This is a genomic window from Streptomyces sp. NPDC002701 (assembly GCF_042889045.1).
Classification (GTDB): domain Bacteria; phylum Actinomycetota; class Actinomycetes; order Streptomycetales; family Streptomycetaceae; genus Streptomyces.
In genome coordinates, this window is the sequence record NZ_JBIAQL010000003.1 from 859,418 (window position 1) to 917,088 (window position 57,671).

The 57,671-nt window shown below is 72.9% G+C and carries 46 protein-coding genes and 1 pseudogene (2 of these 47 running past the window's edge); 18 read left to right on the forward strand and 29 right to left on the reverse strand.

Features of this window, described 5'->3' with window-relative positions; genetic code table 11:
* Positions 1–190, reverse strand: partial view of an ABC transporter permease gene (locus ACFYXC_RS12200; protein ID WP_389549855.1) — the 5' portion only. 530 nt of this gene lie to the left of the window's left edge; the window shows 190 of its 720 coding nt (coding positions 1–190); it begins with the start codon at positions 188–190; the stop codon falls past the left edge of the window.
* 47 nt (positions 191–237) lie between these two features.
* On the reverse strand, positions 238–1,122 hold the full coding sequence (locus ACFYXC_RS12205; RefSeq protein WP_389549858.1) for an ABC transporter ATP-binding protein: 885 nt from the start codon (positions 1,120–1,122) through the stop codon (positions 238–240).
* Between the two features lie 219 nt (positions 1,123–1,341).
* On the opposite strand from ACFYXC_RS12205, the gene ACFYXC_RS12210 reads away from it, so the two are divergent.
* Positions 1,342–2,550, forward strand: coding sequence for a sensor histidine kinase (locus tag ACFYXC_RS12210; RefSeq protein WP_389549861.1), 1,209 nt, complete (start codon positions 1,342–1,344; stop codon positions 2,548–2,550).
* Positions 2,547–3,149 carry a response regulator gene (locus tag ACFYXC_RS12215; RefSeq protein WP_388913449.1) on the forward strand — a complete coding sequence of 201 codons (603 nt, stop codon included), beginning with the start codon at positions 2,547–2,549 and terminating at the stop codon, positions 3,147–3,149. The genes ACFYXC_RS12210 and ACFYXC_RS12215 overlap by 4 nt, the downstream gene beginning before the upstream one ends.
* Positions 3,150–3,256: 107 nt before the next feature.
* On the opposite strand, the gene ACFYXC_RS12220 is transcribed toward ACFYXC_RS12215, so the two are convergent.
* Together ACFYXC_RS12220 and ACFYXC_RS12225 are read right to left on the reverse strand one after the other, a co-directional pair.
* Positions 3,257–4,822, reverse strand: a complete 1,566-nt coding sequence (locus tag ACFYXC_RS12220; RefSeq protein ID WP_389549865.1) for a sodium:solute symporter family protein — start codon at positions 4,820–4,822, stop codon at positions 3,257–3,259.
* Between the two features lie 173 nt (positions 4,823–4,995).
* Positions 4,996–5,781 (reverse strand): SDR family oxidoreductase, encoded by a 786-nt coding sequence (locus ACFYXC_RS12225; protein WP_389549868.1) that lies wholly within the window; start codon positions 5,779–5,781, stop codon positions 4,996–4,998.
* An 86-nt stretch (positions 5,782–5,867) separates the two neighbouring features.
* Here ACFYXC_RS12225 and ACFYXC_RS12230 point away from each other — a divergent pair, with 86 nt between their 5' ends.
* Entirely contained in the window at positions 5,868–6,719 is an 852-nt protein-coding gene (locus ACFYXC_RS12230; protein ID WP_389549871.1) for a hypothetical protein, read from the forward strand.
* A 119-nt stretch (positions 6,720–6,838) separates the two neighbouring features.
* Positions 6,839–7,348: a DUF2165 domain-containing protein gene (locus ACFYXC_RS12235; RefSeq protein WP_388913437.1), complete on the forward strand. Its 510-nt coding sequence runs from the start codon at positions 6,839–6,841 to the stop codon at positions 7,346–7,348.
* A gap of 122 nt (positions 7,349–7,470) precedes the next feature.
* Here ACFYXC_RS12235 and ACFYXC_RS12240 read toward each other — a convergent pair whose 3' ends face one another.
* The 4 genes from ACFYXC_RS12240 to ACFYXC_RS12255 all read right to left on the reverse strand — a co-directional run bounded on the left by ACFYXC_RS12240 (position 7,471) and on the right by ACFYXC_RS12255 (position 14,581).
* The gene (locus ACFYXC_RS12240) at positions 7,471–9,909 is read right to left on the reverse strand and encodes a tetratricopeptide repeat protein (protein ID WP_389549874.1); all 2,439 of its coding nucleotides are present in this window, start codon (positions 9,907–9,909) and stop codon (positions 7,471–7,473) included.
* Positions 9,910–10,383: 474 nt separating this feature from the next.
* The gene (locus ACFYXC_RS12245) at positions 10,384–10,956 is read right to left on the reverse strand and encodes a hypothetical protein (protein WP_388913431.1); all 573 of its coding nucleotides are present in this window, start codon (positions 10,954–10,956) and stop codon (positions 10,384–10,386) included.
* Between the two features lie 114 nt (positions 10,957–11,070).
* Positions 11,071–13,656, reverse strand: coding sequence for a bifunctional FO biosynthesis protein CofGH (locus tag ACFYXC_RS12250; protein ID WP_389549878.1), 2,586 nt, complete (start codon positions 13,654–13,656; stop codon positions 11,071–11,073).
* A 79-nt stretch (positions 13,657–13,735) separates the two neighbouring features.
* Complete coding sequence (locus tag ACFYXC_RS12255) at positions 13,736–14,581, reverse strand: LLM class F420-dependent oxidoreductase (RefSeq protein WP_388913425.1); 846 nt, start codon at positions 14,579–14,581, stop codon at positions 13,736–13,738.
* A 206-nt stretch (positions 14,582–14,787) separates the two neighbouring features.
* Between ACFYXC_RS12255 and ACFYXC_RS12260 the strand changes: the two genes are divergently transcribed.
* The gene (locus tag ACFYXC_RS12260) at positions 14,788–16,341 is read left to right on the forward strand and encodes a CehA/McbA family metallohydrolase (RefSeq protein ID WP_389549881.1); all 1,554 of its coding nucleotides are present in this window, start codon (positions 14,788–14,790) and stop codon (positions 16,339–16,341) included.
* 67 nt (positions 16,342–16,408) lie between these two features.
* On the opposite strand, the gene ACFYXC_RS12265 is transcribed toward ACFYXC_RS12260, so the two are convergent.
* Positions 16,409–18,241 (reverse strand): DUF4328 domain-containing protein, encoded by a 1,833-nt coding sequence (locus tag ACFYXC_RS12265; RefSeq protein WP_389549884.1) that lies wholly within the window; start codon positions 18,239–18,241, stop codon positions 16,409–16,411.
* Between the two features lie 98 nt (positions 18,242–18,339).
* Entirely contained in the window at positions 18,340–19,881 is a 1,542-nt protein-coding gene (locus tag ACFYXC_RS12270; protein ID WP_389549887.1) for an alpha/beta hydrolase, read from the reverse strand.
* 236 nt (positions 19,882–20,117) lie between these two features.
* Between ACFYXC_RS12270 and ACFYXC_RS12275 the strand changes: the two genes are divergently transcribed.
* Complete coding sequence (locus ACFYXC_RS12275) at positions 20,118–20,513, forward strand: nitroreductase/quinone reductase family protein (protein ID WP_388913412.1); 396 nt, start codon at positions 20,118–20,120, stop codon at positions 20,511–20,513.
* A gap of 144 nt (positions 20,514–20,657) precedes the next feature.
* Positions 20,658–20,975, forward strand: a pseudogene (locus ACFYXC_RS12280) (aldo/keto reductase); the annotation flags it as partial.
* 63 nt (positions 20,976–21,038) lie between these two features.
* Here the strand turns inward: ACFYXC_RS12280 and ACFYXC_RS12285 are convergent.
* The 10 genes from ACFYXC_RS12285 to ACFYXC_RS12330 all read right to left on the reverse strand — a co-directional run bounded on the left by ACFYXC_RS12285 (position 21,039) and on the right by ACFYXC_RS12330 (position 31,764).
* The gene (locus ACFYXC_RS12285; RefSeq protein ID WP_388913409.1) at positions 21,039–21,677 is read right to left on the reverse strand and encodes a LysE family translocator; all 639 of its coding nucleotides are present in this window, start codon (positions 21,675–21,677) and stop codon (positions 21,039–21,041) included.
* 56 nt (positions 21,678–21,733) lie between these two features.
* Positions 21,734–22,543 carry a TetR/AcrR family transcriptional regulator gene (locus ACFYXC_RS12290; protein WP_389549891.1) on the reverse strand — a complete coding sequence of 270 codons (810 nt, stop codon included), beginning with the start codon at positions 22,541–22,543 and terminating at the stop codon, positions 21,734–21,736.
* A complete protein-coding gene (locus tag ACFYXC_RS12295; protein ID WP_389549894.1) occupies positions 22,540–23,454 on the reverse strand; it encodes an SDR family NAD(P)-dependent oxidoreductase in 915 nt (304 codons plus the stop codon). Before ACFYXC_RS12295 ends, ACFYXC_RS12290 begins: the two co-directional genes overlap by 4 nt.
* A 78-nt stretch (positions 23,455–23,532) precedes the next feature.
* Complete coding sequence (locus tag ACFYXC_RS12300; RefSeq protein ID WP_389549897.1) at positions 23,533–24,288, reverse strand: SDR family oxidoreductase; 756 nt, start codon at positions 24,286–24,288, stop codon at positions 23,533–23,535.
* A 378-nt stretch (positions 24,289–24,666) separates the two neighbouring features.
* On the reverse strand, positions 24,667–26,118 hold the full coding sequence (locus ACFYXC_RS12305) for an aldehyde dehydrogenase family protein (RefSeq protein WP_389549899.1): 1,452 nt from the start codon (positions 26,116–26,118) through the stop codon (positions 24,667–24,669).
* A gap of 25 nt (positions 26,119–26,143) precedes the next feature.
* Positions 26,144–27,874 (reverse strand): amidohydrolase family protein, encoded by a 1,731-nt coding sequence (locus ACFYXC_RS12310; protein ID WP_389549902.1) that lies wholly within the window; start codon positions 27,872–27,874, stop codon positions 26,144–26,146.
* Positions 27,875–27,981: 107 nt separating this feature from the next.
* A complete protein-coding gene (locus ACFYXC_RS12315) occupies positions 27,982–29,100 on the reverse strand; it encodes an LLM class flavin-dependent oxidoreductase (protein ID WP_389549905.1) in 1,119 nt (372 codons plus the stop codon).
* 123 nt (positions 29,101–29,223) lie between these two features.
* On the reverse strand, positions 29,224–30,006 hold the full coding sequence (locus tag ACFYXC_RS12320) for an SDR family NAD(P)-dependent oxidoreductase (RefSeq protein WP_389549908.1): 783 nt from the start codon (positions 30,004–30,006) through the stop codon (positions 29,224–29,226).
* 84 nt (positions 30,007–30,090) lie between these two features.
* On the reverse strand, positions 30,091–31,041 hold the full coding sequence (locus tag ACFYXC_RS12325) for a TIGR03619 family F420-dependent LLM class oxidoreductase (protein WP_389549911.1): 951 nt from the start codon (positions 31,039–31,041) through the stop codon (positions 30,091–30,093).
* 102 nt (positions 31,042–31,143) lie between these two features.
* On the reverse strand, positions 31,144–31,764 hold the full coding sequence (locus ACFYXC_RS12330; RefSeq protein WP_389549914.1) for a TetR/AcrR family transcriptional regulator: 621 nt from the start codon (positions 31,762–31,764) through the stop codon (positions 31,144–31,146).
* Positions 31,765–31,875: 111 nt separating this feature from the next.
* Here ACFYXC_RS12330 and ACFYXC_RS12335 point away from each other — a divergent pair, with 111 nt between their 5' ends.
* Together ACFYXC_RS12335 and ACFYXC_RS12340 are read left to right on the forward strand one after the other, a co-directional pair.
* On the forward strand, positions 31,876–32,682 hold the full coding sequence (locus tag ACFYXC_RS12335) for a siderophore-interacting protein (protein ID WP_389549916.1): 807 nt from the start codon (positions 31,876–31,878) through the stop codon (positions 32,680–32,682).
* A gap of 107 nt (positions 32,683–32,789) precedes the next feature.
* The gene (locus tag ACFYXC_RS12340) at positions 32,790–35,060 is read left to right on the forward strand and encodes a 2Fe-2S iron-sulfur cluster-binding protein (protein ID WP_389550055.1); all 2,271 of its coding nucleotides are present in this window, start codon (positions 32,790–32,792) and stop codon (positions 35,058–35,060) included.
* Positions 35,061–35,132: 72 nt separating this feature from the next.
* On the opposite strand, the gene ACFYXC_RS12345 is transcribed toward ACFYXC_RS12340, so the two are convergent.
* On the reverse strand, positions 35,133–36,356 hold the full coding sequence (locus ACFYXC_RS12345; RefSeq protein ID WP_388913374.1) for an amidohydrolase family protein: 1,224 nt from the start codon (positions 36,354–36,356) through the stop codon (positions 35,133–35,135).
* 223 nt (positions 36,357–36,579) lie between these two features.
* Between ACFYXC_RS12345 and ACFYXC_RS12350 the strand changes: the two genes are divergently transcribed.
* Complete coding sequence (locus tag ACFYXC_RS12350; protein ID WP_389549920.1) at positions 36,580–39,543, forward strand: BTAD domain-containing putative transcriptional regulator; 2,964 nt, start codon at positions 36,580–36,582, stop codon at positions 39,541–39,543.
* A gap of 215 nt (positions 39,544–39,758) precedes the next feature.
* Positions 39,759–40,073, forward strand: a complete 315-nt coding sequence (locus tag ACFYXC_RS12355) for a hypothetical protein (RefSeq protein ID WP_389549923.1) — start codon at positions 39,759–39,761, stop codon at positions 40,071–40,073.
* A 138-nt stretch (positions 40,074–40,211) separates the two neighbouring features.
* Here ACFYXC_RS12355 and ACFYXC_RS12360 read toward each other — a convergent pair whose 3' ends face one another.
* The 3 genes from ACFYXC_RS12360 to ACFYXC_RS12370 form a co-directional block, all read right to left on the reverse strand.
* On the reverse strand, positions 40,212–41,393 hold the full coding sequence (locus tag ACFYXC_RS12360) for a serine hydrolase domain-containing protein (RefSeq protein WP_388913365.1): 1,182 nt from the start codon (positions 41,391–41,393) through the stop codon (positions 40,212–40,214).
* A 234-nt stretch (positions 41,394–41,627) separates the two neighbouring features.
* A complete protein-coding gene (locus ACFYXC_RS12365) occupies positions 41,628–42,287 on the reverse strand; it encodes a response regulator (protein ID WP_388913362.1) in 660 nt (219 codons plus the stop codon).
* Positions 42,275–43,492, reverse strand: coding sequence for a sensor histidine kinase (locus ACFYXC_RS12370; protein WP_389549927.1), 1,218 nt, complete (start codon positions 43,490–43,492; stop codon positions 42,275–42,277). Before ACFYXC_RS12370 ends, ACFYXC_RS12365 begins: the two co-directional genes overlap by 13 nt.
* Before the next feature lie 329 nt (positions 43,493–43,821).
* On the opposite strand from ACFYXC_RS12370, the gene ACFYXC_RS12375 reads away from it, so the two are divergent.
* From ACFYXC_RS12375 to ACFYXC_RS12385, 3 genes are read left to right on the forward strand one after another with little or no spacing between them, the layout of a single operon-like run.
* Positions 43,822–44,064, forward strand: coding sequence for a hypothetical protein (locus ACFYXC_RS12375; RefSeq protein WP_388913356.1), 243 nt, complete (start codon positions 43,822–43,824; stop codon positions 44,062–44,064).
* Positions 44,061–44,825, forward strand: coding sequence for an ABC transporter ATP-binding protein (locus ACFYXC_RS12380; protein WP_389549930.1), 765 nt, complete (start codon positions 44,061–44,063; stop codon positions 44,823–44,825). The genes ACFYXC_RS12375 and ACFYXC_RS12380 overlap by 4 nt, the downstream gene beginning before the upstream one ends.
* A gap of 4 nt (positions 44,826–44,829) precedes the next feature.
* The gene (locus ACFYXC_RS12385) at positions 44,830–47,541 is read left to right on the forward strand and encodes an FtsX-like permease family protein (RefSeq protein ID WP_389549933.1); all 2,712 of its coding nucleotides are present in this window, start codon (positions 44,830–44,832) and stop codon (positions 47,539–47,541) included.
* A 36-nt stretch (positions 47,542–47,577) separates the two neighbouring features.
* Here the strand turns inward: ACFYXC_RS12385 and ACFYXC_RS12390 are convergent, their stop codons facing one another.
* Positions 47,578–49,200, reverse strand: a complete 1,623-nt coding sequence (locus ACFYXC_RS12390) for a FadD3 family acyl-CoA ligase (RefSeq protein ID WP_389549936.1) — start codon at positions 49,198–49,200, stop codon at positions 47,578–47,580.
* 122 nt (positions 49,201–49,322) lie between these two features.
* On the opposite strand from ACFYXC_RS12390, the gene ACFYXC_RS12395 reads away from it, so the two are divergent.
* The 3 genes from ACFYXC_RS12395 (at position 49,323) to ACFYXC_RS12405 (ending at position 51,747) form a co-directional block, all read left to right on the forward strand.
* Positions 49,323–50,492, forward strand: a complete 1,170-nt coding sequence (locus ACFYXC_RS12395) for a lipid-transfer protein (RefSeq protein ID WP_389549939.1) — start codon at positions 49,323–49,325, stop codon at positions 50,490–50,492.
* A 62-nt stretch (positions 50,493–50,554) separates the two neighbouring features.
* Positions 50,555–50,980: a Zn-ribbon domain-containing OB-fold protein gene (locus tag ACFYXC_RS12400; RefSeq protein WP_389549941.1), complete on the forward strand. Its 426-nt coding sequence runs from the start codon at positions 50,555–50,557 to the stop codon at positions 50,978–50,980.
* Entirely contained in the window at positions 50,977–51,747 is a 771-nt protein-coding gene (locus ACFYXC_RS12405) for an enoyl-CoA hydratase/isomerase family protein (protein ID WP_389549944.1), read from the forward strand. Before ACFYXC_RS12400 ends, ACFYXC_RS12405 begins: the two co-directional genes overlap by 4 nt.
* Before the next feature lie 58 nt (positions 51,748–51,805).
* Here ACFYXC_RS12405 and ACFYXC_RS12410 read toward each other — a convergent pair whose 3' ends face one another.
* Both ACFYXC_RS12410 and ACFYXC_RS12415 read right to left on the reverse strand, forming a co-directional pair.
* The gene (locus ACFYXC_RS12410) at positions 51,806–54,181 is read right to left on the reverse strand and encodes a PQQ-binding-like beta-propeller repeat protein (RefSeq protein WP_389549947.1); all 2,376 of its coding nucleotides are present in this window, start codon (positions 54,179–54,181) and stop codon (positions 51,806–51,808) included.
* Positions 54,182–54,489: 308 nt separating this feature from the next.
* A complete protein-coding gene (locus ACFYXC_RS12415) occupies positions 54,490–55,254 on the reverse strand; it encodes a VOC family protein (protein ID WP_388913332.1) in 765 nt (254 codons plus the stop codon).
* 136 nt (positions 55,255–55,390) lie between these two features.
* Here ACFYXC_RS12415 and ACFYXC_RS12420 point away from each other — a divergent pair, with 136 nt between their 5' ends.
* Entirely contained in the window at positions 55,391–56,026 is a 636-nt protein-coding gene (locus ACFYXC_RS12420) for a TetR family transcriptional regulator (RefSeq protein WP_388913581.1), read from the forward strand.
* A gap of 88 nt (positions 56,027–56,114) precedes the next feature.
* Here ACFYXC_RS12420 and ACFYXC_RS12425 read toward each other — a convergent pair whose 3' ends face one another.
* A complete protein-coding gene (locus ACFYXC_RS12425) occupies positions 56,115–56,618 on the reverse strand; it encodes a nitroreductase family deazaflavin-dependent oxidoreductase (RefSeq protein ID WP_389549950.1) in 504 nt (167 codons plus the stop codon).
* On the reverse strand, positions 56,615–57,671 hold the 3' portion of the coding sequence (locus ACFYXC_RS12430; RefSeq protein WP_389549953.1) for an acyl-CoA dehydrogenase family protein. It continues 128 nt past the right edge of the window; 1,057 of the gene's 1,185 nt are visible here — the last part of the coding sequence; its start codon lies beyond the right edge, outside the window — the gene reads right to left on this strand; its stop codon occupies positions 56,615–56,617. The genes ACFYXC_RS12425 and ACFYXC_RS12430 overlap by 4 nt, the downstream gene beginning before the upstream one ends.

Genomic DNA, 57,671 nt, shown 5'->3' on the forward strand with positions numbered 1-57,671 from the left:
TGTAGAGCCCGAAGGCCGCCACGGTGCACACCACCACCGCCGCGATGTATCCGAGGCCGGCCAGCTCCGCGAAGGCTTCGTGCCGGTAGATGAAGAACGCGCAGGGCGCGACGGGAATGATGAAGCTGGTGATCAGCACCAGCCGGTTCCGGAAGATCTGGATCAGCTCGCTGAGCGCGATGGACAGCATCGTGAAGGACCCCTTTCTGGACGGTGGACGGTGGACGGTTTCGGGGACTAGTGGTTGCCGATGGCGCGGAAGACGTCGTCGAGGCGGGTCGGCCCGGCCTCCAGTTCCCGTAGCTCCGTGGCGTTGGCGTGCGCCCAGCCGAGCAGGGCGTACAGGTCCTCCTGCAGGTCGAAGGTCTCGACGAGCAGCCTGCCGTCGCTCTGGCGGGCGGCCGGCAGGGGCAGCGCCGGTGCGGTCGGGGGAAGGGTGAAGCGGATGGCGGCGGGCAGGGTCCGGGTCAGTTCGGAGACCGTCCCCTCCTGGTGGAAGACGCCCTGGTGCATGAGTCCGACGCGGTCGGCGCGCTGCTGGGCCTCCTCCAGGTAGTGCGTGGTCAGCACGACGGTGGAGCCGTCCTCGCGCAGCCTGTCCACGGCCTTCCACAGGGCGTCCCGGGACTGGATGTCGAGGCCGGTGGTCGGCTCGTCCAGGAAGACCAGCTCCGGTGTCCCGTAGACGGCGGTGGCGAAGTCGAGACGCCGCTTCTCGCCGCCGGAGAGCTGGGAGACCCGCGTGCGGGCCTTGTGCGTGAGACCGACGACGTCGAGCACGCGGGCGACGTCGTCCGTCCGCCCGCTGAGCCGCCCGATCAGCCGGACGGACTCGTCCACCGTGAGGTCCGGGGAGAAGCCGCTCTCCTGCAGCATGATGCCGGTCCTGGGCCGCACGGCGCGCCGGTCGCGCGGGCTGCGGCCGAAGACCCGCACGGTTCCCGACGTAGCCCTGCGGTGGCCCTCGACGACCTCCAGGGTCGAGGTCTTGCCCGCCCCGTTCGTGCCCAGCAGCGCGTAGAGCTCCCCGCGTGCCACCTGGAAGGACAGGTTCTTCACTGCGTGGAAGTCGCCGTAGCTGACGTTCAGGTCTTCGACTTCGATGACTGGTGTGGAGGACATGCCGTCGATCACAGCAGCCGCCGCGGGCCGTCCGGCAGGGCCGCCGCGTCATCCGTACGCCGTGACATCCGGCGGGGCCGGGCATGACGTGGTGTCACTGGTGGCACTCCTGCGGCGGACGAATACTGGGAGGCGACGCCGCGTCCGCAGGGCGACGCGGCACCCGCAAGTCCCGTCGTACGAACTCGGAGAGCGCCCATGGAAGGTCCCGGTGCCCCCGTGCCACGCCGGAGTGGCGCGTACAAGGTGCCGCGACACTCCGACGTGACCCGGGGACGGCTGCGCAGGCTCAACCTCGTCATGCTGCTTCCGCCGCTCGCCGCCGCCGGGTCGCTCTGCGTGGCGGTCGACGCCGGGACGTGGTGGCAGGTCGCCGTCCTCGGCGCGGGCGTGGCGGCGGCCCTGGTGGCGTTCGAACGGTGGACGGCGGGCGAGATCCTCACCGTCGCGCTCCCGTGTCTGGCCGTCACCGGGGCCGTATGGGCGTTCGGGGTGGTCGCGGACTGCGGCACGGCCTTCTACGGCATCGCGATCGTGGGTTCGCACGTGGTCTCCCGCCTGCCGCGGCACCGCGGCGCGGCGGCCTTCGGGCTGCTGGCGTACGTCACCGGGGTGGGCCTGGCGAGGCTGCTCGTGACGACGGACGGCCTGCCCGGCGAGCTGGTCACGTTCGTCCTCGTCCCCGCCGGGGTCACCGGGGTGCTGACCGGCCTCATGTTCCCCAACCAGCGGTTCTACGGACTCGTGGCGGAGCTGGAGGCGTCCCGGGAGCGCGAGGCGGAGCTGGCCGTCGCCAGGGAGCGCGTCCGCTTCGCCGGCGATCTGCACGACATCCAGGGCCACACCCTGCACGTGGTGAAACTGAAGGTCGCGCTGGCCCAGAAACTGGTCCACAGCGACGCCGGACGCGTGGAGCAGGAGCTGCGCGAGATCCACGCCCTGGTCAGCGACACCATCACGCAGACCAAGGAACTCGCCCACGCGCAGCGCCGCCTCAACCTCTCGGCGGAGCTGGAGAACGCGAAGAACCTCTTCGAGGCCGCCGGCATCCGCGTACACGTCGGCCGTGGGCCCGAGGTCGACGCCCGTACGAGCGAGCTGCTGGGCCAGGTGCTCCGCGAGACGACGACCAACATCCTGCGGCACGCGCAGGCCACGACCGTGCGGATCTCGCTCTCCGGAACGGGCATCACCATCGTCAACGACGGCGCGCGGGAGGGGCCGCCCGGGCTGCGCGGGCTGTCCGCGCTCAGGCGACGGGTGGCCGAGGACGGGGGCGAGCTGGTCGTGGAGCAGCGGGGCGGGTGGTTCCTGACGGCCGCGGGCTTTCCGCACCCGCACGCCGACGCGGCCTGGGCGGCCACCGAGCAGGACGCGGCACGGGAGAACGCCACCTGCCAGGACGCCCCACGGGAGGACAGCCGATGACCACGGTGGTGCTGGCCGACGACGAGGTGCTGCTGCGCAAGGCGCTGGCCGCGCTCCTCCCGCTGGAGGGTGAGATCACCGTGCTCGCCGAGGCGGCGGACGGCGCGGCCGCCGTCGACGCGACCCTGCGGCACCGGCCCGACGTCCTGGTCATCGACCTGGAGATGCCCGGCGTGGACGGACTCGGCGCCGTCGAGGAGATCCGCCGTACCCGGCCCGAGCAGGTGATCCTCATGCTGACCCGGCACGCCAGACCGGGGGTGCTGCGCAGGGCCCTGCGGCTCGGGGTCCAGGGATTCGTCAGCAAGTCCGCGGAACCGGCGCACATCACGTCGGTCATCGCCGCGCTGCACGACGGGAAGCGGTGGATCGACCCGGACGTCTCCGCGCGTGCCGTGATCGACGACTGCCCGCTCACCGACCGGGAGACCGACGTGCTGCGGGTGACCGGTGAGGGCTACTCGGTCGCTGACATCGCCGCCCGGCTCCACCTCGCGGAGGGGACGGTGCGCAACTACCTCTCCAACGCCATGCAGAAGACCCAGACCAGGACCCGGCACGAGGCGGCGCGCTACGCCCGCGAACACGACTGGCTCTAACAGGGACGGGCGACCGCCCGGTACGAGCGGTCGCCCAGCCGGCCACCTGTCCAGCTGCCCAGTTGCCCAGCTGCCCTGCTTGTGCGCACGGGCGGGCTCCGTACGGGTCAGTCCTTGGCCGGCGTGCCCACCACGCCGTCCGCCGGGCCGGCCGGGGCCGGTACCGCCGCGGCCGCGGATCCGCCGTCGTCCGAGTTGATCTTCGCGATGAGCGCGTCGCGTTCCGGGGTGTCCTCGGGCTTCACGTAGCCGATGAGGATGTAGAGGACGAGCGACACCGCGAGCGGGATGGACACCTGGTACTGGAGCGGGACCCCGCCGTCGACGTTCCAGCTGATCGGGTAGTTGACCAGCCAGAAGGTGACCAGCCCGACGCCCCAGCTGATCAGCGCGGCCGTCGGACCGCTCTTGCGGAACCACGGGAGCAGGCCCAGCATCAGCGGGATCGCGATCGGGCCCATCAGACCGGCCACCCACTTGATGACGACGGTGATGATGTCGCCGAAGAAGTCGGAGTTGACCTGGGTGGCGATGGCCATGGACAGGCCGAGGAAGAGCAGCGTGGCCCAGCGGGCGGCCAGCAGCCCCATCCGGGTGTCCCACTCGCGCGCCTTGCGCGAGACCGCGGGCATGATGTCGCGGGTGACGACGGCCGCGATGGCGTTGGCGTCCGAGGAGCACATCGCCATGGTGTGGGAGAAGAACCCGACGATGACCAGGCCCAGCAGCCCGTGCGGCAGCAGGTGTTCGGCCATCAGCGCGTACGAGTCGGCCGGTACGTCGGTCTTGATGATCAGCGGCGCGACCCACATGGGGAAGAACAGCACCAGCGGCCAGATCAGCCAGAGCGCGGCGGACAGGGCGCCCGAGCGGGTGGCGGACTTCGCGGAGTCCGTGGCCATGTAGCGCTGGGCCTGGTTCCACATGCCGCCGTTGTACTCGAAGGTCTTGATGAAGAGGTAGGCGATCAGGAAGACCATCATGTACGGGCCGGCCAGCGGTTTGGTGTGTCCGTCGAGCGCGGGCTCGTCCCAGACGCTCCACAGGGTGCTGAAGCCGTTCAGTTCGGCCATGACGGCGACGAGCATCGCGATGCCTGCGACGAACTGGATGATGAACTGGCCCAGTTCGGTCAGCGCGTCGGCCCAGAGCCCGCCGACCGTGCAGTAGACGGCCGTCACGGCGCCGGTGATGAGGATGCCCATGTTGAGCGAGACACCGGTGAAGACGGACAGCAGGGTCGCGATGGCGGCCCACTTGGCGCCCACGTCCACGATCTTCAGCAGCACGCCGGACCAGGCGAGGGCCTGCTGGGTGGGCAGGTCGTAGCGGTTCTTCAGGTACTCCAGCGGTGAGGCCACGTGCAGGCGTGAGCGCACCCGGTTGAGCCGGGGCGCGAACACCTTCGCGCCGATCGCGATACCGATGGCGATGGGGAAGGACCAGGTGACGTAGGACGTGACGCCGTACGTGTACGCGATGGCCGCGTAGCCCGTGAACATGACCGCGCTGTAGCCGGACATGTGGTGCGAGATGCCCGACAGCCACCACGGCATCTTGCCGCCGGCGGTGAAGAAGTCGCTGACGTTGTCGACCCGTTTGTGGGACCAGACACCGATCGCGACCATCACGCCGAAGTAGCCGATGAGCACGGCCCAGTCGAGACCGTTCATATGCCCTCTCCCAGGATCGTCAGGGTCGTGAAGCGCCCGCTCATCGTGGGTTCGGTGACATGACTGCGACAACAGCCCGTACAGTCAAGGGGAGGTAAAATAGTTCAGCTTACAGACCTCGGTTCATGACTATGAACAAGTTCGCACGACCGCCCGACCGGGCCGGGTGACCGCTATCGCATCAGCTCCCCCGCGTTGACCAGCAACGACTGCCCAGTGATCGACCGCGCCCGGTCCGACGCCAGGAACACCACACTGTCCGCCACGTCTGAGTCCGTGGCCAGTTCGGGCAGCGCCATGCGCGCGGTCAGCCGCTCCAGCACCTCCGCCTCCGGTACGCCCTCGGTGTACGCGGTGAACTGCACGTACGCCTCCACCGGCGGGCCCCACATCCAGCCGGGCAGCACGGTGTTCACCCGGATCCGGTGCGGGCCGAGTTCGCGGGCCAGCGAGTACATCGCGCTGGTCAGCGCGCCCTTGGAGGCCGCGTACGCCGCCTGCCGCACCTGGGAGGGGGCGGCGACGGACGACTGCGTGCCGATGACGACCACGGACCCGCCGCGCTCCTTCAGCGCGGGCAGGCAGGCGCGGGTCATCCGCAGCGTGCCGAGCAGGTTCACGTCGAGCACCGCCTGCCAGGTGGTGAAGTCCGCGTCCTCCAGACCGCCGAAGCAGCTGTCCCAGGCGGCCACGTGGACGACCGCGTCGAGCCGGCCGAAGCGGTCCCGCGCGAGCCCGGCGAGCGCCTCGCACTGCCGCTCGTCGGTGATGTCCGTCGCCCGGTACGCGGTGTGCGCGCCGCCCGGGTCGAGTTCGGCGGCGGTCTTGGCGAGGTTCGCCTCCGTGCGCGCGCCCAGCACGGCGTTCCCGCCGTCCCGCACCACGGCCGCCGCGACCTGGCGCCCGAGCCCGGCCCCGACGCCCGAGACGACGACGGTCTTGCCCCGGAGCAGTGACATTGCGGGCCTCCCGGCTCTGGCGGTGGATCTGACGGTCCGTCAGAGTAAGGGCGTCCGGAGCAGGAGGGAAGAGGAGGAGGAGCGCCATGCCCGAGGACACGCCGGTCGGCACGCGCAGCGAGATGTACGGGGAACTGGCCGCCGTCGGCCCGTACGGGGTGCGTCCCGGCCATGCCCTGATCACGATGGTGGAGCCGCACCCGGGGCACGAGTACGCGTACAACCGCTGGTACGAGGACGACCACTACTACGCGGGCGCGATGGCGATGCCGTGGATGTACGCGGGCCGGCGCTGGGTCGCCACCCGCGATCTGCAGCTCCTGCGCTACCCGGAGAAGTCCGCGGTCGCCCAGCCGGTCACGGCCGGCTGCTACCTGTCGACGTACTGGATCACCGACGGCCGCCACGACGACCACATGAAGTGGACCGTGGGCATCAACAAGCGGCTGAACAGGGACGGCCGGGTCTACCAGGACCGTACGCACGTCTTCACGGCGTTCCAGGACCACGAGGCGACGGTGTACCGGGACGGGGCGGCGGGGCCGCGCGACTTCCACGCCCTTGACCATCCGTATGCGGGGCTGGTGGTGCAGGTCGTCGACGCGGAGTCCCCTGCCGGGCGGGGTGAGTTGCTGGAGTGGCTGCGCTCCCGGCACCTGCCCGGCCGGCTCGCCGGGTCGCCCGCCGCCATGGTCACCGTCTTCCGGCCGACGCCGCTGCCCGGGGACCGGATGTCGTACGTGAAGCAGGTCGAGGGGGTCGATACGCGGCTGACGCTGTTGTGGTTCCTGGAGGCGGATCCGCGGGAGTGCTGGGAGGCGTACTTCAGCGGGCTGGAGGCGCCGGTGGCGGAGGCCGGGGTGGGGCGGGTGGAGCTGGTGGCGCCGTTCGTGCCGACGGTGCCGGGGACCGACCGGTTCGTCGATCAGTTGCGGTGAGCGGGTGGTCGGCCGCGGTGGTTCGGTGTTCGGCGGTTCGGCGGTTCGGTCGGCGTGTGTGGCATACATGGTGACAGGTGTGCGTTGTTCGACACACCTGTCTACGAGGGGACTTGAGGATGGCCGCAGTACGCGCGTTTCCGTTCACCGCGACGCTGCTCACCGGCACGGTCGCGCTCTACATCACGCTCGTGGCGTTCGGGAACATCACTGATTTTGACACCAACCACCAGTTCGTCCAGCACGTTCTGGCGATGGACACCACCTTCAAGGACGAGGACCTGATGTGGCGGGCCGTGGAGTCCGAAGGGCTTCAGACGGCCGCGTACGTCGCGATCATCGTGTGGGAGACCGTGGCCGCGCTCGTCCTGATCCTCGGTACGGTCCAGTGGTGCCGGCGGGACCTGGGGCGGGCCCGGCGGACCTCCACCGTCGGGTTGCTGATGCTGATGCTGCTCTTCGGGGCCGGGTTCCTCGCGATCGGTGGGGAGTGGTTCGCGATGTGGCAGTCGGAGGACTGGAACGGGTTGGATGCGGCGATGCGGGTGTTTTTGTTGAGTGGGGTGGTGCTGGTGGTGATTCATCTTCCGGTGGGGGTCGCCTCCGGCGGTCGGGAGGAGGGGCGCTAGGCGTTTTGGCTCGCGACCTGGGTTTTCGTGTGTTCTGTGGGTGCGGGTCGGTGGGGGCTGGTCGCGCAGTTCCCCGCGCCCCTGAGAAGCCCTGCGGGCTTCTGCGCCGTTCCCCGCGCCCCTTAGGGGGTTGTGGTGTGGGGGGTGATTCGGGAGCGGGTTTGTCGGGCCCAGGGGTAGTCGGGGCGGAGGGTGAGGGCTTGGTCCAGGTCGGCCAGGGCCTCCTCGTGGCGGTTCAGTTCGTGCAGGGCCGCCCCGCGGCTCGCCAGGGCCGAGGGGTAGTCGGGGAGGAGGCTGAGCGCTCTGCTCAGCTCCGCGACCGCGTCCTCGTAGCGGTGGACCAGGCGGTAGGCGTCACCGCGTTCCGACGCGATCCAGGCCCGGTCGGGGCCGAGCTCCACCGCCCGGTCGAAGTCGGCGAACGCCCCGTCCAGGTCCCCCATGACGCGGCGCAGACGGGCCCTGCGCACCAGCGTCCACAGGTGGTCGTCCTGGACGGCCAGGGCGCGGTCGTACGCGGTGAGGGCCTCGTCGTACCGGCCCAGTTCGTGCAGGCAGACGGCTCGTCCGGCCAGGGCGCGGACATCGGTGGGGGCGAGGGCGACGACCCGGCCGAAGTCGGCGACGGCCTCCTCGTAACGACCCGCGAGCTGGTAGGTCTCCGCGCGTCCGGCGATGATCAGGGCGTTGTCGGGGGACAGTTCGTCCGCCCGGTCGAGCGCCGCGAGTCCCGCCGGGAAGTCGCCCATCAGCTGGAGGGTGACACCTTGGCCGTAGTGGGCGAGGCTCAGCCCCGGCGCCAGCTCCAGCGCCCGGTCGAACTCCGCGAGGGCCCGCTCGTACTCCCGGCCGTTGCGCAGTTCCCTGCCGCGCAGCGCGTGCGCCCTCGCCCGGCCCGCCGGGTCGAGGCCGGGGCGGGCCAGCAGCAGGTCCGTGGCCCTGCGCACCCCGGCGTCGTCGTCCGCCAGTGCCTCGTCGAGCTCCCGGCCCCACGTCCTGAGCACCCGGTGGTCCGTCGTGTCGCCGGCGTCCCGCAGCATCCGGGCCCACTGGCGGCCGACGACCCCGTCCCTGCGACCCGCCTCGACCAGGAGTCCCAGCGCCTCGGCGAGGGTGGCGGACGCGGAGGGCCGGGCGCAGAGCCGGTGGTACGTCTCCTCCAGGAGCAGCGCGCGCCACTCCTCGTCCTCCCACAGCTCCTCGGTCTCCCGGCCGGCCCCGACGTCGTCGCGCCACTCGGCGAACGCCTCGGCCAGCCGTCTGTGCCGCGTGGTCCACTCGCGCGGGGACCTGCGGCGTTCCAGGCGCAGCAGCGGCGCCCGTACGACGTCGTGGTAACGCACCCGCTCGCCGCGCTCCCCGACGAAGGGGAGGCCGGTCAGCCACGTGTACAGCGCGTCGAGTTCGTCGTCCGGGCGGCCGGTGACCAGCACCCGGAACACGTCGGCGTCCAGCCACCGGGGCAGCGAGCAGATCCCGGCGACCTTGCGGCGGACGTCCGGTTCGGACTTCAGGAAGCGTTCGACCGCGGTGGCGCTCGGGTCGCCCACGGCGTCGGGGGCGCCGGGGCGGTCCCTGGCCAGTGTCGACACCAGGACGGGCAGACCTCCCGTGAGCCGCAGGATCTCCTCGACGACCGGCTCGGCGACGACCCCCTTCGCGGCGAGCAGCCGGCGCGCCTCGGCCTCGGTGAACGGCTCGAGCGGAACGTCCGTCACGGAGTCCAGGCCGCTCCAGCGGGCGGGGTCCAGGGGGCGCTGACCCGCGGTGACCACGACGACGGTGGCGGGCAGTCCGCCTCCGGCCGAGGCGCGCGAGACCGTCTCGTGCAGCCACGGGTCGAGGTACGCGCCGGTCCGTTCGTACGTGTCGAAGAACAGGACGATCCACCCGGCGGCCGAAGCGGAAGCCGAAGCGGCGGCCGTGCGCAGTTCGCGGAGCAGGACCGGCGTGAGGACCCTTTCCGGCGCGGTCACCAGCTCGATGTCGTCCGCGTTGCGGAAGCGGGCGCCGAGGCCGGCCCGCAGCCGGTCGGCGCTCTGGGCGAGCTGCTCGGCGGGCAGCGCCCTGCCGATCAGGCCGCCGCCCGGCACGGTGGCCTCCGCCACGGCGATGCCCAGCTCCACCGCGGTCCTGCTGCCCGCGGAGGGGCCCGGCGGCGCCCCCGGCTCCGGTGCGAGCGCGGCGAGTGCGGCGGCCTCCGCCTCGTGCCGCCGGTCCCGGTAGGCGGCCAGCCGCCGCTCCAGGTCCTTCAGCCGCCGTCCCTGGTCCGCGAACTGGGCGCAGATCTCGGCCAGTGCCTCGGGCACACTGCCGGCGCTCTCGTCGACGTACGCCGTCAACGCCCCGCGTTCGCGGGCGAGGTGCCGCAGTTCCTGGACGAGGAAGGTCTTGCCGACGCCCGCGGTGCCGTGCACGTGGAAGCGGAAGCGCTGGCGGGCGTCCCCGGGCGGGATGTCGAAGTTCGCCAGGAACGCCGCGCGTTCGCAGTCGCGGCCCACGAAGCCGGCGCGGTTGCCCTGCTGGATCAGCTCCTGCCGCGACGGTCCCGTCTGCGCCACCCGTCCGCCTCCTTGCCGCGTCCGCCGCCACTCCGTGTGGAGTACGGCTCCCCGTCCGGATCATCTCGCGCCCGAGGCGCCCGACGGGCCCCGACGGCCCGGGAGATGAACGTCCCGTCGCCGTCCAGGGGTTCCCGAGCGTTCCCCGACCGTTCCCCGACCGGTTCGCGAGCGGGCCTGGACCGTCCCGTGGTCCAGTCGCTGGTACCCCCCGGCGGGGCGTGTCCCGCACACACCGCACCGGCACGCCTCGCCACCACCCTCACGAGGGAGGCCCCACGACATGACCGCACGGGCTACCCCGGCGACACCCGCCCCCGGGCTCCTGCGCATCGCAGAGGACGAACTGCAGAGGCTGCGCGGCCAGTTGGCGACGGTCGCCGCGTTCATCCATGATCCGGCGCACGATCTGTCCGCCCGCCGCGCGCTCGCGCACCTCGTCAAGCTCCCCCAGCCGGTTACCCGGCCGGTGGGCTACTTCACGACCGCGACCGTCGTCCCCGCCGTGCCGAACTTCCAGACCGCGTCCCCGTCGGCCGCGCGCATCCGGACGCCGCCCGTCTGCGCGCCCGACTCGGGCGGCGGCGGGGAGGAGCCGTCGACGGCGTTGGAGAAGGCGACGCTGACGCCGGACGCGACGGCGAAGTAGACGATGTTCTCGATCTCCACGCCGTCGCTGCCGGTGGCCGCCTCGCGCCGGGTGCCGACCGTGTACGTGCCCGGCTCGGGGGCCACCGTCCCCGGCCACACCTTGAACGTGCGCCGGGACGCGTCGCTCGCGTCGATCAGCCACACCCGGCGCTGCGCGAGGGAGTAGACGATGCGGCGACCCGTGCCGGAGCCGTCCGGTACGGCGACCGGCGCGTTCTCGTCGGGTGAGGCGGAGGGCCCGGCGCTCGCGGAGGCGGACGGCTTCGGGTTCGCCGACGCGGTCGGCTGGGGGCCCCTGTCGGCCTTCACGGCCAGCACGGCCACCAGCACCACAGCGGCCGCGGTCAGACCGGTGACCCAGGCCCACGAGGGAAGCCGTCGGGCAGGCACGGGCACGCATCTCCTCAGCTCTGACTCACCCCGTCGGAAGCGCACCCCGTCGGAGGGTCCGATCATCCTACTCCGACGGGGAAGCCGCCCCGGAACCGGCGGCCGCCCGCCGGAACCGGGTCACTCCAGGACCGGCAGCAGCTCCGGCAGGTGCCCGTCCGAGAGAGCCGCCGCACGCTGCCGCTCCTGCGGCACCTCCCCGTACAGCGTGGTCCGCGGTTTCGCCGGGCGGCCCGCCGCCTCCGCCACCGCGACCAGGTCCTTCACGGACTTGTACGAGCCGTAGCTCGATCCCGCCATCCGGGAGATGGTCTCCTCCATCAGCGTCCCGCCGAGGTCGTTGGCGCCGGACCGCAGCATCTCGGCCGCGCCCTCCGTGCCGAGCTTCACCCAGCTGGTCTGGATGTTGGGGATGTACGGATGCAGCAGGAGGCGGGCCATCGCCATCACCGCGCGGTTGTCGCGGGTCGTCGGTCCCGGCCGGGCGATCCCCGCCAGGTACACCGGGGCGTTGGTGTGGATGAAGGGAAGGGTCACGAACTCCGTGAAGCCGCCGGTCCGCTGCTGGATGCGGGAGAGGGTGCGGAAGTGCCCGAGCCAGTGGCGGGGCTGGTCCACGTGCCCGTACATCATCGTCGAGGAGGAGCGGATGCCGAGTTCGTGTGCCGTCGTGACGACCTCGATCCAGGTCGCCGTGGGCAGTTTGCCCTTGGTCAGGACCCAGCGGACCTCGTCGTCGAGGATCTCCGCGGCCGTGCCGGGGATCGAGTCGAGGCCGGCCTCCTTCGCGGCGGTCAGCCACTCACGGATGGACAGGCCGGTACGGGTGGCCCCGTTCATTACCTCCATGGGCGAGAAGGCGTGCACGTGCATGCCGGGCACCCGCTCCTTCACCGCGCGCGCGATGTCGAAGTAGGCCGTGCCCGGCAGGTCCGGGTGGATGCCGCCCTGCATGCAGACCTCGACGGCCCCGACCTCCCATGCCTGCTGGGCCCGGTCGGCGACCTGGTCGAGGGAGAGCGTGTACGCGTCCGCGTCGGTGCGGCGCTGCGCGAAGGCGCAGAAGCGGCAGCCGGTGTAGCAGACGTTGGTGAAGTTGATGTTCCGCGTGACGATGTACGTGACGTCGTCGCCGACCGCCGACTTCCGGACGTCGTCGGCGATTTGACAGAGCGCGTCCAGGGCCGGTCCGTCCGCGTGGAGCAGGGCGAGGGCCTCGTCGTCGGTCAGGCGGGTCGGGTCGTCGGCGGCCGTCGCGAGGGCCCCGCGTACGTCGGTGTCGATGCGGGACGGGACCATGCCGGGCGCCGCGGCCTCCCGCAGCGCGTCCCAGTCGCCGTACACGTGGTCGTAGTCCTCGCGCCGGTCGCCGGTGCGTCCCTCGGTGTCGATCGTGGTGTGCAGGTCGGTGCGGCCCGACGACGTGAACGCCTCCTCGGGCTCCTGCCACGGGTGGCCCTCGACGACCGCGTCCGGCACGGCGAGCCCGGTCTCCGGGTCGGCGAGTGCCCGTACGTGCGGGAGCAGCCGCGGGTCCAGCCACGGCTCGCCGCGCCGCACGAACTCCGGGTAGACGCAGAGACGTTCCCGCAGCTCGAAGCCCGCCTGCGCCGACTGCTCGCGCAGCAGCTCGATCTTCGGCCAGGGGCGTTCGGGGTTGACGTGGTCGATGGTCAGCGGCGAGACCCCGCCCCAGTCGTCGATGCCGGCGCCGATCAGGCGCGCGTACTCGGAGTCGACCAGGTTGGGCGGTGCCTGGAGGCAGGCGGCGGGGCCCATGATGTGGCGCGCGACGGCGACGGTGGCGACCAGTTCGTCCAGTTCGGCGTCGGGCATCCCGCGCATCGCCGTGTCCGGCTTGGCGCGGAAGTTCTGGATGATCAGCTCCTGGACGCCGTGGTAGGAACGGGAGACGCGGCGCAGCGCGAACAGGCCGTCCGCGCGCTCCTCGTAGGTCTCGCCGATGCCGATCAGGAGCCCGCTGGTGAAGGGGACGGAGGAGCGGCCCGCGTCCTCCAGGACCCGCAGCCGGACCGCCGGCTCCTTGTCGGGGGAGCCGTGGTGGGGGCCGCCGGGCTCGGACCACAGCCGGGTCGCGGTCGTCTCCAGCATCATGCCCATGCTCGGCGCGACGGGCTTGAGTCGCTGGAAGTCGGTCCACGACAGGACGCCCGGGTTGAGGTGGGGCAGCAGGCCCGTCTCCTCCAGGATGCGGATGGAGATGGCCCGTACGTACGCGATCGTGTCGTCGTAGCCGTGCGCGTCGAGCCATTCGCGGGCCTCGGGCCAGCGGTCCTCGGGCTTGTCGCCGAGGGTGATCAGGGCTTCCTTGCAGCCGAGCGCGGCGCCCTTGCGGGCGATGTCGAGCACCTCGTCCGGGGACATGAACATGCCGTGCCCGTCCCGGCGCAGCTTGCCCGGGACGGTCACGAACGTGCAGTAGTGGCACTTGTCCCGGCACAGCCGGGTGAGCGGGATGAAGACGCTCTTCGAGTACGTGATGACGCCGGGGCGGCCCGCCGTCTCCAGGCCCGCGTCCCGCACCCGGGCGGCGGACTCGGCCAGGTCGTCCAGGTCGGCGCCGCGGGCCTGGAGGAGCACGGCGGCCTCGGTGACGTCGAGGGCGACGCCGTCGCGGGCGCGTTTGAGGGCGCGACGCATGGAGTTCTCGGTGGGCCCGGTTCCGGAGGTCGCGGAAGTCGTCATCCTTCGAGCATACGATCGCGGTGACCAGGCACGACCGGTGTGCCGCGTCACAGCGGGCGCGCCCCGGTCCGCCCGCGTCCTACAGGTACGCCGCGTACTCGTCCAGGACGCGCAGGACCTCCTCCTCGCCGGCGGGCGGCAGTTGCAGGACGACCTCCTCGACGCCGAGGTCCGCGTAGTGGGCGAGCTTGCCGGCGCCGGGCAGCACGGCGTAGGGCACGATCTGGAGTTCGCGGGGGTCTCGGCCCGCCTCCGCCCAGGCGGTCCGCAGGACGGGCAGCGACTCGGTCAGGCCCCGGCCGCCGATCGGCAGCCAGCCGTCCGCGTACTCGGCGATGTGCGCGAAGAGCTTGGGCCCCGCCGCTCCCCCGATGAGCGTGCGCGGCCCGACGAGCGAGCCGCGCGGCTTCTGTACGGGCTTGGGGTACGCGTGGCTGGCCCGGACGGATTCGAACCGGCCCTCGTAGGCGGTCGGTTCGGGAGCCCACAGTGCCCGCATCAACGCCAGCCGGTCCCGGCCCAGTTCCCGTCGCGTACGCCACTCGACGCCGTGGTCGGCGGCCTCCTCGACGTTCCAGCCGAAGCCGACGCCGAGGGTGAAGCGGCCCCCGGAGAGGTGGTCGAGGGTCGCGACCTGCTTGGCGAGGTCGATCGGGTCGTGCTGGGCGACGAGCGTGATGCCGGTGCCGAGGGCGAGCGTCCCGGTGACGGCCGCCGCCTGGCCGAGGGCGACGAAGGGGTCGAGGGTGCGGCCGTACTCGGGCGGCAGGTCGCCGCCCGCCGGGTACGGAGTGGTCCGCTCCACGGGTATGTGGGTGTGTTCGGGCAGATAGAGCCCGGCGAAGCCGCGTCGCTCCAGTTCACGGGCGAGCCGGGTCGGAGTGATCGTCTCATCGGTGAGGAAGATCGTCACGGAGATGCGCATGCCCCATCTCTACCGGCCCGCGCCACAGGTGTCCATACCGACCGGTCGGCACCTTCACGGTGGCGGACGCGTGCTCCTCCCCGAAAGCTGCCGACCCCCTTCCCTTGCCCCGCAGTTCACGGCTGAATACCAGGGTTGCCGGTACCACCCCTGCACCGCCCATGCCCCTCACGAGGCACCCCTCACGAGACCCGGGAGCAGCAGACATGTGCGAGGACGAGCAGCACGTTCAGCACGGCAGTGACCACGGCGTCGGCAGACGCGCCCTGTTCGTGACGGGAGCCGCCGCCGCCCTCACGTTGGGGAGCGTGAGCTTTCCGGGCCGGGCCGCCGGCGCGGCCGGGGCATCCGAGACCAGGACCGTCCGCGGCACCCTGCCCACCGGCGCGCCCGACTTCGTCTACCTGCCGGTCGACGTCCCGTCCGGCGTACGGGAGATCAAGGTCGCGTACACCTACGAGCGGCCCTCCGTCCCGGCGGGCACCGCGGGCAACGCGCTCGACATCGGCATCTTCGACCAGCGCGGCACCGAGCTGGGCGGCAAGGGTTTCCGGGGCTGGTCGGGCGGGGCGCGCACGGAGTTCTTCATCCGCGCGGACGATGCGACGCCCGGCTACCTCCCGGGCCCGGTCCGTGAGGGCACCTGGTACATCGCCCTGGGCCCGTACACGGTGGCCCCGCAGGGGCTCCCGTACGAGGTCACCGTCACGCTGACGTACGGCGAGCCGGGCGAGGCGGTGCGGCCGGTGTACCCGCCGTCGCGGGCCAGGGGCCGCGGCCGGGCCTGGTACCGCGGCGACTGCCATCTGCACTCGTGGTACTCGGACGGCCGCCGCACCCCGGCCGAGATCGCGGCGCTGGCGCGGGCCGCGGGTCTCGACTTCATCAACACGTCCGAGCACAACACGCACGCCGCGCACGCGCACTGGGCCGACCAGGCCGGCCCCCACCCGGACGGCGAACTGCTCATCCTGCTCGGCGAGGAGGTGACGACGAGGAACGGTCACGTCCTTGCGCTCGGCACCGATCCGGGGACGTTCGTCGACTGGCGCTACCGGGCCCGCGACAACCGCTTCGGCAAGTACGCGCGCCGGATCCGCCAGGCCGGCGGGCTGGTCGTCCCCGCCCACCCGCACGCCACCTGCATCGGCTGCAACTGGAAGTTCGGCTTCGGCGAGGCGGACGCGGTCGAGGTGTGGAACGGCGCGTACGGGCCCGACGACGAGGTGTCGCTGGCCGACTGGGACAGCATGCTGGTCGCCTCCGTGCGGGACCGGGGCGGAAGGGACTGGATCCCGGCGATGGGCAACAGCGACGCGCACCGCGACCCCGACCCCGTCGGCACCCCGCAGACGGTCGTCCTCGCCGACGAGCTGAGCCGCGAGGCGATCCAGGAGGGCATCCGCGCCGGCCGTTCGTACGTGGCCGAGTCGAAGGCGGTGTCGCTGTCGTTCTCGGCGACCGGCCCGAAGGGCGAGCACGCGGGCATCGGCGGCCGGCTGCGGGTGGACCGCGACGACCCGGTCACGGTCCGCCTGGAGGTCTCGGGCGCGCCCCGCTGCACGGTCCGCCTCGTCACGGACCAGGGTGTCCTGCACACGAGCCCGGTCCTGCCGGTGTCGGGTTCCGGCACGGTGGAGTGGCGTACGACGGCCCAGTACGCGGCGTACGTACGCGCGGAGGTACGGCACGAGGCGGCGGCCGGGCCGCTGCCGGGCGCGCTGGCGGCGTTCACGAACCCGGTCTTCCTCGGGCGGTAGGGGCGGGGCGGTGGGGCAGGCGGGGCGGGAGGGCGGGAGCACCGGGCGCCCCGCCCGCCCGTTCGCGTCAGGAGGACCCGGGAGTGCGGCCCTCCTCGATGCGGGCCTGCTGCATGGAGGTGAGCCGCCTGACGAAGAAGAGGGCCACCACGGCGCTCACCACACCGGCGAAGGCGGCGATCTGCCCGTCGATGATGTCGGACATGGCGTCGGTGACCGTGTCGGTGCCGTACCAGTCGCTGAACGTGTCGTTCGCGTACGCCGCGATGTAGACGATCCAGCACCACCACCAGATGTGCAGCAGCGGTCGTCCGGCGCCCCGGGCGCGGCCGGCCGTCGCCGTCCAGATGTCGTTGCTCATCTGCTTGGGCATGAAGAGGTTGACGACGGGGATGAACCAGGCCCCGGCGGCCATCCCGGGCGCGAAGCGCAGGCGCACCGGCGCGAAGGCGTCGGCGTTGTTGCGCATGCGCTGGAACCAGATCGGCCACACGATCATCAGGGCCAGGCCCACCACCGACTCCATGAGCTGGGAGGCGTCCGTCGCGAACGTCAGGACGTCGAAGTCCTGGATCACGTCGGGGGCGGCCTCGCCGTCCTGCGCGTCGAGCCGGAGGTACGCCTCGCCCAGGACGGCGCCCCGGAGCAGCAGGGGCAGCGTGTAGAGGCCGAGCAGGACGGCGAGCCCCGTGCCGAGTCCGCGGGCCGCGCGGGCCGGTGGCCGCGGGGAGAAGTAGTGCGGCGAGGGCGGCAGGCTGCCCGGCGGGGGGCTGCCCAGCTGCACGCTGCCCGGCGGCGGGCTCTGCCACGGGGGCGGGGACGGGCTGTACGAGACGGGCGGGCCGAAACCCTGCACCGGGGCGTGCGCCTCTCCGCCCGGCGGGGCGTACGCCTGGCCGTCCGACCGGACGTGTGCCTGTCCGCCCGACGGGGCATGCGTCTGTCCGGCCGCCGGGGCCTGTCCGGCGAGGGCGTGGCTCTGCGGGTCCTCGCTGTTCAGGAGTTGCACGGCGTGCCTGCCGAGCTCCGCCAGCACCTCGCCGGGCAGCCACGCACGGCCGCTGTCGCCGTCGTCCTCCATGCTCTCGATGTGCGCCAACAGGGCGTCCAGCGTGGGCCGTTGCGCCGGGTCCTTCGTCAGGCACCACCCGATCAGCCGGTCCCACGGCTCGGGGACGCCCGTGAGGTCCGGCTCCTCGCTGGCGATCCGGTACAGCAGCGAGTGGATGCCGCCCTCACCGGTGCCGAACGGGAGCCTGCCCGACGCGGTGTACGCGAGCACCGCACCGAGGCAGAAGACGTCACTCGCGTACGTCACCCGCTCCCCGCGCACCTGCTCGGGCGACATGAAGCCGGGCGAGCCCACGACGACACCCGTCATGGTGATCCCGTCGGCGGACTGCATGGCCGGATCGAGGGCGCGTGCGATGCCGAAGTCGATGACGCGGGGCCCGTCGATCGTCACCAGGACGTTGGACGGCTTCAGATCACGGTGCACGAGCCCCGCGGCGTGGATCGCCTGGAGCGCGCGTACGAGCCCGACGGCCAGTGCGCGCACGGATTTCGGCGGCAGGGGGCCGTACTGCTTCTCCACCACCTCGGCGAGGGAGGGCCCGGCGACGTAGCCGGTGGCGACCCACGGTGTCGCCGCCTCCGTGTCGGCGTCCAGGACGGGCGCCGTCCACTCGCCGCCGACCCGCTGGGCCGCCTTCACCTCCTGCGCGAAGCGCCGTCTGAAGTCGGGTTTGCGGGCCAGCTGTTCCTGGACGACCTTGACCGCGACCGTACGGCCGCGGTCGGAGCGGGCCAGGTACACCCGCCCCATACCGCCTTCACCGAGTCTGCCCAGCAGTCGGTAACTGCCTATCCATCCCGGATCGTCCGGGGCCAACCCGTCCATGCATGTTCCTTTTTCCCCGGCGACGCGTTCGCAGCGAGGATAGGAGATGCGGAGGGGGTGGCGGGTCACAACCCCGCGTCAGTCGGCGCCGGTTGCCGCTACCTGCAGTACCTGTCCCGGGCGGGTCGCTCTCCCGTGGTGAGGTAGCGGGTGACGGTCCGGTCTCCGCAGGCGTTGCCGTTGCCGAGGTAGGCGTCGTGACCGGTGCCGTCCACGGTCACCATGACGGCCCGTCGGCCGAGGGCGTCCCGCACCGCGCGGGCGCCGGCGAGCGGGGTGGCCGGGTCGCGCTCGTTCTGGACGAGCAGGACGGTGGACGGGCCCCGGCCGGTGATCCGTACGGGGTCCTGCCGCGGATACTCGGGCCAGGCGGCGCAGGCGGTGGCGTTGCGCGGCATCCCGGCGGTCAGCGGATACGCGGCACGGCTGCGGTCGACGTCCGCCTGGTAGGAGGCGGCCGACCGCGGCCAGTCCCCGTCGTTGCAGAAGGTGGCGAGGGCGACGGCGAGCTGGTTCTGCATCAGGGCCTCGGGGGGCGGCTCGGGGGCGGGCGGCACCTCGCCCTTCCGCGCGGCCGAGACGAGCCGGGCCAGAGAGGGGAAGGCGTCGGGGTCGTACAGGGCGTACACCATGGTCTGGCGCAGGACGTCGCCGTTCAGCTCCGCCGGATCGGCGCCGGGCCAGGGGACCGGCTCGCGGTCGAGGCGCTCGGCGAGCCGCAGGAAGAGGGTCCGTACCTCGGCCGCGGTCCCGGCCAGGCGGTACGGGTTCTCCTTCCTCGACGCCCACTGGGCGAACTCGGGGAAGACGTCCTCGACGCCGCGCTCGAACGCCGCCCACGCGCCGCGGGCGAACTGGCCCTCGTTGAGGTCGCCGTTCGCGTCCGGGTTGCTGTCGAGCACGAACCGGTCGGTGCGGTGCGGGAACAACTCGTTGTAGACGGCACCGGCGTACGCCCCGTACGAGACGCCCCACGCGGACAGTTTCCGCTCGCCGAGCGCCGCGCGGACGCGGTCGATGTCGCGGGCGTTGTCGGCGGTGCTGATGTGCCGCATGAGTTCGCCGCCGTTGCGGTCGCAGGCGGCGGCCGTGCGGCGGGCGGTGTCCATGGCCCCGTTCACGGACCCGTCCGCGGCGGGCCAGGGCCAGAACCTGGTCAGCGCCAGGTCCTCCCGGTCGAGCCCGCAGCTGACCGGCGCGGACCGGCCGACGCCCCGGGGGTCGAACCCGATCAGGTCGTAGGAGTCCCGCACCTCCTGCGGCAGCGTCTGCCCCTTCCCGGAGATCTCGTCGAGACTGCCGCCGCCGGGACCGCCGGCGATCATCAGCAGGGACCCGCGGCGGGATCCCGGGTCCTCCGCGGGAATCCGGGACACGGCGATACGGATGCGCTCACCGCCGGGGTCGGAGTGGTCCAAGGGCACGGAGACGGTGGCGCACCGCTGCCGGGGGTCGAGGCCGGGCCCTTCGCAGGCGCCCCAGGTGAGGGGCGTGCTCCGCTCGACGGCCGCGGGGGCGGAGGGGGCCGAGGGGGCCGCGCCGGCGGCGACGGCCGCGCCGGTCGGGGCGAGCGGCCATGTGAGCCCGAGGACCACCCCGGAGGCGGCGATGAGTGTCGTTCTGCGCGAGGTCTTCACCATACGACCGAGCTTCACGGACGCGGCCCGACGGCCCCATCCGGCCACCTGGCCTGTACGACGGCCGGTTTCCCGTACCGGGCGGACGAGCCCCGCTCGGGAGCCGCACTCCGGCCACAGGGGTTCACCGAGTCCCTCTCGCCCGCATGGAGTCCGTGGCACTCTCTCCCGAGAAGTCCCGCGACTTCATCCACACCATCGATCCGCACCATCGCTCAGGATCTGTGAAAGGGGCTGACGTGGCACGTGGCCGCGAGATCAAGTTCCGGGCCGTCACGGCGTTTCAGCGGTGGGTCGCCAACCCGCTGTCGAGGCGGCTGCCGTTCCAGACGCTGCTGGAGACGACCGGGCGCACGTCCGGCCTGCCCCGGCGGACGCCGGTCGGCGGGCGGCACGTCGGGCAGACGTTCTGGTTCGTCTCCGAGTACGGCGCGAAGTCGCAGTACGTGCGGAACATCCAGGCGGACCCGAAGGTCCGGGTCCGTGTCGGCGGCCGGTGGTACCACGGCACCGCCCACCTGCTGCCGGAGGACGACCCCCGCGCCCGGCTGAAGTCGCTGCCACGGCTGAACAGCGGCGCGGTCCGGGCGTTCGGCACCGACCTGCTGACGGTCAGGGTCGATCTGACCAACTGACTCACCGCGCGGACAACCGCTCCGGTGCCGACCGGCTCTCGTCGTCCGCGACGCGGCAGATCATCAACCGCTGGTCGGTGTCCTGCAACGGCATGAGCACTTCGAAGTGCACGGCGATCACACCGACGTCTTCAACTCCGCCCGGGCACGGTCACCGAACGCAACCTCGCCGTCGCCGACGTCGTGCGGGAGGTCGCCACGGAGCTGGGCCGCACACCCGCCCAGGTCGGGCTGGCCTGGACCCTGCGGAACCCGGGCGTGACGGCACCGATCATCGGCGCCCGCACCCCCGCGCAACTGGAGGACAACCTGGGCGCCCTGGAGGTCGACCTCAGCGCCTCCCAACCGGCCCGACTCGACGAGGCCAGTGCGATCGAACTCGGCTTCCCGCACGCGATGCTCACCGGCGACCACATCCGAAGGGTGACCGCGGGCGACCTGAAGATCGAACCCCGCCGCTGACCGCACGGACGGCTGTGACCGGCACTCGCGCGACGGGCCCACAGGTCCGCGGGCCTACGGACCTCAGTCCTTGCGGCCCGTCGCGGCGACGGTGACACCGAGGCCGATCATCGTGACTCCGCCGATCCCGCCGACCAGCTCCAGCCGTCGCGGGGAACGCGCGAACCAGTTCCGTGCGGCGGCCGCGCCCAGTCCCCACACGCTGTCCGAGGCCACCGCGATGATGTTGAACACCAGGCCGAGCAGCAGCATCTGCAGGACGACGTGACCCTGGCCGCGGTCGACGAACTGCGGCAGTACGGCGGCGAAGAACACGATCGTCTTCGGGTTCGCCACACCGACCGCGAACCCTTCCCACAGCGTGCGCAGACTGCTCCGCCCGGGCCCTTCACCGGTGAACGCGGCATGCATCCTGCCGCGCTGCCGCACCGCCCTCACCCCCAGGTACACGAGGTACGCCGCGCCCACCAGCTTCAGCGTCGTGAAGACGAGCACCGAGCGCTCCACGACGGTCCCGACGCCGAGCGCCACGGCCACGACGAGGACGTACGCCCCCAGCGTGTTCCCCACGACCGTGGTCAGCGCCGCCCGGCGCCCCTGCGCCAACGCCCGCCCGACCACGAACAGCACGCTGGGTCCGGGAACCACGATCAGCAGGAACGACATGGCCGCGAAGGCCAGCAGCCGGTCTGAGGACACCATGCGGCCCATACTGCCCCCGGGGCCCGCCCGCCCGGTACGGGTTTTTCAGCGGCGACCTACCCGGGCGGCTCGTCCGTGAGGCGCGTCAGCCACTCTTCGAGCAGGGCGCTCTCGACCGGGGTGAGGGCCGAGGGCGGGGACCGGCGCAGGAGCGTGTTCAGCCGGGCCGCCGCCGAGGTGATGGAGGGCTCCTCCGGTCCGGCCGCCGTCACAGCCGCCCCGGCCGGGCCCGGCGAGTCCGTCCCGAGGGGGTCCGTCCCGGGGGGAGCCGTCCGCCCGGGTACCGTCACGTCCGGGGTGAAGACCATCGCGTGCACCCCGTCCCGTACGCGACGGGAGACGCTCTTGTCCGTGAACGTCGCCGGGCGGGAGACCAGCATCAGGGCCACGCCGACGTTGGCGGACATGATGGCCTGGGCCGCCGCCTCGGGGGTGATCGACAACTTGCCCAGCGCCGCGGCCCGTTGCAGGTCCGCGGTGAGGATGCTGTGGGCCTCCAGGGCCGCCGCCGGGGGCGTACGCATGGCCGGTGAGTGCATGAGGCGGAACAGGTTCGGGTTCGCCAGGGCGAACTCGACGTGGGTGTCCCAGCCGTCCCGCAGGTCCTCGACGGGGTCCGTGCCGGGAGGACGGTTGCGCTTGGTCGCGAGGTACTTGTCCCAGCCGTGGTCGACGACCGCCGACAGGAGGCCCTCCTTGTCCCCGAAGTGGCGGTAGAGCGCGGGGGCGCCGACCCCGGCCGCCTCGCACACGGCCCTGGTCGACACGTCCCCGTCGGGAGACTGGGCGACCAGGGTGGCGGCCACTTCGAGAATGCGCGCTTTCGTACTCACGGTGCTCACGGCCGTGACGGTATCCGAGCTCATATGGCGGGGTGGGAGGCGGCCGGGGAGTGCGGGGCGAGCAGGTCGTCCAGGCCGATGCGCGTCAGGAACTCCGCGCGGACCCGGTCGGCGACCTGGCTGACCTCCTCCGACCCGTCGTTCGCGGGGTCGACGTGGACCCGGAAGGGCCGCTTGCCGTGCGGGGTGCCGACGACCTCGACGATCGCGTCGGCGACCAGGGACGCGGGGGCGTCGGCCGGGGCGAGCGCGGCGAGGCGCCGGCCGACCTGGTCCATCAGGCCCGCGTACCGCTCCTCGTACGCGGGCAGGACCGTCCCCTCCGAGGGACGACCGCCGGTCGCGAAGTGGTTCGTGCCCGAGGTGAAGGCGCCCGGCACCACGATGGTCGTCTCGATGCCGAAGCGGGCCAGCTCGGCCGCGTACGACACGGCGAGCGCGTCCATCGCCGCCTTCGCGGCGAAGTACGGCGCGAGGTAGGGCGGGGTGCCGCCCCTGGTCGAGGTCGAGCCGACCCACAGGACCAGGCCGTGCTCCTGGGCGCGCAGATGCGGTAGTGCGGCGCGGTTGACGCGCTGGGTGCCGAGCACGTTGGTGTCGTACACCGCGGCCAGTTCCTCGGGGGTGAACGCCTCGGTGGGGCCGGTCACCATGTGGCCCGCGTTGTGGACGACCACGTCCAGCGTGCCGGTCTCGGCCAGGATCCTGGCGACGGCGGCGTCCGCGGACTCCTGCGAGAGGACGTCCAGCTCGACCGTGCGCAGGTCGGTTCCGTGCTCGGCGGCGTAGGCATCGGCCTCGGCGACCCGGTGCGCGTTGCGGCCGGCGGTGTCGCGCATCGCCGCGTAGACCGTGTGCCCGGCGTCGGCCAGCGCCCTCGCGGCGAGCGCGCCGAAGCCGGAGCCGGCGCCCGTGATGACGATCGTCCTGCCCATGACGGACTCCAGAAGGGAGGGAGGGAGGGGGAAGGGTGAGGGTGAGGGTGAGGGAGAGGAAGGAGGGGCGTGCTGGGCTTACGCGATGCCGCCGTTGGCGCGGACCACCTGGCCGTTGACCCAGCGGCCGGCCGGGCCGGCCAGGAAGGACACCACCCCGGCTATGTCGCTGGGCGTGCCGAGGCGCTCCAGCGGCGGCTGGGCGGCCATCCGCGCGATGGTCTCCTCGTCCTTGCCGTCCAGGAACAGGGCGGTGGCGGTCGGGCCGGGCGCCACGGCGTTCACGGTGATGTCCCGGCCGCGCAGCTCGCGGGCGAGGATCAGGGTCATGGCCTCGACGGCGCCCTTGGTGGCGGCGTAGCCCGTGTAGCCGGGGAGGGCGAGGGCGAGGACGGAGCTGGAGAAGTTGATGATCGCGCCGCCCGGGCGCAGTCGGCGTGCGGCCTGCTGGTCCACCACGAAGGTGCCGCGGATGTTGGTGCGGTGCATGCGGTCCAAGGCGTCGAGGTCGGTGTCCACGAGGGGGGCCAGCGTCATGACGCCGGCCGCGTGGACGACGACGTCGACGCCGCCGAACGTCTGCTCGGCGGTGTCGAAGAGCGTCGCGATCTCGGTCTCTTCGGCGACATCGGCGCGGTGCGCGACCGCTCGGCCGCCCGCCTCGGTGATCGCGACGACGGTTTTGTCCGCTTCGGCCTCGTTGCCCGCGTAGTTCACGACCACGGCGAATCCGTCGGCCGCGAGGCGCTCCGCGGTGTCTCGTCCGATGCCGCGGGAGGCGCCGGTGACGATCGCTACGCGGGTGCGGGGCTGGGGGGTTGTGGGGTCGGTCATGGCGGTGCGCTCCTTGGTCTCGGGGCTCGGGGTAGCGGTGTTCGCTTCCCGACGAGAACAACGCTAACACCGGAAACGTATCGACGCTACCCCTGATCGTAGCGCCGCTACGGGTTGGTGGGCGTCAGCGTGCTGAGGGTGCGCCCTGCCCGGAGCGGAGCAGTGGGTTGCGTCGGCCGTCGGGTGCGGGGCGGTGGGGGCTGGTCGCGCAGTTCCCCGCGTCCCTGAACAGCGGGCCGGAACCCGAAAGCGCGCCCCGCCCGCGTCCCTGAAAGGCGGGCCCGGACCCGAGAGCGCAGCCCCGCCCGCGCCCCCGAACAGCGGGCCCGAACCCCAAAGCGCGCCCCCGAAGAGCGGGCCGGAACCCGTGAGCGCGGGTCAGGTCTGCCATACCAAGGACTGGAGTTCGGTGTATGCGTGCAGGGCGTATGTCCCTACGTCCCGGCCCACTCCGCTCTGTTTGAAGCCGCCGAACGGGGCCTCCATGTTGCGGCCCACCGTGTTGATGCCGACCCCGCCCGTTCGCAGGCGGCCCGCCACGCGGAACGCGCGTGCCACGTCGCCCGACCAGACGTAGTCGATCAGGCCGTAGTCGCTGTCGTCGGCCAGGGCGAGGGCCTCCTCCTCGTCGCCGAAGGGGAGGACCACGACGACCGGTCCGAAGATCTCCTCGCGCACCACCCGCATGGAGCTGGTGCAGTCCGCCAGCAGCGTGGGGGCCACGTAGAAGCCGCGGTCGAGAGCGGGCCGCTCGCCGCCCGCGACCAACCGCGCCCCCTCCTTGCGGCCCAGTTCGACGTAGGACTCGATCCGGTCCCGGTGGGCGGCGGAGATCACCGGCCCGACGACCGTGTCCGGGGCCCGCGGGTCCCCCACCGTCAGACGGGCCGCGTAGGCCGCCAGCCGGGCCACCAGTTCGTCGTACACCGGCCGTTGCGCGAGCACCCGCGTCGGGGCCGTGCAGATCTGGCCGCTGTAGAAGGAGAAGGTGGTCCCGATGCCGCGGACCGCCGAGTCCAGGTCCGCGTCCTTAAAGACGATCGCCGCGCCCTTCCCGCCCAGCTCCATGAGCTGCCGTTTCATACCGCGCCCGCACACCTCGGCGATACGCCGGCCCACGGCGGTCGAACCGGTGAAGCTCACCATGTCCACGTCGTCCGAGTCGACGGCCGCCTCCCCGACCTCCGGCCGCGTACCGCCGACGACGTTCACGACGCCCGGCGGTACGCCCGCCGCCTGCAGCGCCCGGGCCATCCCGTACACGGAGAGCGGGTCCTGCGGCGCGGGTTTCACGACGACCGTGTTGCCCATCGCCAGCGCCGGCGCGATCTTCCCGGCGGGGTTCGCCCAGGGGTTGTTGTACGAGGTGATGCAGGTGACCACGCCCACCGGCCGGCGTACGGCGAGCGCGCCGAGGACGGCGGCCCCGCCGAACGGGCCCGCCGCGTTGATCTGCGGGGGCAGCGGCTCCTCGACGGGCTCCACGCGCGCGTACCGCTCGAAACGGGCCGCCCCGACCCCCACCTGCATGCCGCGCGCGGTCCCGGTGGTCGCCCCGGTCTCCGCCCGGGCCAGTTCCGCGTACGGGACGAGGTTGCGGCGGATCTCCCCGGCCGCCCGGCGCAGGACGGCGGCCCGCTCCTCCGGTGCCGTGCGCGACCAGGCGCCGAAGGCGTCGCGGGCCGCGCCCGCCGCCGCGTGCACCTGGTCCCGGGAGGCTTCCGGCGCCGCCCCGACGACCTCCTCGGTCGCCGGGTCGACCACCTCGTAGTGGCCGCCGTCCGGCTCCACCCACGACCCGCCGATGAACAGCCGCTGCCCGTCGCTCACGTGATCCCCCGGGTCCGGTACCGCGTCACCGTGTACTGACCGTGCGGGTGTCCCGGCCCGACCGCAGCACCTTGCCCGGTACGGCTCCGGTCACCACGTCGTCGCGTATCGACTCGACGCCGTTGACCCAGACCGCCCTGATGCCGATCGCCTTCGAGTCGAGGCGCGGGCTGTCTCCCGGCAGGTCGTGCACCAGCGTGGCCTTGCCGGCGTCGATGCGGTCCGGGTCGAAGAGCACGAGGTCCGCATGGAATCCCTCCGCGATCCGGCCCCGTTCACGGAGCCCGAAGAGCCGGGCCGGGTCGTCCGTGAGCATCTTCACCGCCCGCTCCAGGGACACCAGCCGCCGGCCCCGCAGGCAGTCCCCGATGAACCGGGTCGTGTACGGGGCGCCGCACATCCGGTCCAGGTGGGCTCCCGCGTCCGAACCGCCGAGCAGCACGTCCTCGTGCCGCCAGGTCTCCTGGCGCAGGGCCCACGAGCCGGGGTCGTTGTCGGTCGGCATGGGCCACAGGACCGTACGCAGTGCGTCGTTGGCGCAGATCTCCACCAGGCACTGGAAGGGTTCCTGCTTCCGCTCGGCCGCGATGTCCCGGACGACCCGCCCGGTGAGGCCCTCGTTCTCCGGGCTGTACGTGTCCCCGATGACGTACCGCCCGAAGTCGGCGAGGCGCCGGAAGACGCCGGCCTCCTTCGAGTCGGCCCGCCGCAGCATCCCGGCCCGGACCGCGGGGTCGCGGAGCTTCGCGATGCGCTCGGGCACGGGGAGGCCGAGGATCTCGCCCCAGCCGGGGATGAGGTTGAGGGCGCAGAAGGTGCCCAGCGACATGTTCATCGGGGTGAGGATCGGCATGGTGAGGGCGACGACCCGGCCGCCCGCCTTCCGTGCCTGCTCGCTCGCGGACAGCTGCCGGGGCACCCGCTCGGGGACGGCGGCGTCGATGGTCAGGACGTTCCAGTTCAGGGGCCGGCCGGCCGCCGCGCTCATCTCCACGAACAGGTCGATCTCCGCGTCGCTGAACTGGTCGAGGCACCCGGCCACGATCGCCTCGATCTGCGTGCCCTCGTGCTCCCCGACCGCCCGGGACAGCGCCAGCAGTTCGGCGGGCCCCGCGTGCCGGGAGGCGACCGGTTTCCCGTCGCCGTCGGAGTGGGTCGAGGACTGGGTGGTGGAGAACCCCCAGGCACCGGCGTCCATGGCCTCGTGCGCCAGCCGGACGATCCCGGCCAGTTGCTCCTCGCTCGGCTGCCCGCCCACCGCGTCCGGCCCCATGACGTGCCGCCGGAGCGCACAGTGCCCGACCATGAAACCGGCGTTGACGGCGATACGTCCCTCAAGGGCGTCCAGGTACTCCCCGAAGCCGCTCCAGTTCCACGGCGCCCCCCGCTCCAGCGCGACCAGCGACATCCCCTCGACCTTGGACATCATCCGGCGCGTGTAGTCGGCGTCCTCGGGTCGTGCGGGGTTGAGGGGGGCGAGGGTGAACCCGCAGTTCCCACCCGCGACCGTCGTCACCCCGTGGTTGAGGGAGGGCGTGGCGTACGGGTCCCAGAAGAGCTGGGCGTCGTAGTGCGTGTGGGGGTCCACGAATCCGGGCGCGAGGACGAGCCCGCGTGCGTCCTCGCTCGTCCGGGCATCCTCGTCCACGTCCCCGATGACGGCGATCCGTCCGTCCCGGATTCCCACGTCGGCGACATGGGCGGCCTCGCCCGACCCGTCGACAACGGTCACACCCTCGATCAGATGGTCAAGCACCAGAGCCCTCTCTCCCCTGCAGTTTCCGGCTTGCAGTGCGCGTACTCACCGAGGGGCGCGGGGAACTGCGCGACCAGCCACAACGCTCCCGCAGCCGCCGTCGGAGCTCAGACGGCCCCCCGGAACCGCGTGGTCCGGTGCACCGGATCCGTGTCGATCTTCGGGACGACGTGCTCCCCGATCAGCCGGATCGTCCGCAGCGTCTCCTCCTTGGGCACCCCGACCGGCAGTCCGAAGGACAGCTGGTCGGCCCCGGCCTGCTCCCACCGCTTGCACTGCGTGAGCACCTCGTCCGGGTCGCCGCAGATCAGCAGTTCCTCGGCGATGAGGAGTTCGATCAGCTCCTCGGTGTACTCGGGCAGCGTCTCGGGCCACACGGGGAACCCCTCGGGCCGCGGGAACGTGTCGTGGTAGCGGAAGACGAGCGAGGGCAGGTAGTGCAGTCCGCCCGCCACGGCCACCCGTACCGCCTCGGCGTGCGTCGGCGCGCAGATCGCCGTCGTCGTCACCATCACGTTGTCGTTGACGAAGTCCCCGACCGGCTCCGCCTCGACGACGGCCCTCTTGTACTGCTCCAGGACCCACTCCATGTCGGAGACCTTCTGCACACTGAAACCGAGCACCCCGAGCCCTTTGCGGGCGGCCATCGCGTACGAGGGCGGCGACCCGGCGGCGTACCACATGGCGGGGTGGGACTTCCCGTACGGCTTGGGGAGGATCTTGCGGGGCGGGAGCTGCCAGTGCTTGCCCTGGAACCCGGGGTACTCCTCCTGGAGCCACATCTTCGGGAACTCGGCGATGGTCTCCTCCCAGATCTCCTTGGTGTGGTTCATGTCGGTGATGCCGGGGAGGAAGCCGAGGATCTCGTGCGAGCCGGCTCCGCGTCCGCTGCCGAACTCGAAGCGGCCTTCCGAGAGGTGGTCGAGCATGGCGACCTTCTCGGCGACCTTCACGGGGTGGTTGACCTGGGCGAGCGGGTTGAAGATGCCGGACCCCAGGTGGATCCGCTCGGTCGCGTGGGCGAGGTAGCCGAGGAAGACGTCGTTCGCGGAGAGGTGCGAGTACTCCTCCAGGAAGTGGTGTTCGGACGCCCAGGCGTACTTGAAGCCGGACCTGTCCGCCTGGATGACGTACTCCGTCTCCTCCATCAGCGCCTTGTGCTCGGCGAGCGGATCGGTCTCGGCCCGCTTGCCCACGTACCCCTGTACGAAGAGCCCGAATTCCACGGAGGTTCACCGTCCCCTGTTCGCCTGGCCGCTGTTCGCCCGTCCACAACCTGACATACCGTCAGATGAGCTTGCCGCCGACTGTGGCACCGCACCCTCCGAGCGTCAATAGCTGACGGCCCGTCACATGGCGCTGACGCCCGCCAGCCATCCCCCGTCGATCACGAACGGCTGGCCGGTGATGTAGGAGGAGTCCTCACAGGAGAGGAAGAGCGCGAGCCGGGCCACCTCCTCGGCCCTGCCGATCCGGCCGAGCGGGACGAGTCTGCGGTAGAAGCGGGCGACGCCCTCCGCCGCCGCCTCGGCGTCCGTCGCCGGGCCGAGCGGGGCCGGATTGCTCATGGCCGTGTCGATCGCGCCGGGACAGACCGCGTTGACCCGGATCCCCTTCGGGGCCAGTTCCAGCGCGGCCACGCGCGTGAGCCCGACGATCGCGTGCTTGGTCGCGCTGTACGCGCCGACGTACGCCATGCCGGTGAGCCCGGTGTACGAGGCGGTGTTGACGACGGTCCCGCCGCCGGCCGCCTCGATCTCGGGCGCCAGGGCCTTGATGCCGAGGAAGACACCGACCTGGTTGACGCGCACGATCTGCATGAACTCGTCGAGGGGGGTGTCGACGAGGGCGTTGAAGCGCAGGACGCCGGCGTTGTTGACGAGCCCGTCGACCTTCCCGTACGTCTCCTTCGCCACCGCGACGGCGGACGCCCAGTCCTCCTCCCGGCTCACGTCCAGGTGGACGTACCGGGCCCGGGCGCCCAGCTCCTCGGCGAGCGCCTTCCCCTGCTCGTCGAGCACGTCGGCGACAACGACCTCGGCCCCCTCCGCGACGAAGAGCCGCGCCTCCTGTTCGCCCTGCCCCCGGGCCGCCCCGGTGACCACCACGACCCGCCCGTCCAACCGACCCATGACATCTCCCTGAGCAGAGGGCGCCCCAGAGGGCGCGGGGAACTGCGCGAGCGGCCGGGGACGACCCGCGGCCGAGGAGCGGGCCTACCCGAGGAGCGGGCCCACCCCGGCCCCGAAGGCCGCCATCTGGTCGGTCACCTCGCTGCGGCTACGCGACCGGAACCGCACCTGGATCTGGTGCACGCCCATCGCCCGGTAGGCCCGCAGCGACTCGGCGATCTCCTCCGCGGCGCCGGTGAGCGTGCGGCGCCCCACCTCCCAGGAGGCCCGCCCCACGTACAGCGGTTCGGTGATCGCGCCGACCGTGAACGGACCGGCCGCACCCGCCTCCTCCCGCAGCCTCCGCAGGCGGGCGATCTGCGCGGGCAGCCGCTCCCGCGGGTCCCCCTGCGGCAACCACCCGTCCCCCTTGACCGCGGCCCGCCGGACGGCCGCGGCGGAGGACCCGCCGACCCACACCGGCACCCGTTCCTGCGTCGGCCTGGGCCGCTGGCCGAGCCCTTCGAAGTCGTACAGCTTCCCGTGGTGGGCGGGGAACTCGTCCGGGCCCAGCGCGGCCCGCAGCGCGTCGATGCACTCGTCCAGTACGGCCCCGCGCCGCTCGAAGTCCGCTCCCAGCGCCTCGAACTCCTCCGGTACGTGCCCGGCGCCGACCCCGAGGACCAGCCGGCCGCCGCTCAGGTGGTCGAGGGTGGCGTACTGCTTGGCGGTGGCGAGGGGGTGCCGCAGGCCGACGACCGCGACATGGCTGAGCAGCCGCACCCGCTCGGTGACCCCGGCCAGGAAGGCGAGGGTCGCGACGGGGTCGTACCAGACGGTGCTCATCGCGGCGGCGAGCCGTCGCGGGACCCCGACGTGGTCGCAGCTCGCGAGGTACGCGAAGCCGGCGGCGTCGGCGGCCCTGGCGATCTCCACGAGATCCGCCGGACCGGCGTCGGCCTCCCACGCCTCGGCGTAGAGGGTGCTCTGCGACTGGACCGGGAGCTGCATCCCGTACGCCAGCCGCCGTTCGGGCGGAGCGGGTGGAACCTGCATGAGCGGCACCCTTCAGCTGACGAACCGTCATCTCACCCGGCGGCCTCCATCGTCATAGCTGACGGCCCGTCAGGCAAGGTGCGGGGAGCTACTTGCGGGGAGCTACTGGTCGCCGCGCAGATAGCGGGTGACCATGTCCACCAGCTCGCCCCCGAAGGTCTCCTCCGGGATCGTCCTCGGATCGGCCATCAGCTTGTGCGTGTTCACCTCGACCGTGAAGACGATCAGTTCGGCCGCGGTGCCGAGGTCCCGCACCCGGACGTCCGGATGCCGGGCGAGGAGATCGCGTACCTGACCGACGCGGTCCCGTCCGTGCCGGTCGATCGTGTCGAGCAGTTCCTGCGAGAGCGGCGCCTCCTCGAACATGATTCGCAGCAGCTGGGGATCGTCGCGGTGGTTGTCGATCGCGTCGCGGACCAGGGCCCGCACCATCGCCTCCAAGGTCCCTGGCGACAGGTCGAGTTGGTCCGCCTGCGTCCAGGTGCCGCGGTCGATGTGCCGCACCAGCAGCTCGGCGAGGATGGCGTCCTTGTTCGGGAAGTACTGGTACAGCGAGCCGATGGAGATGCGGGCGCGTTCGGCGATGCGGTTGGTGGTGCCGGCGGCGTATCCGAACTCGACGAAAACGTGAGCAGCGGCGGCGAGGATGCGCTCACGGGTGAGCTCGGCGCGCACCTGCCGGGGCTTGCGACGTGGCTGAAGACGACGATCGGCCGACGACATCCGAAGACCTCCTGAGGGCGGGAAAAGCGAGTAGCCAAAGAGCTGAGCTATTGCTCACAATAGTGCCATGAGCTGCGAAAACAAGGCCGTCCCCGAAGCGGGTGGGCCGTCGTGATCCCCAAGGTGCACCTTCCCGAGTCGCGCACGATGATCACGCTGGAGGTGCGTCGTCGCGTGTTCCTCACGCCGGGCTTCGCGAGCGTGACCCTCGGCGGGCCGGCCGTGCGGGACCTCACCGTCGCCGGCGGGGACCAGGCGGTTCGCCTGTTCTTCCCCCGCGAGGGACAGACCGCGCTGCGGATGCCGACCGTCTCGAACGACGCCTGGATCGCCCAGCTCCTGCTGCTGCCGAAGTCGGTCCGCCCGTGGGTCCGCAATCTGACGATCCGGCGTGCGCGGCCCGCTGACGACGAGATCGACATCGAATTCGCCCTGCACGGTGGCTCCGACTCGCCCATGTCGTCCTGGGCGCGCCGGGCCGAACCGGGCGATCCGGCCGGGATCTTCGACATCGGCACCACCTACCGGCTGCCGGAACACGCGGAAGGGCAACTGCTGGTCGGCGACGAGACCGCGCTGCCCGCCATCCTGTCGATCCTCGACGGAACACCGCCCTCCCTGGCCACCGACGTCTACCTGGAGGTGGCGACCGCGGCCGACATCCGTTCCGTCGAGCCGCCGGCCGGGGCCCGCATCCACTGGTTCGCCCGCGACGACGAGGAGCTGCGGCCGGGCACCCTGGCGCTGGACGCGGTGCGCCGCGCGTCGCTCCCGCCCGGCCGCTTCTACACGTGGGTCGCGGGCGAGTCCCGGCTGGCCACGTCGGTGCGGCGGCATCTGGTCAACGACCGTGGCGTGCGCAGGCAGGACATCTCGTTCGTCGGCTACTGGCGCCTGGGCCGTTCCACCCCTGGCTGAGAGGAATTCCTGTGCAGCAGGAACAGCGTGAACAGCAGGCACAGCATGAGCGGCAGGCCGAGCGGTCGGGCGCAGACCCGTCGGGCGGCCCGCGCCGCCTGACGACGGTGGACGAGGTCGAGGCGACCGTCGGCCGCCCCGCGTCGGTGGTCATGCTCAAGCAGATCAGCGCCCTCGACGAGGGCTGCCGAACCGTCCTCGCCCGGTGTCCCGTCGCGGCCTTCGGCTACCGGGACGCCGACGGCACCAGCAGGACGACCTTCATCGGCGGCAGGCCGGGGTTCGTACGTGTCCACTCGCCCACGCGGATCTCGTTCACCCTGCCCGGGTCCGGCGACCCGCACGGGAGCGACCCGCACAAGGACGTCCCGCACGGACCGGTCTCGTTCTTCTTCCTCCTGCCGGGTGTCGGGGAGATCCTGCGCGTCAACGGTTCGGTGGCCGACCGGAACGGCCGGAAGGCCCGCAGGGGCGCGGAGACGACCGTCGACATCGAGGAGGCGTACGTGCACTGCGCGCAGGCCGTCCTCCGGTCCAGGCTGTGGCAGCCACCCGTCCCCCGCACCGGGCCGGCCGCCGGGATCACCGGGGACGGGCCCCTGCTCCGCCCCGGTGTGGCCGACTTCCTGGCCGCGGCACCCTTCCTCGCCCTGTCCACGTGGGACTCCTCCGGTGGGAGCGACACGAGTCCGCGCGGCGACCGGCAGACGGTGGCGCGGATCCTGGACGGTCGCACGCTGGTCATCCCGGACCGCAAGGGCAACAAGCGGGCCGACACGCTCCACAACCTGCTGCGGGACGACCGGCTCTCCTTCGCCGCACTCGTTCCGGGGCGCACCGGTGTCCTCCACGTCCGCGGCCGCGGCGCGATCACCGACGATCCCGCGCTGCTGGAGACGATGGCGCTGCGCGGGATGCCCCCGCAGCTGGCGCTGCTCATCGACGTGGAGCACGCCGAGGTGACCGGCAACGACGCCGTGGCGCGCTCGCGGTTGTGGACGCCGGGCGTGCACCTCGCGGGCGGCAGGATGCCGGACCTGATGGCCATGGCCGGCGCCCACCTCGCCGCCGGTTCGGCCGAGTCCGCGGGCGGACCGCCCGCGTTCCTGCTCAGGGCCGTCGGCGCGATCCCGGGGGTGACCCGGCTGCTGCGGCTGGTGGCGGACCGCGCCTACCGTTCCGGCCTGCGCAAGGAGGGGTACGAGGACCACCGGGACCCCACGGACACCGGGCCCGGCGCGGGCGGCCGGCGCCGTGGATTCCTGCGCCGACGCGCTGCCGATCCTGCCGATCCCGCTGCTCTCACCGATCCCGCCGGCGGTGGCGGGAGGGTGGACCCTCTGCGGGAGGTGCGTGTCGCAGCGGTGCGCCGGGAGACACCGAGTGCCGTCACCCTGGTGCTGGAGGACGTCGACGGGAGTCCGGGGCCGGGGGTGTTCGACTTCCGGCCGGGCCAGTTCTTCACGCTCGTCGCCGACATCGACGGCCGTCCGGTCCGGCGGGCCTACTCCGCTTCCTCCGCGCCCGGGTCGGCCCGGCTGGAGGTCACCGTCAAGCACGTGGAGGGCGGCCGGTTCTCGACGTACGTGCACCGCGGTCTGCGCGCCGGGGACGTCCTCGCGGTGCGCGGCCCGTCGGGGTCCTTCCACGACGAGCCGCAGGCCCCGGACGCCCCGGACGAGATCGTGCTCGTCGCGGCGGGCAGCGGCGTGACGCCCATGATGAGCATGATCCGCACCCGCCTCGCGACGACCGGCCCGGTCCGCGGCCGGATCTCCCTGCTCTACAGCAGCCGCAGCGCTGACGAGATCATCTTCGCGGAGGAACTGACCCGACTGGCGAAGGACCATCCCGGCCGGCTGTCGGTCACCCACGTCCTGACCGGCCAGGACGGGCGACTCGACGCGGACGGCGTACGCCGTTGGGTCACCGCTCTGTCCCCGGCCCGGGGCGCGCACCACTACGTGTGCGGACCCGGGCCGCTGATGGACACCGTCCGGGGCGTCCTGTCCGGGCTCGGGGTCCCGGACGAGCTGGTGCACCACGAGCGCTACACCGGCGGGGCCGACGGCGGTACCGGTACCGCGACGACGACGGTGCCGCGGGTGATGACCGTCGAGGACGGCGGACGTCCCGTCGGCACGGCGGTGGTCGAGCCCGGCCAGACGCTGCTCGACGCGGGACTCGCCGCGGGGCTGCCCCTGCCGTTCTCCTGCACGGTCGGGAACTGCGGCGAGTGCATGGTGAGGCTGCGCGGCGGAGAGGTCGCCCAGGACGGGCCGAACTGCCTCACGCCGCGGCAGAAGGCCGACGGCTACGTGCTGACGTGCGTGGGCTGCCCGCTGTCGGAGGTCACCCTCGACATCGCGGACCCGTGACCGCCACGGCCGCCGCGCCCCTGCTTCTTCTCCGCCGCTCCGCTGCTCCTCTGTCGCTCCGCTCCTGCTCCGCTACTTCGCCGACGCCCAGAGCCCGTCCCGCGTCAGGCCCAGCAGGTCGATCGCGTTCCTGCGGACGATCCGGTCGACGACGTCCGCCTCCAGGTGGCCCATCTGCGCCTCGCCGACCGCGCGCGACTCGGGCCAGGTGGAGTCGGAGTGGGGGTAGTCGGTCTCGTAGAGGACGTTGCCGACGCCGATGGCGTCCAGGTTCCGCAGACCGAAGGCGTCGTCGAAGAAGCAGCCGTGGACGTGCCCGGTGAAGAGTTCGGAGGGCGGCCGGTGGACCTTGTCCGCGACGCCGCCCCAGGCGCGGTTCTCCTCCCACACCACGTCCGCGCGTTCGAGGATGTACGGGATCCAGCCGATCTGGCCCTCGGCGTACATGACCCTGAGGTTCGGGAAACGCTCGAACTTGCCGCTCATCAGCCAGTCGACCATCGAGAAGCAGCAGTTGGCGAAGGTGATGGTGGAGCCGACGGCGGGCGGCGCGTCGGCCGAGGTGGAGGGCATCCGGCTGCTCGACCCGATGTGCATGGCGATGACCGTGCCGGTCTCGTCGCAGGCGGCGAGGAACGGATCCCACTCGTCCGTATGAACGGAGGGCAGTCCGAGGTGCGGAGGTATCTCGGAGAAGGCGACGGCCCGTACTCCGCGGGAGGCGTTGCGCCGCACCTCCCGCGCAGCCAGCTCCGCGTCCCACAGCGGGATGAGGGTGAGCGGTATCAGCCGCCCCTGGGCCTGGGGCCCGCACCACTCCTCGACCATCCAGTCGTTGTAGGCCCGCACGCAGAGCAGCGCCAGCTCGCGGTCCTTCGCCTCGGTGAACGTCTGGCCGCAGAAACGGGGGAAGGTCGGGAAACAGAGGGCGGACTGCACGTGGTTGACGTCCATGTCGGCGAGACGCTGCGGGACGTCGTACGAGCCGGGGCGCATCTGCTCGTACGTGATGATCTCCAGCTTGATCTCGTCCCTGTCGTAGCCGACGGCGGTGTCGAGCCGGGTGAGCGGGCGGTGGAGGTCCTCGTAGACCCACCAGTCGCCGATCGGCCCCTCGTCACCGGGGCCGCCCATGACCGGGGCGAACCTGCCGCCCAGGAACGTCATTTCCTTCAGTGGGGCGCGGACGACGCGCGGCCCGCTGTCCTGGTACTTCGACGGGAGCCGGTCCCGCCAGACATGAGGGGGTTCCACCGTGTGGTCGTCCACCGAGATGATCTTCGGGAAGGTCTCCATGCGTCGTACCGTAGCGCTGATCTGACGGCCCGTCAGCTACTGGGCGGCGGTCTCCGGAATGCCCGGTGCCGCCGCGAGGTTGCGAGGACGGGGTGTGGGCCCTGTGAGGGGTTGCACGAACTTGGCATGGCGGCCTGTGATCGGTGTCTCCCACGGCTGACGCATCCGCCATGAACAAGGCAAACTGGCCTGGTTGTCATGACGGTTCGGCAGGGGGACAGCGATGGACGGAGTACCGGGAGCACCGGAGCAGTGGAGCCCCGAGGAATCGGCGGCCCTTCGCTTCAGCGTGCTCGGTCCGGTGCGCGCCTGGCGCGGGGCGGAGGCGCTTCCCACGGGGTCCCCGCAGCAGCGCGCCCTGCTGGCCGCCCTGCTGCTCCGCGAGGGCCGCACGGCCACGGCGGGTGAGCTGATCGACGCCCTGTGGGGCGACGAGCCGCCCTCGCAGGCACTGGCGGCGGTGCGGACGTATGCCTCGCGGCTGCGCAAGGTCCTCTCCCCGGGCGTACTGGTCAGCGAGTCGGGCGGGTACGCGATCCGGCTCTCCGACGCGTCCGGTCCGGGCGGCCCCGGCGGGACCCTGGACGTGGCGCTGGTCCAGGAACTGGCGGCGGACGCGGAGAAGGCGAAGGCCGTCGGTGACCTGTGCCACGCGCGCGCCCTGCTGAACAAGGCGCTGAACCTGTGGGACGGGGAGGTGCTGGCGAACGTGCCGGGCCCGTACGCGGAGACCCAGCGCACCCGCCTGCAGGAGTGGAAGCTCCAGCTCACCGAGACCCGCCTGGACATGGACCTCGAACAGGGCTGCCACGCGGAGGCCGTCTCGGAACTCACCGCGCTCACCGCCGCCCACCCCCTGCGGGAGCGGCTGCGCGAGCTGCTCATGCTGGCGCTGTACCGCTCGGGCCGGCAGGCCGAGGCGCTGGCCGCGTACGCCGACACCCGGCGCCTGCTCGCGGACGAGCTGGGCGTGGATCCGCGTCCCGACCTCCAGGAACTGCAGCAGCGCATCCTCCAGGCCGACCCCGGCCTCGCGGAGCCCTCGGCGCCGCTCGCCCCGGAGGTCGCGGCCACCCCGGTGCGGCCCGCCCAGCTGCCGGCCAACGTTCCGGACTTCACCGGCCGGGCGTCCTTCGTCTCCGAGCTGAGCGAGGTGCTCGCCACCTCCGAGGGCCGGGTGATGGCGGTGTCCGCGCTCGCCGGGATCGGCGGCGTGGGCAAGACGACGCTGGCCGTGCACGTCGCCCACCAGTCGCGCGGCATCTTCCCCGACGGACAGCTGTACGTGGACCTCCAGGGCGCGGGCGCGCGGGCCGCCGAACCGGCGGCCGTCCTGGGCGCCTTCCTTCGCGCCCTGGGCACCGCGGACTCGGCCATCCCCGACACCCTGGACGAGCGGGCCGCCCTGTACCGCTCGGTCCTGGACGGCCGCCGGGTCCTGGTGCTGCTGGACAACGCCCGGGACGCGGCCCAGGTGCGGCCCCTGCTGCCCGGCACGGAAGGGTGCGCCGCGCTGGTGACCTCGCGGGTGCGGATGGTCGACCTGGCCGGTGCGCACCTGGTGGACCTCGACGTGATGTCCCCGGAGGAGGCCCTCCAGCTCTTCACGAAGATCGTGGGCGCGGAGCGGGTCGCCTCGGAGCGGCAGTCGGCGCTGGACGTGGTGGCCGCCTGCGGCTTCCTGCCGCTGGCGATCAGGATCGCCGCGTCCCGGCTGGCGGCCCGGCGCACCTGGACGGTCTCGGTCCTGGCGGACAAGCTCGCGGACGAGCGGCGGCGCCTGGACGAGCTGCAGGCCGGCGACCTGGCCGTGAAGGCCACCTTCGAGCTGGGCTACGGCCAGCTGGAGGCGGTCCAGGCCCGCGCCTTCAGGCTGCTCGGCCTCGCGGACGGCCCTGACATCTCGCTGGCGGCGGCCGCCGCGGTGCTGGACCTCCCGGTCGAGGAGGCGGAGGACGTACTGGAGTCCCTCGTTGACACCTCGCTCCTGGAGTCGGCCGCGCCCGGCCGCTACCGCTACCACGATCTGGTCCGGCTCTACGCGCGTGCGTGCGCCGAGCGGGACGAACAGCCGCCGGGCGAACGCACGTCCGCGTTGTCGCGCCTGCTCGACTTCTACCTGGCCACGGCGGCGGGCGTGTACGCGATCGAACGGCCGGGGGACCGGCTCGTGGACCACCTGGAGACCACCGAGTACCGCGGGCTGGAGTTCGACGACGGCGCGGCCGCCCTCGACTGGCTCTACACCGAGGCGGCCTCCCTGCTGGCCTGCGTACGGCAGTCCGTCGGCACGGACAGGCAGTGCCGCGCCGTCGACCTCCTCTGGGCGGCCAAGGACCTCACCGAGTCCGGGGCGAACTCCCACCAGTACGAGACGACGGCCAGGGCGATGTGCGAGGCCACCCGGAGCGTGGGGGACGCCCACGCGGAAGGCCGGGCCCGGACGATCCTCACCGACGTCCTCCTGGTCTCCGGCCGCATCGAGCAGGCGGAGGAAGAGGCCCGGCTCGCCATGGACCTCGCGGGCTCCGCGCAGGATGCCACCGCCATCAGCTGGGTCGCCAACAACCGGGGACTCATCTGCCTGCACCAGGGCCGCCCCGCGGACGGCAAGGGCTTCTTCGACCAGGCCATAGAGCTGCTGCGGGCGGCGGACAACCGGCCGTTCGAGGCGACCAGCCTCTGCAACCTCTCGCGCGCCCACCTGGGCATGGGCAACATCACCAAGGCGGTCGAGATCGCCCAGCGCGGCGTCGCGATCCATGCCGAGTTCGGCCGGACCGTGCGCCTCGCCAACAGCCACTACGCCGTGGGCATCGCGCTGCACATGGCGGGCCGGCACTCCGAGGCCCTCGGCCACTTCTCCGAGGCCCTGGGCATCCTCGGGGACCACCGGCAGCGGCTCTGGGAGGGGACGACGCACTTCCGCATCGCCGAGGTGCATCTGGCCGCCCGTCGCCCCGCCCAGGCCGCCCAGCACGCCGAACAGGCGCTCGCGCTCCGGTGCATCGGCGGTGACCGTATGCGGGGCAACGTCCTGACGCTCCTGGGGCGGGCCCTGTCGGTGCTGGGGCAGGTGGACCGGGCCACGGCCTGCTGGCGCGACGCCCTCAGCCTCTACGAAGGGTGCGGTGCCGTGGAGGCCGCGGAGGTACGCGCCCTGCTCACCCCCGCGACGGCCGCCTGAAGGACCGCCTCCGACCTGGGCGGATGCAGACGTTCAGCGTTTGTTTATCGCCGCGCGTCACTCTCTACCTGTCACACCGTCGCGTCGGGGGGCAGACGGTCTGACCAGGAGCCCGACCGGCTAGTCTGCGGCTCCGAACGCCCGTCCGGCGGCCCTCGGGGGAGCCTCCGGACGGGCGTTCCTCACTCGTCACCACAGCAGAGGGAGTCAACCCCATGAGCGACAAGAAGAAGGACACGGACGCGGCTCTGCCGGACGACTCGGTCAAGGACGAGACCATCACCACGATGGACAACCCGATGCCGACGCCCACTGCCGGACCTGACGTCGTGACGATGGACAACCCGATGCCGACGCCGACCGCCGGACCCGACGCCACGGCCATGGACAACCCGATGCCGACGCCGACGAAGGACCCGGACGCCGTCACCCTGGACAACCCCATGCCGAGCGAGCCCGCCAAGGGCGCCGTCACGACGCTGGACAACCCGATGCCGGCGCCGCCGTCACTCGGCCTGGACAACAAGTAGGGACTTTTCTCCCGACGGGGATCGGCCGCGGTGGCGCGGAGGGGGAGCCACCGCGGCCGAAGTCTGTCCGCGGCAGGGTTCAGGCAGGCAAGCAGACAAGCAGACAGACAAGAGGCAGGCAGGCGACGCCCGCTCGGCTCACGCGCAGAGTTCGTCGTCGATCAGGGCGTTCTGGGCGCGCTGGGACGACAGGTCCGCCGAGCCGTCGCCGGTCGCGTTCAGGACGACGGCCCGGCGGCCGTCCGCGCTGACGCCGTCGCGGGTCGTGTAGCCCGGCAGGTCGCCGCCGTGGCTGTAGTACGCGCCGCCGCAGGACAGCGGGACCTCCATCAGGCCGAGGCCGTACCGTACGCCGGGCCACGCGGGGTCCAGCTCCGGGGCCGGCACGGTCGTCCTCATCTCCGCCAGCTCCGCCGGGCGCAGCAGCCGCCCGCCGAGGAGCGCCCGGAAGAAACGGGTCAGGTCGGCCGTCGTACTGACCATGGAGCCCGCCGCGCCCCCCGCGGAGGGGTTGAACTCGGTGACGTCGATCGCCGGCCGCGCCTCCTCGAAGCTGGAGTAGCCGCGCAGATGACGGCCCGGGATCCGGGCGTACGTCGTCGGGGCCAGGGTGTCGCGCAGGCCCAGCGGGTGGATGACGCGCTCGCCGACCTCCCGCTCCCAGCTGTGCCCCGTCACCTTCTGGATGATCATCCCGGCGAGGATGTAGTTGGTGTTGGAGTACCCCCACGCGGCACCGGGCTCGAAGGCCGGGGCGTGCCGCGTCGCGATGGCGACCAGCTCCTCCGGGCTCCAGGTGGTGTACCGGCCGGCCTGGTAGCCGGCCGTACTGGCGAACTCCGGGAAGTCCGCCGTGTAGTCGAACAGCCCGCTGGTGTGCTGGAGCAGCTGCCGTACGGTGATCGCGCCGCCGTCGTTGCCGTTGCCGGACACGGCTCCGGGCAGCCAGTGCTCCACGGTGTCGTCCAGCGACAGCCGCCCCTCGCCGACGAGTTGCAGCACCACCGTGGCGACGAACGTCTTGGTGGCGCTGGCGACACGGAACCTGTCACCGGGGCGCGGGACCTCGCCGGTCTCCCGGTCGGCGACGCCGCCGGTGGCGTACCGCACGCCGCGCGGGCCCGTCGACCGGGCCACGACGCCCACGGTCCCGGTCCGCATGATCGCGTCCACGTGTGTCTGCAGCGTCTCGCTGTACGCCGGCCCGGCCGCGGAGCCGGCGATGCCGTCGGCGCCCGCCGCGGGCAGGGTCAGGCCGACGCCTGCCAGCGCGGTCACCAGGGTCGTGACCACCAGCCGGGAGGTGAGCTTGGTCTTCATCGGTCGCGGGCTCCTCGGGTGTCGTGTCGATCGGACCGCGGTCGCGGCGTGCCCACCACGCTAGGAACTCCAGCCACACACCACGATCGGGCAGACACCCCACCCACCGGGGGCGCCTGCCCCCGGCCACGGGTAGCGCCTGCTGTACCGACACCACGGAGGGGAGCGGGACGGGGCCCCGCCCCGGGAGTGCGGCTCCGCCGCGCGGGGACCGCGCCGCACGTCCCCTCGGTGTCAGGTTCGGCGGCGGGCGTCGTCCAGGTATCTCAGGACCGCTGCGACCCGGCGGTCCACCTGGTCGGCGGGGGACAGGTCGAGCTTGGCGAAGATGCTGCGGATGTGTTTGTGGACGGCGCCGTCCGTGACGACGAGCCGCTCGGCGATGGCCCCGTTGCCCAGCCCTTCCGCCATCAGGGCGAGCACATCGCGCTCGCGCGGACTGAGCCGTTCGAGGCGGGTGTCCTGGCGGCTGCGGGTGAAGAGCTGCGCGACGACCTCCGGGTCGATGGCCGTCCCGCCGGCCGCCACCCGCCGCAGCGCGTCCAGGAACTCCTCGACCCGTCCGACCCGTTCCTTCAGCAGATAGCCGAGCCCGGTGACCCCGCCGACGAGCAGTTCCGTGGCGAAGGACTGCTCGACGTACGCGGACAGGACGAGGACCGCGAGATCGGGCCTGCGCCGCCGCGCCTCCACGGCCGCGACGATCCCCTCGTCGGTGTGGGTCGGCGGCATCCGTACGTCGAGGATGGCGACGTCGGGCTTGTGGGTGTCGATGGCGTCGAGGACGCCGTCGGCGGTGCCGGCCGTGGCCACCACGTCGAGGCCCTCGGCGCGCAGCAGCAGCGCGAGCCCCTCCCGCAGCAGCGCGTCGTCCTCGGCGATCACAATCCGCATGGCAGTTCCACCTTGAGAGTCGTCGGGCCGCCGGGCGGGCTGGCCAGTTCGAGGGTGCCGTCGTGGGCGGCGATCCGGTCGCGGATGCCGGTGAGCCCGGAACCGCCCGCCGAGTCGGCACCGCCGCGGCCGTCGTCGGTGATGTCCAGGCGCAGCCGCCCGCCCCGGCTGCGGACGGTGACCGCCGCCTGCCGCGCGCCGCTGTGCTTGGCGATGTTCGTCAACGCCTCGGCCACCACGAAGTAGGCGGTCGCCTCCACGGACGCGGCACACCGCTCGGGCGCCTCGACGTCGATGCGGCAGGGCACCGGGCAGCTCGCGGCGAGTCCGGTGAGCGCGCCGGCGAGCCCCCGGTCGGCCAGGACGGGCGGCAGGATGCCCCGGGCGACCGAGCGCAGTTCGGACAGGGCCTGCTCGGCGGCGCTCTGGGCCCGTTCGAGGAGTTCGTCGGCGCCCGACGGGTCACGGGCCACCATGCGGCGGGCCGCGCCGAGGAGCACGGTGACGGTGACGATCCGGTTCTGGGTGCCGTCGTGCAACGAGCGCTCGATGCGCCGCAGTTCGGTGGCGTGGGCGTCCAGGGCGGCCGCCCGGGTGGCGGTCAGTTCCGCGACACGCAGGGACAGGTCCGTGTCGGGCCCGGCCGCGAGGAGGATGCGGCCCGGCCGGGCCTGGAGCCGTGCCATGCCGGGGGTGAGGCCCAGGATGATGGCGGCCCAGCCGAGCCCCAGCAGTCCGGCGGCGAGCGCGTCGGCCCAGGTCTCCGCGACGCCGATGCCCAGGGACGTACTGGTCGCGCCGTCCGGCAGCAGCCGCCAGTACAGCGGGAACGCGGCGTCGCGCACGGCCAGCACCGGGAGCAGCGCGCCGGCCAGGCCGAGCAGCAGGCCCAGTGTGGCGTGCCGGACCAGCCAGCGCAGTTCGCGCCGCGTGGTCGGGTCGACGAGGGCGAGCCGCAGCCGGGTGGGTGCCGGGTCCGGGCCGATGACCTCGGGGCCCCGCCGGCCGAGCCGGTGGCGTTCGCGGCCGGCGAGGGCGTGCAGGGCACGCAGCAGCATCGGGGCCATCAGCAGTCCGACGCCCACCAGGGACGTCACGGCGGTCACGGCCGACCAGGCCAGGACGACGAGCGCCAGCAGCGCCGTCCCGAATCCGCCGACGAGCTCCTCCAGCGCGGCGACGGCCGCGCCGGCCGCCCGGACCACGGTGGTCCGGACCCCGGGCCGGCCCCCGGACCCGCTTCCGGGCCCGTTCCCCGACCCGCTCCCGGGTCCGCTCCCGCGCTCGTCCCCTCCGGTGGAGGCCGGCATCCGCCCACTCCCCTCTCCATCCCGAACGGCCCCGGCCGGACGACCGGTTCACTGTCGATCAGGAGCGTAGAGGTACAGCCTGCTGTACCCCCAGTCGGGCTGCTGGCGGGCTCGGCCGCGCGGGGTCCTGATCCGTAATTTCGGTGAGGACAGCGAGGCCCGCCCAGGGCCCGACACGGTGAGGACCCGGCGAGGGGCCTCGACGAATCCGAAGAGGGACAGCGATGACCACCACGGACCCCTACCGCCTCGACGGCGGCACCGACGGCACGGACCCGGCGGGCCAGGGCGTCACCCGCGGCGCCGTGGTGCGTACGGCACTGTGGCTGGTGCTGGTCATCAGCACCGTCGGCAACATGGCGGCCTCCTACAGCGCCGCCTCCACCCAGGTCCACCTGGTCTGCGGCGCGGTCACCGCGCTGTGCGCGACGGTGCTCGTGACCCGGCACCTGCGGGGCCGGCGATGAGCGGGATCCTCGCGGGAGCCGGCCGGCCGGCGACGGCACCGCCCGCTCCGGTCATCACCCTGGCGAACGTCAGCAAGACGTACGCGGGAGGCGTCCGCGCCCTCGACGACGTGTCGCTGACCGTGGCGCACGGCACGTTCCTCGCCGTGATGGGGCCCTCCGGCTCGGGCAAGAGCACGCTGATGCACTGCGCCGCCGGTCTCGACTCCCCCACCTCGGGGAGCATCCGCATCGGCGACCGCGAGATCAGCGGGCTCGACGAGGCCCGCCGCACCGAACTGCGCCGCGAGCACATCGGTTTCGTGTTCCAGGCGTACAACCTGATCCCCGCCCTCAGCGTCGCCGACAACATCACGCTGCCGCTGCGTCTCGCCGGGCGGGCCCCCGACCGGGAGTGGCTGCGCACGCTGGTCGAACGGGTCGGTCTCGCCGACCGGCTGTCGCACCGGCCCGCCGAGCTCTCCGGCGGCCAGCAGCAACGGGCGGCGATCGTCCGGGCGCTGGTGGCGAAGCCCGCCGTCGTCTTCGCCGACGAACCGACCGGCGCCCTGGACCTGCGCAGCGCCCACGAGGTGCTCGGCCTGCTGCGCGAGCTGGTCGACGAGCTGCGCCAGACGGTGGTGATGGTCACCCACGACCCGGCCGCCGCCGCCCAGGCGCACCACGCGCTGGTGATGGCCGACGGCCGGGTGGTCGACCGCCTCTACCGGCCCACCGCCCCCGAACTCGCCGACCGCCTCGTCAAGCTGGGAGAGGTCTAGAACCATGCTGCATCTCGCGGTCCGCATGGCCGGACACCGCATCGCCGCCCTGCTGGCGGTGGCGTGCGCGGTGCTCGGCGGCGCGGCACTGATCACCGGCACCGGGATACTCGCCGAGTCGGGGCTGCGCTCCGAGCTGCCCGCCGGGCGGCTCGCCGGCGCGGACGTCGTGGTCTCCACCGACCAGAGCTTCCACCCGGCCGGGGATCTGCCGATCGCCCTCCCGGAGCGCGGCACGGTCCCGGCCGGTCTCGTCGGCCGGCTGGCCGGGCTGCCCGGTGTCACCGCCGCGGTGGGCGACGTCAGCTTCCCGGCCGCCGTGATCGACGCCGGTGGCCGGGTCGTACCGACGCAGGACCCGCGGGCCGCCGGGCACGGCTGGTCCTCGACCAGGCTGCTCACGGATCCGGACGTGGCCGGCGCCGCACCGGCCGGCGCCGACGAGGTGGCCCTGGACCGTGCGACGGCCGAGGCCGCGGGCGTCCGGGTGGGCGACGAGGTCGAGGTCGTCGCGGCCGGCCGGTCCGCCGCCGCGTACCGCGTCACGGCGGTGGTCGGCGCCCCGGACGCCGGCATCCTCTTCGCCGACCCGACCGCGGTACGGCTGTCCGGGCGCGCCGGCGGGGAGCGCGCCGGGACCGTGGACCTGGTGGGCCTGCGCACCGAGCCCGGCGCCGAGGCCGCGGTGGCCGCCGCGGCCCGCGAGGCGATCAAGGACGCGGGCGCGGACACCGGCACCGGGAACGCGGGCACCGGCACCGGCACCGGAAACAAGGACACCGCCGCCACCCCCGGCACCGACTCCAGCACAGGAACCGGCACTGGTGCCGACTCCGGCACAGGCACCGGCACTGGCACTGGTGCGGACACCGGCACCAGCAGCGGCACCGGTGCCAAGCTGATCGCCTCCACCGGCTCCGACCGCGGCGACATCGCCTCCCCCGGCGCGGGCGCGTCCCGTTCGCTGCTGATCCTGCTCGCCGGTTCCCTCTCCGGGATCATCATGCTGATCATCGGGTTCGTGATGGCGAGCGCGCTGGCCGTGTCGATCGGCGGCCAGCGGCGCGATCTCGCCCTGATGCGGGCCGTCGGCGCGACACCCCGGCAGATCAGGCGGCTCGCGGCCACGCAGGCCACACTCGTCGCCGCCGTGGCGGCCGTACCCGGGGTGGGCCTCGGCTACCTGCTGGCCGGGCAGTTCCGGCGGATGCTGGTCGACCGCGAGGTGATCCCGGAGGCGCTGCCGCTCACGTACAGCCCGCTGCCCGCCCTCGCCGCCGTGCTGCTCCTGGGTCTCGCCGTCCAGGCGTCGGCCCGCGGCGCCGCGTGGCGCACCTCGCGCAGGCCCGCCACCGAGGCGGTCGCCGAGTCGCGCAGCGAGCCCCGTACCCCTTCCAGGCTCCGGGCCCGCGCCGGTCTGCTGCTGATCGTCGCCGCCACCACGCTGTCGGCGGTACCGCTGCTGAACCGGACGGTCCTCGGCGCGGCGGCCACCTCCATGGCCGGCATCATCGGGGCGATCGGCCTGGCCCTGGCGGGACCCGCCCTGGTCCGCGGTATCGGTGACGCGGCGGCCCGGCGGCTGCGGCCCGGCGTCTCCGCCCCGACCTGGCTCGCGGTGGCGAACATCCGCGGATACGCCCTGCGGATCTCGGGGGTCGTCAGCGCCCTCGCCATGGCGGTGGTCTTCGTCCTGACCTACACGCTGGCGCAGACGACCGTCATGAGCGCCACCGCGCAGGACACCCGTACCGGCACCCTCGCCCAGCAGCGGCTGAGCGCGCCGGGACTCGGCGGCGTACCCGCCGGCACCCTGGCCGCCGTCACGGAGACCGCCGGTGTACGGGCGGCGGCCCCGGTCGGCGACACGACGGTCGTGTGGATCCACGACATGCTCGGCGAACCACAGGCCGAGGCGGGCCCGGCGATGATCCTGACACCGGCCGCGTCGAAGGTCCTGGACCTCGGCGTGCGGGACGGCGACACGGCGCGGCTCACCGGGGACACGGTCGCCGTCAGCAGCGAGGTCGCCCGCTCCGCCGGTGTCGGCGAGCGCGTCACCCTGGTCCTCGGGGACGGCAGCCGGGTCAGGCCCGAGATCGTCGCCGTCTACGACCGCGGCCTCGGCTTCGGGCAGGTCGTCCTCTCCCGCGACCTCGCCGCGGGCCACACCACGGCCGGCCTCGACCAGAGCGTCCTCGTACGCACCGACGGCACCGACGCCGCGCGGCGCGCCCTCACCGCGCTGGCCGCGTCCCGGCCGGGGCTGGTCCTGGAACCCACCGACACCGGCGGCGGCGAGAGCCTGGGCGACGCGCCGGCGACGGTCTGGATCAACCTGGCCACCATCGTCGTGCTCCTCGGCTACCTGCTCCTCAGCATCGCCAACAAGCTGGTCGCGACGACGGCCCAACGGCGCAACGAGATCGCCGCGCTGCGCCTGAACGGCACCACGCCGCGGCAGGTCCTCTCGATGATGCGCCGCGAGGCCGCGGTCATCGGGGCCGCCGCACTGGGCACCGGGGTGCTGCTGTCCGCGATCCCTCTCGCGCTGCTCGGCATCGGCTTCCTGGACCGGCCCTGGCCCGCGGGCCCCGTGTGGCTCCTCCCCGTCGTCGCGCTGACCGTGATCTGCACGGCCTTCGTCACGGTCGAGCTCCCCACCAGGCAGGCATTGCGCACGGCCCCGGCGCACGCGCTGTCCGCCCGCGAGTAGGAGGGGCGGGGGCGCGGGTGGCGGTGAGGCGCCGCCTCACCGCCACCGCAGCTCCCCCTTCACCACTTTGCCGCTCGCGTTGCGCGGCAGCGCTCCGACGAACTCCACCGTCCTCGGCACCTTGTAGTTGGCCATCTCGCGGCGCGCCCAGGCGATCAGGTCGTCGCCGGTGAGCGCCGCGTCCGGCCGTCGTACGACGTAGGCCCTGCCGACCTCGCCGAGCCGCGCGTCCGGGACGCCGACCACGGCCACGTCCGCGACGCCGGGGTGGAGGCCCAGGAGCTGTTCTATCTCCGCCGGGTAGGCGTTGAAGCCGCCGACGACGAACATGTCCTTGATGCGGTCGGTGATCCGGAGGTTGCCGGCCTCGTCCAGGACGCCGATGTCGCCCGTGCGGAGCCAGCCGTCCGGGGTCATCGCCTCCGAGGTGGCGGGGGCGTCCTCGTAGTAGCCGCGCATCAGGGTGAAGCCGCGGACCAGGACCTCGCCCGGGGTGCCCGGGGCGACCGCCGTCCCCTCGGGGTCCACCACCTTCACCTCGGTGCCGGGGATCGCCCGGCCCGAGGTGGCCGCGATGACGTCGGGGTCGTCGCCCCGGCGGCACATGGTGACGATGCCGCTCGCCTCGGAGAGGCCGTAGGCGGTGAGGACCGTGCCCACGCCCAGTTCCGTCCGCAGCCGCTCCACCAGGCGCAGCGGCACGACGGCCGCGCCCGTCACGACCAGGCGCAGCGCGGAGAGGTCGTACGCGTCCCGGCCGGGGTGGTCCAGGAGGGACTGGTGGAGGGTGGGCGGTCCGGGGAGCACCGAGACGCGTTCCGAGGCCACGTTCGCGAGGACGGTGTCCACGGTGAAGACCGGCTGCGGGATCATCGTCGCGCCCCGCATGAGGCAGGCGATCACGCCCGCCTTGTAGCCGAAGGTGTGGAAGAAGGGGTTCACGATCAGATAGCGGTCGCCCTCGCGCAGTCCCGCCAGCTCGCACCAGACGTCGTACGCCCGCAGGGTCTGCGCGTGGGTGATCACGGCGCCCTTGGGGCGGCCCGTCGTGCCCGAGGTGAAGATGATGTCCGAGGGGTCGGAGGCGGTGAGCGCCGAGGTCCGTGCCCGCACCCGGGCCGCCTCCACCGCGTCCCCGCTCGCGAGGAAGTCCCTCCAGGTGCGGAAGCCGGCGGGGGCGTCGTCGGACAGGACCACCACCTGCTCCAGGTGCGGAAGACCCGGGAGGGGGCGGGGGCCCGGGAGACGGTTCGCGTCGTCGGCCGGCTCCTCGGCGCAGGCCCGCCGCAGTGCCGCCACGTAGGACGTCCCGAGGAACGTGCCCGTCACGAACAGCAGTTTCGCCCGGCTGCGGGACAGGACGTACGCCGCCTCCGCCCCCTTGAAGCGGGTGTTCAGCGGGACGAGGACCGCGCCCGCCGACACCGCGCCGAGCGAGGAGACGATCCAGTCCAGGGTGTTGGGCGCCCAGACGGCCACCCGGTCGCCGGGTGCCACGCCGTTCGCGACGCAGGCCGCCGCGGCGCGTTCCACCCGGGCGCCCAGCTCCGCGTACGTGACGCGTGCGCGGCCCTCGACGACCGCCTCCACGTCCGCGTACCGCTCGGCCGCCGACCGTACGAGCCCGGGGATCGTGCCCCACTCCAGGTCACCGCGCACAGCGGGCCTCCCCACCGCCGGCCGGCCGGGAACCGGCCGGTCCGCCACTAGCTGACTACCCGTCAGATTAGCGGTAGCCTGACGCTCTGTCAGCATTGCCGGGCCGGGGTGGAGGTGTGTCCATGGCGGGCGCAGGCACAGGGGCGGCGGGACTCAAGGACGCCACCGCCGTCGTCGGGATCGGCCGGACACCCTTCGCCAAGCACCTCCCCGACAGTGAACGGACCCTGGCGTGCCGGGCGATCCTGGCCGCCCTCGACGACGCGGGGATCTCCCCCGCCGAGGTCGACGCGCTGGCCTCGTACACCATGGAGGAGACCGACGAGGTCGAGGTCGCCAAGGCCGTCGGCCTCGGCGACCTCACCTTCTTCAGCAAGGTCGGCTTCGGGGGCGGCGGTTCGTGCGCCACCGTCGCGCACCTGGCGGGCGCCGTGGCCACCGGGCAGGCGACGGTCGGGGTCGCTTGGCGGTCCCGCAAGCGGGGCAGCGGGCCGAGACCGTGGCAGAACACCACGGTCCAGCTCCCCACCCCCGCCCAGTGGACCCGGCCCTTCGGCCTGCTGCGTCCCGCCGACGAGATCGCCATGCTGACCCGCCGCTACCTGCACGAGTACGGGGCGACCCGCGACCACCTCTTCAACGTCGCCCTCGCCTGCCGCAACCGGGCCAACCAGAACCCCGCGGCGATGATGTACGACAGGCCGCTCACCCGGGACATGTACATGAACGCGCGGTGGATCAGCGAACCCCTCTGCCTCTTCGACAACTGCCTGGAGACGGACGGCGCGCTGGCGTGCGTCGTCGTCTCCGCCGAGCGGGCCCGCGACTGCCGGCACCGGCCCGTGTACATCCACGCGGCCGCCCAGGGCCTGCCCGCCCAGCACCACGGGATGGTCAACTACTGGAACGACGACCCGCTGACCGGTCCCGCCTGGACGGCGGCCCGCCACCTCTGGAAGCACGCCGACCTCACTCCGGAGGACGTCGACGTCGCCCAGATCTACGACGCGTTCACGTCCCTCGTACCGCTCTCCCTGGAGGGCTACGGCTTCTGCGGCCGGGGCGAGGGCGGCGCGTTCACCGAAGGGGGCGCCCTGGAGATCGGCGGCCGGCTGCCGCTGAACACGGCCGGCGGCGGGCTCTCGGAGGCGTACGTCCACGGCTTCAACCTCATCGACGAAGGCGTCAGACAACTCCGGGGGACCAGCACCGCGCAGGTGCCCGGCGCGGCCACCTGCCTGGTCACGGCGGGCGAGGGGGTCCCGACGTCGGCCCTGCTCCTGCGCGCCTGACCCCACGGGCCCGTACCGGAGCCCCGAAGCACCGGACCGACGAAGCATCAGAGAGGGGACCCATGCTCACACCTGTCGTGGACGACGACGGCGCGCCCTTCTGGGAGTACGCCGCCCGGGGTGAACTGCGCGTCCAGGCATGCGCCGGCTGCGGCGAACTGCGGTTCCCGCCCCGGCCCTGCTGCCCGCACTGCCACTCCTTCGACAGCGAGTGGCGCCAGACGAGCGGCAGAGGACGCGTCTGGTCGTACGTGATCGCGCACCCGCCGCTGCTGCCGGACTACGCGGCCCTGGCCCCGTACGACGTGATCGTGGTCGAGCTGGCGGAGGCACCGCGTATCCGGCTCGTGGGCAACCTCGTCAGCGGCCCCGACGCCCCGCTCGGCTCGGTCCCGCGGGAGCGGATCCGCATCGGGGCGAGGGTGCAGGTGGTGTTCCCCACGGCCGGGGACGTCCGGCTGCCCCGCTGGACGCTGGAGCGGCCATGACGGTGCGGATCGACGCCGACGACCGGACGGGCGTCGCGGTCGTCACGCTCGACCGGCCGGAGCGGCTGAACGCCGTCGACCTCGCCACGGCCGCCGAACTCGCGTCCGCCTGGCGCGGGTTCCGGTTCGACGACTCCGTACGGGCCGTCGTCCTCACCGGTGCGGGCGAGCGGGCCTTCTCCACGGGCCTGGACCGCGACGCCGAGGTGCCGCAGCCCTTTTCGCCGTACATGCTGGACGATCCGCTGATCGGGATCGGGCCGAAGGCGGCCGGCCTGTGGAAGCCGGTGATCGCCGCGGTGAACGGGATGGCGTGCGGCGGCGCGTTCTATCTGCTGGGCGAGGCGGACTTCGTGATCGCCGACGAGTCGGCCACGTTCTTCGACCCGCACACGACGTACGGCATGGTCAGCGCGTACGAGTCGGTCCACCTGGCGCAGCGGGCGCCGTTCGGGGAGGTGGCCCGGATGGCACTGATGGGAACGGCCGAACGGGTCTCCGCGCGGCGGGCGTACGAGGTGGGGCTGGTGTCGGAGGTGACGGCACGGGGGCGGTCGGCCGAGGCGGCGGTCCGCTGCGCGGCGGTCATCGCGTCCTACCCGCCCGCGGCCGTGCAGGGAACGGTCCGCGCCCTCTGGTCGGCCCAGGAGGCCACCCGGTCGGCGGCCCTCTCGCAGGCCCCGCACCTGGTCGCACTCGGCAACCTGCCCACCGAGGGGCAGGCGAAGCTGTTCGCGGCACGCGGCACGCGCTTCCGGACCCGCTGACCTCCTCCGCCCCCGTCCTCGGGGGCTCCGGCGGGCCCCTGCCTGGGGGACGCCCCGGTCAGGAACGGGCGGTCCCCGTGCCCTTCTCCGCGTCCAGCGCGTACACGCAGCGGTCCTTGCTGCACGCGTACACCACCCCGTCCTTGACGACCGGGGAGCCCGTGATCTCACCCCCGGTGGCGAGCTTCCAGCGCAGGCGGCCGTCGTCCGCCTTCAGGGTGTAGAGCAGGTGGTCCGTCGAGCCGAAGTGGATCCGTCCGTCCGCCACCGCCGGCGCGCCCACCAGGTCGCCCCCCGCCTGGAAGCGCCACTTCGGCGTGCCGGTGACCGCGTCCAGGGTGTAGAGCCCCTTGCCGCTGCCCACATGGACGTGCCCGGCCGACACGAGCACCGGGTCGATGGACGAGCGGGCCTCGGTCGCGATGCGCCAGCGGTCACGGCCGTCCGTGGCGTCGAGCGCGTACACCGTGCCGAGGTAGTCGGCCAGGTACACCCCGCCGCCCGTGACGGCCGGCCCCGGCGCGAAGGTCGGCGGGCTGAGGAAGACCGCGGGCGCCTCGAAGTGCCAGCGGACGTGCCCCCCGGCGACATCGATGGCGAGGACGCGCGTCCCGGCCGACACGTACACGTACCCGTCGTCGGCCTGGGTGATCCGCACGGGCACCCCGCCGCAGGAGGCCGCGTCGCCGATGGGGTACGACCAGCGCTCCTCACCCGTACGGGCCTCCAGGGCACGCAGCCGGGCGTCCTTCCAGACGTACACCGTGCCGTCGTGGACCGCGGGGCCCGCCTCGGGCGACTCGAAGTCGGTCTGCGCGCCGGTGATCTCCCAGAGCTTCTGCCCGTTGGCGGCCTCCCACGCCTGTACGCCGCCGCCCCGGGTGCCGGTGACGACGGTGCCGCGGTCGGCCTTGAGCGAGTACACCCACGCGTCGGTCGGCAGCCGCCACAGATCGGTGCCCTCGCGGGCGTCCAGGGCGAAGAGGGTCGGTCCGTCCGAGGCGTGCACGCGGCCCCCGGCGACCGCCATCGACCAGGCGACGTCCCGCGTCTTGAAACGGCGCCGCCCGGTGGCCACGTCGAGCGCGTGCACCTCGAAGGAGGTGACGTAGACCAGGTCACCGGCGACGGCCGGCGTCCCCCACACGTCGTTCGACATACGGAACCGCCACGGCCGCCAGGCCGCGCCGTCCGGCCCCGCGGCGGGCGCGGGTACGGGGACGGGACCGGGCCCCGCCGAGTCCGCGCCGTTCACGCCGGGCCGCGGCCGGGACCAGGAGGCCGCGAGCCCGGCCTCCGGGGGAGGCGCCTTCACGGCGGCCGCGCGGGCGTCGGCGACGCGCGGGCCGGGCCCGATCGGCACCTGGGCGCCGGCGAGGCGTACGGGACCGGCGTCGGGCGCGCCCCCGTGCCGGCCGACGCCCGCGCCGACCGGCACGGCGGGCCTGGGCGGCATGGGCGGGTCGTGGGGCGGCGGGGGCGGCACCACGGCCGCCCCGCGTCCGCCGCTGCGCCCGGACGGCGGCTTCGGGGCCGCCCGGCCGCCGCGCCGCGTCTCGATCAGGCTGACGGCCCGCTCGGGCAGCCACGCGGACGCCGTACCGCTGTCGTCGGAGCCGGAGCCGAAGAGGTGGGGGGCCAGCTGGGCCTGGAGGTCCGCCGGGTTGGGGCGGGCCGTCGCGTCCATCTGCATGCAGGACTCGATCAGCGGGCGCAGCTCGTCCGGGAGCCCTTCGAGGTTCGGGCCCTCCCTGAGCAGCATGAAGACGGTCTCGACGGGGTTCGCGCCGTGGTAGGGCGCATGACCGGTGGCGGCGAAGACGAGCATCGAGGCGAGCGAGAAGACATCGCTCGCGCCGGTCACACTGCGGGAGTCCTTCGCCTGCTCGGGTGACATGTACGCGGGAGTACCGACGGCGACGTTCGTCATCGTCAGACGGGTGTTCGACACCCCGGAGGCGATACCGAAGTCGATGACGCGCGGCCCGTCCTCGACGACGAGGACGTTCGACGGCTTCAGGTCGCGGTGGACGAGACCGGCGCCGTGGATGGACTGCAGCGCCTCGGCGACACCCGCCGCGAGCCAGCGGACCGCCTGGGCCGGCAGCGGCCCGCACTCGGTCACTATCTCTTCGAGGGAGGGCGCCGGCACGTACGCGGTGGCCAGCCAGGGCACGGCGGCACGCGCGTCGGCGTCGACCACGGCGGCCGTGTAGAAGCCGGACACGGCACGGGCCGCCTCGACCTCGCGCGAGAAGCGGACGCGGAACAGCTGGTCCTCGGCGAGCTCGGTCCTGACCGTCTTGATCGCCACCCGCCGGCCCGAGGCCGAGCGCGCGAGATAGACCAGCCCCATGCCGCCGGCGCCCAGCCGTCCCAGCACCTCGAACGGCCCGATCCGCCGCGGATCGTGCTGTGTCAGCTGATCCACCACTTGCCTGCACCTCCCCGTACGCGGCCGCGCTTCCAGCCACCGCTCCTGCCGCAGCTCCGGCCACTGCGCAGCGTCTCACCACCGAACCGATCCGGCGGCACGCACCCCGATTCTTCCTGGCCGAGGCTCCGGTTGCGAACCCGGGACCGATTCGGGATGTCTACCGCCATTACCGGGCAAACATCTCAGTGCCGCCTTGCTTTCCGCCGTCGGCCGGTACTTTTTCGGCGCCTTTCAGAGCATGTCGTACGGGTTTCAGCCCTGGAGCATCGCCCGTTTCCACGGCGGAGAAACCTGAAATTCCGGCCTCAGGCGGCTTCCCGGCGCTGGAGGAGCGCGAAGGACGCGCCCTGATCGTCACTGACGACGGCCACCCGCCCGTACGACGCGTCGAAGGGCGGCGTCCGGACCCGGCCGCCGAGCCGGGTCACCTCGGTGAGTACGGCCTCGCAGTCCCGCACGCCGAAGTGCACGAGGAAGTGGGGCGGCATCTCGGCGGGGAAGACGTCGGTGACCGGGGCGCGGCCGAATTCCCGGGGGACGCCGGGCCCGAGGAGGGCCTCGCGGAACAGGCCGGGGTAGAAGGCGTCGGCGGTCGCGGTGTCCCGCGCGTACAGCTCGACCCAGCTGAAGGTGCCCGGTCCGCGCCGTGCGCCGAAACCGGGATGCGTACCGGCCTGCCAGAGTCCGAACACCGCGTCCTCGGGGTCGGCGGCGAGGGCGCCGGTCCCGTACGGGCCCACCGGCACGGGTGCCGTGACGATCTGGCCGCCTCCCTTGCGGATCCGGTCGGCCATGTCCCGGGCGTCCGGCGTGGCGAAGTAGACCGTCCACACGGTGGGCATCCGGCCGTCCCGCTTCGGCACCAGGGCCGCGACGGGTTCGCCCTCCAGATACGCCCGTACGGCACCCGCGTACGGGCCGTCCGCCCCCTGCCCCTCCTCGGACGGCTCGAAGGTCCACCCGAAGAGTCCCCCGTAGAAACGCCTGCCCGCCTCGACGTCCGGGAGCTGGGCGTCGATCCAGCAGGGGACGCCCTCGACGAACGCGGCAGAGCCTTCAGATCCAGCCATGCGGCCAAGCTAGCGGTGTTCCCCGCATCCCGCAGAGCGGGCGCCCCGCCCGCCCCGTGGGTCCCCGCACCCCATTTGCAGTCGGCCGAATAGCGCTCCGATCACCCCTCGGTAAGCTGACGGCATGACAGGACAAGTGCGTACCGTCGACGGCCGTGTGGCCGGTCGGCGCGGGCAGGCGACGCGGCAGAAGCTGCTCGACTGCCTCAGCGAGATGCTCAGCTCCTCGCCCTACCGCGACGTCAAAGTCATCGACGTCGCGCGGAAGGCGGGCACCTCACCGGCGACCTTCTACCAGTACTTCCCGGACGTCGAGGGGGCCGTCCTGGAGATCGCCGAGCGCATGGCGGCGGAGGGCGCGGGGCTGACCGAACTCCTCGAAGGACGCTCCTGGGTGGGCAAGGCCGGCTGGCAGACCTCGCAGGAACTCGTGGACGGGTTCCTGGAGTTCTGGCGCAAAAACGACGCCATCCTCCGCGTCGTCGACCTGGGCGCCGCCGAGGGCGACAAACGCTTCTACAAGATCCGCATGAAGATCCTGAACTCCGTGAACAACTCCCTCACCGACACGGTCAAGGAGCTCCAGGCGAAGGGCAAGGTCGACAAGGACGTCAACCCCGCGGCCATGGCGGGTTCCCTCGTGGCGATGCTCGCGGCGGTGGCCTCGCACCAGAAGGGCTTCCAGACCTGGGGCGTCAAGCAGGCCGAACTCAGGCCGAACCTGGCGCTGTTGGTGCACCTGGGCGTGACCGGCAGGAAGCCGACGAGGTAACTCGCACGCACGTCCTCGGGCACACGTCCTGTCACACAGGCGGCAGTTCACCTCGGTGGGCTGCCGCTTGTCGCTTCCCCGTACCCCCTCACCTCCGTACGAGCCGGAACAGCCGGATCTCCCGGTCCACCCGTGCCTGGTACGTCGCGTACGGCGGCCAGAACTCCAGCAGCGCCCGCCACGCCGCGTCCCGTTCCGCGCCGCGCAGCAGCCGGGCGGTCACCGGGACGTCCCGGCCCTTCCAGTTGATCACCGCCTCGGGGTGGGCGAGCAGGTTGCCGGTCCAGGCGGGATGGTCCTCGCGCCCGAAGTTGGACCCGGCCACCACCCAGCTCCCGGGCGCCCCCTCGCCCGTTCGCTCCTGAGGCAGGCAGGCGAGCGGCGTACGCCTGGGCAGCCCGCTCCGCGCGCCCCGCGCCGTGAGGACGACACCGGGCAGCAGCTGGGCGCTGAGCAGCACCTTTCCGCCGGTGAGCCGGTGCACGGCACGGTCGAGGGCCGGCACGACACGGGGTGCGACCTTCGCGAAGCCCCGCGTCGAGGACACCCGCCGCACCAGCCGCACACCCGGGTTCGGGGCGGGCGGGGTCATCGGACGGCCACCTCCCCGCCGCCGAACAGCCGGGCCTCCTCGGCCGCGTGCGCGCGCAACCGGTGCACGGGGCCGAAGAGCAGCTCGTCGCCGGCCGCCCGTTTGAAGTACAGGTGCGCCTCGTGCTCCCAGGTGAACCCGATCCCGCCGTGCAGCTGGACGGCGTCGGACGCGGTGGTGCGCAGCGCCTCCAGGGCCTGCGCGAGCGCGAGCCCGCCCGCTCTCTCCCTGCCCTCGGCGGCCGCCCAGGCCGCGTAGCAGGCGGCCGAACGCGCGGCCTGGACCTGTACGTACAGGTCGGCCAGGCGGTGCTGCACCGCCTGGAACGACCCGATGGCCCGCCCGAACTGCTCGCGCCGCTTGACGTACTCCACGGTCCGTTCCAGTACGCGGTCGGCGGCGCCGACGGCCTCCGCGGCGAGGACGGCCGCGGCCCGGTCCCCCACGGCGGCGAGCACGCGGGCGACCTCGGCGCCCTCCTCGTCGCCCAGCACCTCGGCACCGGTCTCCCGGAACTGCACGCGGGCCCGCGGCCGCGTCTCGTCGAGGGAGGTCTGCCGTACGCGCGTCGCCCCGTCCCCGACCAGGAAGAAGAGGGTGCGTGAGCGGGCGAAGCCCCCGGTGTGCGCGGCGACGACCAGCAGGTCCGCGCTGTGCCCGTCGAGCACCTGGTCGGCCTGCCCGTACAGCCGCCATCCGCCGTCGGCCCGCCGCGCCTGTACGCCGCCCGAGCGCCCGCCGCCCGCCCACTCCCCCCGGTTGTCGCCGGTGAGCCCGAGCGCGGTGGTCAGCCCGGCACCCGGCACGGCGAGAGCGGCCGTGAGGCCGCCGGAGGCGATACGGGGCAGCAGCGCGGCCCGCTGGTCCGGGCTGCCGAGAGCGAGCACGACCGGTGCGCTCAGGACGGCGGTCGCGAGGAGCGGCGAGGGCGCGAGGGCGCGCCCCAGTTCCTCCGCGGCCAGGGCGAGTTCGGTCGTGGTGCACCCCGCTCCCCCGTACACCTCGGGGAGTGCGAGCCCGGGGAGGCCGAGCTGCTGGGCCAGTGACTCCCAG

Coding starts and splice junctions, on each gene's coding strand:
- ACFYXC_RS12285 (WP_388913409.1), bottom strand. CDS start 21,677: ATGGTGTCCTCAGACCGGCTGCTGGCCTTCGCGGCCATGTCGTTCCTG.
- ACFYXC_RS12360 (WP_388913365.1), bottom strand. CDS start 41,393: ATGAAGACCAAGCTCACCTCCCGGCTGGTGGTCACGACCCTGGTGACC.
- ACFYXC_RS12385 (WP_389549933.1), top strand. CDS start 44,830: ATGCTGCATCTCGCGGTCCGCATGGCCGGACACCGCATCGCCGCCCTG.
- ACFYXC_RS12405 (WP_389549944.1), top strand. CDS start 50,977: ATGACGGTGCGGATCGACGCCGACGACCGGACGGGCGTCGCGGTCGTC.
- ACFYXC_RS12395 (WP_389549939.1), top strand. CDS start 49,323: ATGGCGGGCGCAGGCACAGGGGCGGCGGGACTCAAGGACGCCACCGCC.
- ACFYXC_RS12250 (WP_389549878.1), bottom strand. CDS start 13,656: ATGACGACTTCCGCGACCTCCGGAACCGGGCCCACCGAGAACTCCATG.
- ACFYXC_RS12225 (WP_389549868.1), bottom strand. CDS start 5,781: ATGTCACTGCTCCGGGGCAAGACCGTCGTCGTCTCGGGCGTCGGGGCC.
- ACFYXC_RS12300 (WP_389549897.1), bottom strand. CDS start 24,288: ATGACCGACCCCACAACCCCCCAGCCCCGCACCCGCGTAGCGATCGTC.
- ACFYXC_RS12260 (WP_389549881.1), top strand. CDS start 14,788: ATGTGCGAGGACGAGCAGCACGTTCAGCACGGCAGTGACCACGGCGTC.
- ACFYXC_RS12270 (WP_389549887.1), bottom strand. CDS start 19,881: ATGGTGAAGACCTCGCGCAGAACGACACTCATCGCCGCCTCCGGGGTG.
- ACFYXC_RS12330 (WP_389549914.1), bottom strand. CDS start 31,764: ATGTCGTCGGCCGATCGTCGTCTTCAGCCACGTCGCAAGCCCCGGCAG.
- ACFYXC_RS12380 (WP_389549930.1), top strand. CDS start 44,061: ATGAGCGGGATCCTCGCGGGAGCCGGCCGGCCGGCGACGGCACCGCCC.
- ACFYXC_RS12365 (WP_388913362.1), bottom strand. CDS start 42,287: ATGCGGATTGTGATCGCCGAGGACGACGCGCTGCTGCGGGAGGGGCTC.
- ACFYXC_RS12205 (WP_389549858.1), bottom strand. CDS start 1,122: ATGTCCTCCACACCAGTCATCGAAGTCGAAGACCTGAACGTCAGCTAC.
- ACFYXC_RS12345 (WP_388913374.1), bottom strand. CDS start 36,356: ATGGAGACCTTCCCGAAGATCATCTCGGTGGACGACCACACGGTGGAA.
- ACFYXC_RS12415 (WP_388913332.1), bottom strand. CDS start 55,254: ATGGCTGGATCTGAAGGCTCTGCCGCGTTCGTCGAGGGCGTCCCCTGC.
- ACFYXC_RS12400 (WP_389549941.1), top strand. CDS start 50,555: ATGCTCACACCTGTCGTGGACGACGACGGCGCGCCCTTCTGGGAGTAC.
- ACFYXC_RS12220 (WP_389549865.1), bottom strand. CDS start 4,822: ATGAACGGTCTCGACTGGGCCGTGCTCATCGGCTACTTCGGCGTGATG.
- ACFYXC_RS12350 (WP_389549920.1), top strand. CDS start 36,580: ATGGACGGAGTACCGGGAGCACCGGAGCAGTGGAGCCCCGAGGAATCG.
- ACFYXC_RS12235 (WP_388913437.1), top strand. CDS start 6,839: ATGGCCGCAGTACGCGCGTTTCCGTTCACCGCGACGCTGCTCACCGGC.
- ACFYXC_RS12265 (WP_389549884.1), bottom strand. CDS start 18,241: ATGGACGGGTTGGCCCCGGACGATCCGGGATGGATAGGCAGTTACCGA.
- ACFYXC_RS12295 (WP_389549894.1), bottom strand. CDS start 23,454: ATGGGCAGGACGATCGTCATCACGGGCGCCGGCTCCGGCTTCGGCGCG.
- ACFYXC_RS12215 (WP_388913449.1), top strand. CDS start 2,547: ATGACCACGGTGGTGCTGGCCGACGACGAGGTGCTGCTGCGCAAGGCG.
- ACFYXC_RS12375 (WP_388913356.1), top strand. CDS start 43,822: ATGACCACCACGGACCCCTACCGCCTCGACGGCGGCACCGACGGCACG.
- ACFYXC_RS12255 (WP_388913425.1), bottom strand. CDS start 14,581: ATGCGCATCTCCGTGACGATCTTCCTCACCGATGAGACGATCACTCCG.
- ACFYXC_RS12355 (WP_389549923.1), top strand. CDS start 39,759: ATGAGCGACAAGAAGAAGGACACGGACGCGGCTCTGCCGGACGACTCG.
- ACFYXC_RS12320 (WP_389549908.1), bottom strand. CDS start 30,006: ATGGGTCGGTTGGACGGGCGGGTCGTGGTGGTCACCGGGGCGGCCCGG.
- ACFYXC_RS12325 (WP_389549911.1), bottom strand. CDS start 31,041: ATGCAGGTTCCACCCGCTCCGCCCGAACGGCGGCTGGCGTACGGGATG.
- ACFYXC_RS12230 (WP_389549871.1), top strand. CDS start 5,868: ATGCCCGAGGACACGCCGGTCGGCACGCGCAGCGAGATGTACGGGGAA.
- ACFYXC_RS12425 (WP_389549950.1), bottom strand. CDS start 56,618: ATGACCCCGCCCGCCCCGAACCCGGGTGTGCGGCTGGTGCGGCGGGTG.
- ACFYXC_RS12290 (WP_389549891.1), bottom strand. CDS start 22,543: ATGAGCTCGGATACCGTCACGGCCGTGAGCACCGTGAGTACGAAAGCG.